This is a genomic window from Mycobacterium bourgelatii (genome assembly GCF_010723575.1).
GTDB lineage: Bacteria > Actinomycetota > Actinomycetes > Mycobacteriales > Mycobacteriaceae > Mycobacterium > Mycobacterium bourgelatii.
This window is the reverse complement of sequence record NZ_BLKZ01000002.1, coordinates 114565-171706: the sequence shown is the minus strand read 5'-3', so window position 1 is coordinate 171706 and position 57142 is coordinate 114565. Positions and strand designations below refer to the sequence as shown.

Genomic DNA, 57142 nt, shown 5'->3' with positions numbered 1-57142 from the left:
ATTTCGCGTCTTCGCGGCACGGGTGACGCTGCTGGCTGCCGACGAGTCAGGCATGTCGACAGTGGAATACGCAATCGGCACGGTGGCCGCGGCGGCCTTCGGGGCGATCCTGTACAACGTCGTCACCGGCGATTCGATCGTCTCGGCGCTGAACCACATCATCGGCCGTGCGCTCAGCACCAGGGCCTAGCGTCGAGTGCAGGCTCGAGCACCGTCGAGGCGGCCCTGGCGATTGCCACATTGGTGGTCGTGCTGGTGGTGTGCCTGGCCGGGATCACGGCGGTCTCCATGCAGGTGCGCTGCATTGACGCCGCCCGTGAAGCCGCTCGGCTGGCCGCGCGCGGTGACAACGGTGCCGCAGTCAGCGTGGCCCGCAGTATCGCCCCGGCTGCGGCACAGATCCAGGTGCGGCGCGACGGTGATTTCCTGGTGGCTACGGTCGTCGCCCACTCGACGCTGCTACCCGGGTTGGATATCGCGGCGCGAGCGGTCTCGGCTGCTGAGCCCCGGTGAGCGCGGCGCGTCCACCGTGCTGGCGGCGGCAATGGTTGCTGTGCTGCTGGGCAGCACCGGGGCCGTCGCCTACCTCGGCGCGGCCATGGTCGCCCGTCACCGCGCGCAGGCGGCAGCCGACTTGGCGGCCCTGGCCGGCGCCGCTCGGCTACCTGCCGGCGGGGTCGAGGCCTGCGCACGTGCGACGGACGTGGCTCGCTCGATGCGAATCACCCGCGCCGAATGCGCAGTGGAGAACCTCGACGTGGTGGTCACCGTGGAGGTATCCCTCACGATCGCCGGCGCAGCGCGGGCCGCCGCCCGGGCGGGCCCGTCGACAACGCCGTAGCGAAAGGCAACCAGCGACGCCGGTTACGTCGGCGCCTTGCCGTTGTTCCCGTTGTTGCCGAGCAACAACCCGCCGATGCCGCCGGTGCCCGGGGCTCCGTTGGCCGCGGCCTTTCCGCCGTTGCCGCCGTTACCGCCATCGCCGACCAGGACGGCGTTCCCGCCGTTGCCGCCCTTGCCGCCGGTTGTCCCCGCGTCGCCGCCGGCACCGCCATCGCCGCCGCTGCCGAACACCCCGGCCCCTCCGCCGGCTCCACCGGCTCCGCCGGTGCCGGCGGCGGCGCCGCCCGCCGCCCCGCCAGCGCCACCGGCACCTCCGGAGCCGATGAGGAATCCGGCCTTACCGCCGGCACCGCCCACGCCACCGGTCCCAGCGTTGCCGCCAGCGCCGCCCCAACCGCCGCCGCCACCGGCGCCGCCGGAGCCGAACAGCAGGCCGCCCGCGCCGCCCGCTCCACCGGCTCCGCCGAGGTTGCTGCTAACACCGCCATTACCGCCGGCACCCCCCGACGCACCGAGCGAGAACAAGCCGGCGCTACCGCCCGCCCCGCCGGCTCCGCCGTTGATGCCGAGGGCGCCACCGCCTGCGCCGCCGACGCCGCCGGCGCCGAACACCCCACCGTTGCCGCCGGCCCCACCAGTCGCGGTGCCATTGCCGGATCCTCCGGTGCCGCCTGCCCCGAAGACCAAGCCATTCCCGCCGGCCCCGCCGCCGGCGCCAAACCCGCCGCCGCCACCGGTGCCGCCGTTGCTGAAGAGACCTCCGGTGCCACCGGCACCTCCGACGCCATTCGGGTTACCCGGAGCGGCGCCATGGCCGCCGTTACCGGCCGCACCAAAGAAGAAGCCTGCGTTGCCGCCGCGCCCGCCGGCGCCACCTGCCCCGGCATTGGGGGCTTGCCCACCGCTGCCGCCAGTGCCGCCGGACCCGATCAACAACCCGGCCCCGCCTGCGCCGCCGATCCCGCCCTTCCCGCCGACGCCCGTGGCAATCCCACCGGTTCCGCCGGTCCCGCCGGTGCCGAACAGAATCCCGCCTGCTCCGCCTGCTCCGCCGTTTCCGCCGGCGCCTGCGGCGGCGGTATTGGTCGCGCCGTGCCCGCCGTTGCCGCCATTGCCGAACAACCAGCCACCGTCCCCGCCGGGAGCACCTGTCCCCGGTGTTCCATTGAGGCCGTTGCCGATCAGTGGGCGTCCGGTCAACGCCTGAACGGGCTGGTTGATCGCGGTCAGTGCCTGTTGCTGCAAGGTGTGCAGGGGGTTGCCGCTCGCGGGTGCGTTGGAACCGTCCGCGCCCAGCAGCAGTCCGCCGATGCCGCCGAGGCCGGTGGCGCCGGGCGCCGCGCCGGTGCCACCGCTTCCGCCGTTTCCGCCGTTGCCGATCAGTACGGCGTCGCCGCCGACTCCGCCTTTACCGCCGGTGGCGATTCCTGCTCCGCCGTTACCGCCGTTACCGCCGTTACCGAACACTCCGGATGTTCCACCGGCGCCGCCCGCTCCACCGGTCGTGACGCTGGCACCGCCGGTGCCGCCGGCCCCGCCGGACCCGCTGAGCAGCCCGGCCTTGCCGCCCGCTCCACCCTGGCCGCCGACGAGGTTGCCGGCCCCGCCGGCCCCGCCGGCGCCGCCGGAGCCGAACAGCATGCCGGCGGCGCCGCCAACTCCACCCGCTCCGCCAGCGCCGACGAAGGCTTCGCCACCGGTGCCACCAGTCCCGCCGGCCGCGCCGAAGGCGAACATGCCGGCGTTACCGCCAGCGCCGCCTACACCGCCTACGCTGGCCGCCCCACCATCGCCCCCGCTGCCTCCGGCGCCAAACGTTCCGCCAGCGCCGCCAGCCCCACCGGCGCCTCCGGTGCCCGTGACGGTGCTCGAGGTTCCGCCGGCCCCGCCGACGCCTCCGGTCCCGAACACCCCGCCGCCGCCGCCAGCTCCACCGGCTCCACCCTTGCCATTAACGAGGGCCGCACCGCCGGTACCGCCGACACCGCCATCGGACATCAATCCGCCGGCGCCGCCGGCGCCGCCGGCGCCGCCCGTGGCGCCGGTGCCGTTGGTCAAGCCGCCTGCCCCGCCGTTGCCGGCGGCGCCGAACAGGAATCCGGCATTGCCGCCCATCCCGCCAGCCCCGCCGTTTCCGCCGACGATGTCCGTTGACGCTCCGCCGGCGCCGCCCGCGCCGCCGGCCCCGATCAGCATGGCGTTGCCGCCGGCCCCGCCGGCACCGCCGGCCTTGCCCGCGGCCGATGTGGCACCGCCGGCCCCGCCGGCGCCGCCGCTACCGAACAGGCCGGCGGCACCGCCGGCACCGCCAGGCCCGCCATCGTTAGCCGCTGAGGCTGTGCCGGATCCGCCAGCCCCGCCATTGCCTATCAACCACCCGCCGGGTGCCCCGGCCTGCCCGGTCCCCGGAGCGCCGTTGGCGCCGTTACCGATCAGGGGTCTGCCGGTTTGCGCCACGAATTGCGCATTGATTACGTCGATCAAGCTTTGGATGGGTTGAGCGGCAGCGACTTCGGCCGTCGCGTACGTGGCCGAACTTCCGGTGAGCGCCTGCACGAATTGCTGATGAAACGCGGCCGCGCGGGCGTTGATGGCCTGATACGCCTGACCGTGTGCCCCGAACAACGCCGCCACGGCGGCCGAAACTTCGTCAGCGCCCGCCGCGAGTAGCGATGTCGTTGGTGCCGCCGCTGCGGCAGCGGCGTTGCTGACGGATGAACCGATACTTGCTAGATCTGAAGCAGCGACCGCCAGGACATCTGGCGCGACGACTAAGAATGACATTTGCATCTCCCCACGCGGATGGTTGATGCGTCAAACCGGGCCAGGGGAAATACTCCACGACCGGGGCTCAACCACCGGCGGGTAATTCGGCGCAGTTAGCATGCTATCGCGGCTGGCGCAAGTCTTTCTGGCACTTTGGCAAATTGGCTCTCTTTTCCTCGCACGGGTCGCAGCGGTGTACGAGGAGGGCACGCAACATGCCAGAAAAGACGTGTGACGTCCTCAGCTACGTTAGCTTGACTGTGTTGCAGCCCTTGGCATTTGGTGACCCACAGCCGTAATGACCACTAGTCATTACTCTTGTCGGGCGACTGCGGCAGTCCGGCGGCGACGAGTTCCTGGTCGGTGGGGAGACGCAGGGAGAGCAGTGCTGCGTACGTCTCCGGCTCAAGTTCCACCCGATTGACCGTCACATGCACCGGCACCCAGTCGGTGTCCTTTCCGGGTAGCCGCAATACCCGCGCTGCCGCCCCATCGGCGAATTCCTTTGTCATGGCGATCATTTCGTGCTCGTCCTCGGGATGCACGCGCGGTTTTCCTTCGCCGCCGCGCCAGTCGTAGAAGTTGCACGGTTCGTCGAGCCACTTCAGCAGGGTCCAGTTGTTTGGGTCGACCAGCGCCCGATGCACTCCGGCTTGCGCCAGCCCATTGAGGATTCGCTGCGCCAAGTCGTCGACCGTCACGACGGGACCCTTGTGCTCGGCCCGCCAGTTCATGGCACGCGCAATCAGGTGATCACGACCGTCCGGTGCGGATTCCAGCGCGCTGCGCGCGGCGAAGCCGATGCGGATGGGGTTCCCTTCCCAATCGGTGAGATCCCAAGTGCTGCATAGTGTTTGTCCTGGCAATGCCTTGACCGCCATGGCGAGGACCTTGGTCTCGTTGGGGTTGAGCTTGCGTGACGGCAGATCCTCGGCGAATGCTCTGCCGTAGGTGATCTCAACTTCGGGATTCTTGCCGCTGTTGAGCAACGACTCGCGGGTGTCGGTGGCCACCCCCACGGTCAGATCCCACTTCAGTGGACCGGGGGTGGGGCGCTCGGGCGGCTCCTCGTTGGGTGGCCCCATCCAGATATGGACACCGTGTATTCGACCGTCGGACATCGTCACAGGTTCGGTACGGATGATTCGATCGGCTTTGGGGGTAATGCTGGTGAGGCTCTGCCCAGTTGCCATCGACTCGGCGATCGCGGTGCGGACGGCCGCGAGGTAGGGACTGCGGCGCAAAAACGTTGTGATCGGGACGAGGTTCTTCAGTTGGCGCCCTTGTGCTACGACTGCTGGTTCGTCCCCCAACGTCTCCACGAGCAACCAGTCGTGGGTCATAGCCGAAGTGTACTGGCGTATAACTACCCTTGGACCCGAGGGGCGATTACCGGTTTTCCACTGTAATTCCGTTGCAGGACAGTGCATACGGCGTCGCAAAGCTTGACGGAAACGTCAAATTTGAAGATGTTGTCGTCTCGAACACGGCGTGGTGCGGCAAAGGAGCACTCTTGTGTTCAGGCATTGCACACCGAGTGTCAGCCAGGTAGGTTTCTGCTGCACCCGCGCTTGCCGGTGCTGCGAACGGGTTGCGCTGTCCAGTCGTTCGTTGCGCGATCTGCTTGACAAGTCCACCGCTTCTTCAGCAGTGAGGAAGATATTCAACGATCGCGTGTCGCGATTCGAATCCGTGGAAGTCGGCCGTCGAGGGGTCGGGCGGCATCCAGCGGACTTCCGTTTGCATCCAAATGGCGTTGTTTGCAACGTCTTTAGCCGTATCGACTGACGCTTGCGTAACCCATGCGCCATCGCATTGCATGCGTCAGCGCATTCGTTAGTGTTTGACTACCCCAGCCCGTTGACGCCGAAGAGGAGCCCGCCGGCGCCACCGGGTCCGTGACTGCCGGCCGTGGGGGATCCGGGGCCGCCATTGCCGCCATTCCCGCCGACGCCGATCAGGAAAGCGCTGCCGCCCGGACCGCCGGAACTGCCGGTGCCATTGCTGGCGCCGCCCGGGCCGCCCGCGCCGCCCATTCCGACGAGGAGGCCGGCCTTGCCTCCGGCGCCACCGGCGCCTCCGGTGTCGCTTAGGCCGAGGCCTCCGGTCCCGCCGACCCCGCCAAAGCCGAACCAGCCGCCGTCGCCACCGGCGCCGCCGGCGCCGCCGGTGATAAGACTTGCGCCGCCATATCCGCCGACTCCGCCGCTCCAGCTCAGCAGGCCCGCATCTCCTCCGGCCCCGCCGGTGCCGCCGACTCCGAACGCGTTGGCTCCTCCGTCGCCGCCGTCACCGCCCAGGCCGAACAGCAGGCCGGCCTTGCCGCCCGCCCCGCCGTCCGCTGCGATGTTGGAGATGCCGGTGAACCCGCCCGCTCCGCCTGCTCCTCCGGAACCGGCCAGCCCGCCGGCGCTACCCCCGGCCCCGCCGATGCCGGCGGTGTCGCCGATGCCGCCGGCTCCACCGCGGCCGCCGGCGCCGCTCAGCAGCCCACCGGTACCGCCGGCCCCGCCCTGACCGGCGATCCCGTTGTTCCCGGCGAATTGGTCGAATGCCGCGTGGCCGCCGGCGCCGCCGCCACCACCGGCGCCCCACCATCCCGCGTCGCCGCCGCGGCCGCCGGCCCCGGCCGTGCCGCCGGTGTCGGATGCGAATCCGCCCGTACCACCCGCGCCCCCGGCGCCGGACAGCATGCCGCCGGCACCGCCGGCTCCGCCCGCTCCCGCGGTACCGGTTGTGGTGCTGCCACCCGCTCCGCCGGCGCCCCCCGAACCGAACAACCCGGCGGCACCGCCGGTCCCGCCGTTCTGACCCGGTGCACCCGAACCGCCGGCTCCGCCGTCGCCGAGCAACCATCCGCCGGGTGCGCCATTCTGACCGGTTCCGACGGCCCCGTTTGCGCCATTGCCGATCAAGGGACGACCGGTCTGCGCCTGCACGGGTGCGTTGATCGCATCGAAGAGGCCTTGCAGCGGACCGCCGACGCCGCCGGTACCGCTGCTCCCTATGGTTGCGCCAAATCCGCCGTTACCGCCGTTGCCGCCGGTGCCGAACAGCATGGCTTTCCCGCCGCCCCCTCCGGCGCCGCCGGTCGTAATCGCTTGGCCGCCAGCTCCTCCGGCGCCGGCGTTGCCCCACACCAGACCGGCCTGCCCGCCGGTTCCGCCGGTTCCACCGGTGGTGAGTCCGCCTCCGCCGATCCCGCCGACACCACCGGAGCCGAACCAGAGCGCGTCGCCGCCGGCACCACCTGCGCCGCCCGTCACACCGGTCCCGCCGCTCCCGCCGGCCCCTCCGCTGGAAAAGAACAGCCCTGAGTTGCCGCCGCGCCCACCGTCACCAGCAGCATCGGTGAAGGCGCTACCACCGGCTCCGCCCCCGCCCCCGGGACCAAACATCAAGCCGGCGTTGCCGCCAGCACCTCCGGGGCCGCCCTTGCCGAAGGCCCCGGCTGCACCACCCTGCCCGCCATCGCCGCCCGGACCGGCGAACATGCCGGCATTGCCGCCGACTCCGCCGGCGCCCCCACCATTACCGCCACCGCCTCCGGCGCCGCCGTTACCGCCACCAGCGCCGACCAGGCCGCCGAGCAATCCGCCGGTGCCTCCGGCTCCGCCCGCTCCGCCCACGCCGCCGACGGCACCGACCGCTGCTAGTCCGCCAGTGCCACCGGCACCGCCGGCACCCAGCAGCCCGCCGGGACCCCCGGCCCCGCCGGCCCCACCGTTCCCGCCGAGCGGCGCGTCGCCGCCGACGCCTCCGCGCCCGCCGTTGCCCAAGAGCAGCCCGCCAGCCCCTCCGGCGCCGCCCGGTCCGCCGTCGCCCAGGGTGTTGGAGCCGCCGGCCCCACCTGCGCCACCGGTGCCCACCAGACCGGTCGCTCCGCCGTTGCCGCCTTTCATTCCCGCGCTGCCTGAGCCGCCGGCGCCGCCGTCGCCTAGCAGCCACCCGCCGGGCTTGCCGTCTTGTCCGGTGCCCGGTGCCCCGTCGGCGCCGTTGCCGACGAGCGGGCGCCCGGTGAGGGCTTCCACGGGTGCGTTGATCAGGCCGAGCAAATCCTGCGGCACGGCCTGTGCGGGACTCGCCAGCAGGCCGGCGCTGCTCGCTTCGGTAATGCCATAGGCCTGCGCGGCTGAATTCAGCGTCTGCACGAACTCGGCGTGAAAGGACGCCACCTGCGCACTGGACGCTTGGTATCCCTGGCCGTAGGCCGAAAACATCGCGGCGATGGCGGTAGAGACCTCGTCTTGGGCGGCAGCCAGCAGCTGTGTCGTCGGGCCAGCCGCCGCGGCGGCCGCGGAGCTGAGGCTTGAACCGATGTCGGCCAAGTTCGCAGCCGCTGCGCTCAGCGCTTCGGGAACCGCTGTTAGATACGACATGTCAGATCTCCCCTGCAGCCATGACTTCTGCTACCGGGTGGTCGGCACCGGTAGTCCCCGCCAAATCGCACGGTATGGGTGCCAGGGGTCTACCGATCCCAAGTTCTGCACGGGGTGCATAGCGCGGCAGACTCGACGATTTTTCCGGCGGTCGCCGGACGTCACTGCGTTCCGGAGCTCAGCTCGGCGAGCATCAGTCGCAGCACCCGCACCGCACCCGCCTTGTCGAGTGGGTCATTGCCATTGCCGCATTTCGGGGACTGCACGCACGATGGACACCCGCTCGGGCACTCGCACGCTTCGATGGCCGCGGCCGTCGCGCCCAGCCAGATGCGCGCCTGGCGGAATCCGCGCTCGGCGAAGCCCGCGCCGCCCGGATGACCGTCGTAGACAAAGACACTGGGTAGCCCGTCCGGGCCGATCGCGGTGGACAGTCCGCCAATGTCCCCGCGGTCGCAGCTGGCCACCAACGGCAGCAGGCCGATGGCCGCATGCTCGGCGGCATGCAGGGAGCCGGGTATCTGAGGCAGTTCAATATCGTTGGTCGCCAACGCTTCTGGCGTGACGGTGTACATGACCGCGATGGTGGGCAGCACCTGCTCGGGCATCGACAATTCGACGAAGTCGATCACCTCTCCGTTGAGCCGGCGGCGTAGATAGCCGATGACCTGGTGGGTGACGGTCACCGGCACCAGCCCCAGCGTCACCGCGCCGAACGTCAGTCGCTCTCCGGTTCCGGTGACCGCGATGTCGGTGATCTCGCGCGCGAAGGTCGCGTAGCCGGGATCCTCGGCGTGGACGAACGCGATTCCTTCCTCGGGGTCCAGCGAGTCGACGACGTAACTCTCGCCCTGGTGCAGGTAAACCGCGCCGGGATGCACCGACACCGGGGCCTGCCCGGCGCCGCAACTGCCCAGCAGTCGCCCGGTCTCGGCTTCGACGATGACGATCTGTCCGCCGATAGATCCCCGGATGTCCACCGCACCATGGGGTTCCACGCCGGGGGCCGGGAAGTACTTACCGGAACGTCGGCGCAGAAGCCCGTCGTCCACCAAACCCTCGGCCACGTCGACCGCGTCCAGCGACCGCACCTCGGCTTCATCGACCGGCAATTCCGTTGCGGCGCAGAGCAATTGCGGACCGAGAATATACGGGTTGGTCGGGTCGATCACCACCCGCTCCACCGGCTTGCCCAACAGCGCCTCAGGATGGTGCACCAAATAGGTGTCCAGCGGATCGTCGCGGGCCACCATCACCACCAGCGCACCCTGGCCGCGCCTGCCGGAGCGGCCGGCCTGTTGCCAGAACGAGGCCACGGTCCCGGGAAAACCCGCCAGCACCACGGCGTCCAGCCCGGCGATGTCCACGCCCAATTCCAACGCGTTGGTCGAGGCGAGACCGCGCAGTCGGCCGTCGGCCAGCGCGTGCTCCAACGCGGTGCGGTCCTCGGACAGGTAACCGGCCCGATACGAGGCCACCAGCGGTGACAGGTCCGGGGCGATGTCGTCCAGCCGGGCCCGGGCGGCCAATGCCGTCAGCTCCGCCGCACGGCGGGAGCGAACGAACGTCAGCGTCTGCGCGCCCTCGACGATCAGGTCGGCCATGATCCGCGCCGCCTCGGCACCAGCCGACCGGCGCACCGGGGCGCCATTTTCGCCCACCAGATCGTCGCGCAGGGCAGGCTCCCACAGCGCCACCGTGCGGGCGCCCTGCGGGGAGCCGTCCTCGGTGATCTCCACGACGGGCTGACCCAGCAGTTCGGCCGCCGTCTCGCCGGGGGAATCGGTCGTCGCGCTGGCGAAGATCACGGTGGGGGCGGCGCCGTAGCGCGCGCACAACCGCAGCAACCGGCGCAGCACCATCGCGACGTTCGATCCGAAAACGCCACGGTAGTAGTGGCATTCGTCGACGATCACGAACCGCAGATTGCGCAGCAGCACGGTCCACCGCGGGTGGTTGCGCAATATCGACAGGTGAATCATGTCGGGGTTGGAGAACACCCAGCGGGATCGCTCGCGCGCGAACCGGCGGACCTCGGTGGGGCTGTCGCCGTCGTAGGCCGTCGGCGCAACGTCAGCCAGCCGCGACACCGCCGCGGTCAGGGCGTGCGCGGTGCGCAGCTGGTCGTGTCCCAGTGCTTTCGTCGGCGACAGGTACAGCACGCGTGCGCGCGGATCCGTCGCCAACGCGTTGAGCACGGGGAGTTGATAGGCCAACGACTTGCCCGAGGCCGTGCCGGTGCTCAGCACGACATGGCGGCCGGAGTGCGCCAGCTCGGCGGCGGCCCGCTGATGTGACCACGGTGATTTGATGCCTCGGTCGGTGAACGCGCGGATGACGTCGGGCTCGGCCCAGTCCGGCCACTCGCTGGACCGGCCGAGGCGGGGCGGCAGCTCGGCGACGTGCCGCAACGGTAGTTCGCTTGGCGGTGTGCCGGCGAGCGCGGCGGCGAGCAGGTCGCTGCCGAAACTCGCCATGACACCCCATTCTCCGGACGGCCCAGTGTTTGGATCGTCGGGACCCTATCGCGGGGTTCGGACCATCGTGCCTGTCAACAAAGTGACGCCGGGGTAAATTGCCCGTCTCTCGCGGGTCAACAGGGTGTCGCCGACGCGGCGAACATGGTTGACTGTGTGCGGTCGTAGCTTCTGTGTTCGTGTCAAACTTTCGCAGGATCGGCGTTGCGGCCGCGGTTCCTGCGAGGTTTTCTGTCGGGTGAGTTCCGGCGACTCGGCCAGGTATGGCGGTCGCAACGGGCCCGGGGCATCGAAAGGCGGTGCCCCGCACCCAGAAGAAAAGGAAAGATCAGAAAGATGCCACAGGGAACTGTGAAGTGGTTCAACGCGGAGAAGGGGTTCGGCTTCATCGCCCCCGAAGATGGTTCCGCGGATGTTTTTGTCCACTACACGGAGATCCAGGGTTCGGGCTTCCGCACCCTCGAAGAGAACCAGAAGGTCGAGTTTGAAATCGGCCACAGCCCTAAGGGCCCCCAGGCCACCGGAGTCCGCTCGCTCTGATTGCAGCGGTATCTCCAAGGAATCCCCCCGGTTACCAATCGGGGGGATTTCTCTTTGGGGGCACGCGGGGGCACGGGGGGGCGCGCGGGAACAGCGGACTTTTCCTGCTCGCCAGGGAAGGTGCGGTCATGACTGGCTCGGCGCGCCGGAAACCTGAAGGCGGGGATTGACATGCTGGCCTACTGTCGTGGCGTGAGCCAGCTTTCCTTCTTCGCCGCGGAGTCGGTTCCGCCCGCCGTGGCGGACCTCTCCGGGGTGCTGGCGGCTTCCGGTCAGATCGTGACGGTTGGCTCGGGCGCCCGCATCTCGGTCGTGGTGGACGAGTTGTGGCGCGCGACCGCGCTGGCCGAGATGATTCGCGAGGCTGGCTTGGTGCCGGAGATCACCCGCACCGACGAGCAGACCCCTTTGGTGCGGACGGCCGTGGACCCCTCCTTGTCCCGCGTCGCCGCGGAGTGGACGCGCGGGGCCGTCAAGACGGTCCCGCTGCGGTGGCTGCCCGGGCCGCGCGAGCTGCGGGCGTGGACGCTGGCCGCCGGCAGCCCGGAGGCGGACCGGTATCTGCTTGGTCTCGATCCGCACGCACCTGACACTCATTCCCCCCTGGCGTCGGCTCTGATGCGGGTGGGGATCGCACCCACCCTGATCGGCACCCGCGGCGCCCGGCCCGCCCTGCGGATAAGCGGCCGCCGACGGCTATCGCGCCTGGTAGAGAACGTGGGGGAACCGCCGGACGATGCCGAAGCGTTGGCGGCATGGCCGCGGGTTTGACACCGTTTCGCCCCGTCGCCGACGGGCGCAGTTGGGAGGCCCGGTTTGCGCAGGCACACCCAAGGGTGCGAAATTGTCAGGTGCCCGCGCGGCGACGGTACGGCGGCGTACCTGAATTTAGCGGATTTTCAGCGGCCGACCTGTCATTGTTCGGGGGGCGGCCTCGCCAGGAGGCCGCATAGGAGATGGAGTTAGGCGCAGTTGGCTGACGAGGGCCCCAGCAGGGCTGATAGCGGCAGAAATGGCAGCGGCCGGCGACTTGTCATCGTCGAGTCGCCGACCAAGGCGCGAAAATTGGCCAGTTATCTGGGATCCGGATACATCGTCGAATCTTCGCGAGGCCACATCCGTGACCTGCCTCGAGCTGCGTCCGATGTGCCGGCGAAGTACAAGTCCGAGCCGTGGGCCCGGCTCGGAGTCAACGTCGACCATGACTTCGAACCGCTCTACATCATCAGCCCCGACAAGAAGAGCACCGTCAGCGAGCTGAAAGGCCTGCTCAAGGACGTCGACGAGCTCTACCTCGCCACGGATGGTGACCGCGAAGGCGAGGCCATCGCCTGGCACCTGCTGGAAACGCTGAAGCCGCGCATCCCGGTCAAACGGATGGTCTTCCACGAGATCACCGAGCCGGCCATCCGTGCGGCCGCCGAGCACCCCCGAGACCTGGACATCGATCTCGTCGACGCCCAAGAGACGCGCCGCATCCTGGACCGGCTCTATGGCTACGAAGTCAGCCCGGTGTTGTGGAAGAAGGTTGCCCCCAAGCTGTCGGCGGGCCGGGTTCAGTCGGTGGCCACCCGCATCATCGTGCAGCGCGAGCGCGACCGCATGGCATTCCGCAGCGCGTCGTACTGGGACGTCGTGGCCAAGCTGGACGCCAGCGTGTCCGACCCGAACGCCCAGCCACCGACCTTCATCGCCCGCCTGACCAACGTCGATGGTCTGCGGGTGGCGACCGGACGCGACTTCGACTCCCTGGGGGCGCTACGCAAGGCGGACGAGGTGGTGGTGCTGGACGAGGCCAGTGCCACCGCGCTGGCCAACAACCTCCAGGGCGCACAGCTGAGCGTGGCGTCGGCCGAGGAGAAGCCCTACACCCGCCGCCCCTATGCGCCCTTCATGACGTCGACGCTGCAGCAAGAGGCGGGCCGCAAGTTGCGGTTCTCCTCCGAGCGGACGATGAGCATCGCCCAGCGGCTGTACGAGAACGGCTACATCACCTACATGCGAACCGACTCGACCACGCTGTCGGAGTCGGCGATCAATGCCGCGCGCACCCAGGCGCGGCAGCTCTACGGTGCGGAGTACGTCTCCCCGTCGCCGCGTCAGTACACCCGCAAGGTGAAGAACGCGCAGGAGGCGCACGAGGCCATCCGTCCCGCGGGTGAGACGTTCGCTACCCCGGACGCGGTGCGCCGCGAACTCGACGGCGACGAATTCCGGCTTTACGAGCTGATCTGGCAGCGCACGGTCGCCTCGCAGATGGCCGATGCGCGCGGGACCACGCTGAGTCTGCGGATCGAAGGCAGGGCGGGCGACCAGCAGGTCGTCTTCTCGGCGTCCGGGCGGACGCTGACCTTCGCGGGCTTCCTCAAGGCCTATGTGGAGACGGTGGACGAATTGGCCGGCGGCGAGGCTGACGACGCCGAGCGGCGGCTGCCCCACCTGACGCCCGGCCAGCGTTTGGCCGCCATCGAGCTGACACCGGACGGGCATGCCACCAACCCGCCCGCCCGTTACACCGAGGCGTCTCTGGTCAAGGCGCTCGAGGAGCTGGGTATCGGCCGCCCATCGACCTACTCCTCGATCATCAAGACCATCCAGGACCGTGGCTACGTGTACAAGAAGGGCAGCGCCCTGGTGCCGTCCTGGGTCGCGTTCGCCGTAATCGGTTTGCTGGAACAACATTTCGGCCGCCTGGTCGACTACGACTTCACCGCGGCCATGGAGGACGAGCTCGACGAGATCGCCGCCGGCAACGAGCGACGTACCAACTGGCTCAACAACTTCTACTTCGGTGGCAACCACGGTGTGCCCGACTCGGTGGCCCGGTCCGGTGGCCTGAAGAAACTCGTCGGCGTCAACCTCGAAGGTATCGACGCCCGAGAAGTCAACTCCATCAAGGTTTTTGATGATGCACAGGGTCGGCCGATCTACGTTCGGGTGGGCAAGAACGGGCCTTACCTCGAACGAACGATCATCGGTGAGGACGGCGAGCCGACACCGCAACGGGCCAATCTCAACGACTCGCTCACCCCCGATGAGCTGACTCTGGAAGTGGCCGAAGAGCTTTTCGCCACCCCGCAGGAGGGGCGCGTGTTGGGGGTGGATCCGGAAACGGGTCACCAGATCGTCGCCAAAGACGGCCGGTACGGGCCCTACGTGACCGAGATCCTGCCGGAACCGCCCGAGGATCCGAGCGCCGAGCCGGCCAAAAAGGGTAAAAAGCCAACCGGTCCCAAGCCGCGCAGCAGTTCACTGTTGCGCACCATGGATTTGCAAACCGTCACGCTCGAGGACGCGTTGAGGTTGCTGTCGCTTCCCCGCGTAGTGGGGGTGGACCCCAATACCGGTGAGGAGATCACCGCCCAGAACGGCCGCTATGGGCCATATCTGAAGCGCGGCAGCGATTCTCGTTCGCTGAGCTCTGAAGAGCAGATGTTCACGGTGACGCTCGAGGAAGCGTTGAAGATCTATGCCGAACCCAAACGTGGTGCGCGGCAAAGGGCTTCGGCGCCACCCCTGCGCGAATTGGGTAACGACCCTGTCTCGGGCAAGCAGATGGTGATCAAGGACGGCCGATTCGGACCGTACGTCACCGACGGCGAGACGAACGCCAGCCTGCGCAAGGGCGACGACGTCATGTCGATCACCGATGAGCGCGCGTCGGAACTATTAGCCGATCGCCGGGCTCGCGGTCCGGTCAAGCGGGCCGCCAAGAAGACGGCCCGAAAGGCGCCGGCGAAGAAGACGGCGGCCAAGAAGACCGCCGCGAAGAAGGCGTGAAGCGCGGCTAACCGCTAGCCCGCGCCCAGGCGTTCAAGCGTTTCACGGGAAACCGTATCGACTGAAACGAACCGTTGATACCGTCGGGCCATGTCCGGCACCCACACCGACCACACCGAAGATTCCCGCCCCGCGCGCGCCACCGGTCGCCCGGGCGATACCTCGCCCTTCGCCCTCGGTCTGCTCCTGCGCCGCGCCCACTGGCACGCGGCCGCGGTGATGTCGGAGGCGCTGCGGCCGCTCGGCATTGAGTTGCGCCATTTCGCGGTGCTGATCGTCCTGGCCGACCGGGGCCCCACTCGCCAGCAGGACCTGGTGGAGGCGACGGGTTCGGACAAGGCCGGAATCATGCGGGTGGTAGACGACCTAGAACGCAAGGGGTTGGCAATACGTAACGCCGTTCCCGGTGATCGGCGGGCTCGGGCGGTCGAGATCACCCCGCAGGGTCTGGAGCTATTCGATGCCGCGCACGCCGCCGCGGAACCGCTGGCCGCGCGGCTGGTCGCAGGCTTGAAGCCGGGTGAAGCCGAGCAGCTCAAGGACCTGCTGACCCGCCTGGTCAACTAGTATTGAATGAAACAGTATTGAATGATACGATCATATACGTAGGAATCCAAACGGACAGCGAGGTGCGTGATGGACGTATATGAGGCAGTAACGACCAGGCGGGCGGTACGTGGATTCATCGATCGGCCAGTGCCCAAGGAAGTTCTGGAGCGCGTCCTCAAAGCCGCGGCCTGGGCGCCGTCGGGTTCGAACATCCAGCCCTGGAACTGCTACGTCGTGACGGGTGCGCCGCTGGCCGAAATCAAGAAACGCGCCAGCGAACGGGTCGCCATCGGCGACGACTGGGACGAGCCCGAGTATCAGATGTATCCGCCGGCCATGAAGGCTCCGTACCGCCAGCGCCGCGCGGCGTTCGGTGAGCAGCGCTACGGCGGGCTCGGCATCGCCCGCGACGACGTCGAGGGCCGGCAACGCGCCGCCGTGGCGAATTGGGACTGCTTCGGCGCACCCGCCGCCCTGTTCTGCTACATCGACCGTGACCTGGGTTCGGCGCAGTGGGCCGACGTCGGCATGTATCTGCAGACCGTCATGCTGCTCCTGCGCGCCGAAGGGCTGCACAGTTGTGCGCAGATGGCGTGGTCGGTCTATCGCAAGACCGTCGCCGACGTGCTGTCGCCGCCCGACAACCTGATCCTGTTCTGCGGCATGTCGATCGGCTACGAAAACCCCGAGCAGCGTGAGGATCGTTACCGTCGGGCGCCACTCGACGAGACGGTCACGTTTGTCGACGGCTAGTGGCTGGCCTCGCTGGGAATCTCTTCGGCTTCGTCTTCAGCTTCGTCTTCAGCTTCGTCTTGGTCGGAGACTTCCTCGGCATCCGGGGGAGCGGGGGCCAGGTTCAACGGCCGGGCCAGCTGGGTGGGTGCGGCGCGGCCGCGCAGCTCCACGACCTCGCCGACATCCCAGCACAGCGCCTCGGCGTCCAGCGCGCCGCTGACCGCGATCGCCGACGCCAGCACGTGGCCCTCTTCGAGTTTGGCCAACTCCGTGAGTCGAGCCGCCTCGTTCACCGGGTCGCCGATGACGGTGTATTCGAACCGGGCCTGGGCGCCGATGTGACCGGCGATGGCGCGGCCCGCCGACACACCGATGCCGAATTCCGCCGAACCCAGCACCGGCAAGAGCTCGTCGTGCAACTCGCGGGCGGCCGCCAGGGCGCCACCTGAAGCGTCGGGGTGTTCGATGGGCGCGCCAAAGATGGCCAGCGCCGCGTCGCCCTGGAACTTGTTGACGAAGCCGCCGTGGCGACCGATCGTGTCGACCACCACCCGGAAGAACTCGTTGAGCAGGCTGACGACCTCGGCGGGCGGCCGCGTCGCGGCCAGCTGGGTGGAGCCCACCAGGTCCACGAACAGCACCGCCACATCGCGCTCCTGCCCGCCCAACTCGGTGCCGCGCTCCAGGGCCCGCCGCGCCACGTCTTCGCCCACGTAGCGGCCGAACAGGTCACGGAGCCGCTGCCGCTCGGACAGATCGCGGACCATGTCGTTGAAGCCGGCCTGCAGCAGGCCCAGTTCGCTGGCGTCGTAAATCTGCATGTGTGCGTTGTAGTTGCCGCGTTGCACCTCCGACAGCGCCCAGCGGAGTTGGCGCAGGGGGTCGGCGATCGACATCGACACCAACAGCGTGCTCACCGCTCCGATGACCAGAGCCGCCAGCGCGAGCAGCAGGATCGGGTTGAACAGAGTGTCGGGGGTGGTGTGCAGCAGGGATATCTTGTCCGACACGACGGCCAGCACGATGGCCAGCAACGGCACCGCCGTGGACAGGATCCAGGTCAGCATCAACCGCAATATGACGCCGGGCGCCTTGACATTCTCCGGGACACCGCTGCGCAGCGCCGCCACGGCCACCGGCCGTAACACCCGCTCGGATTGCAGATAACCGATGATCGCCGTGGCGGTGGCGCCGAGCGCGGTGGCAACGATGACGACGGGCGCCGAGTGGCGGGACACCGACCAGCTGGCGACGAGGAACACCACGCTGCCGATGAACCACGCCGCCGCACTGGTCAGCGTGCGGTAGAAGGGCATCCGCAACGCACGGCTGCGGGCGAGTTCGGTTGCCGCGGGATCGGTCTCGGCGAGCAGGTTGTCGCGGCGTTGCCACCGGAAGACCGGGACCAACAGGCGCAGATTCCAGACGAACCCGGCGAAGAACAACAAAATCACCGACGCGATGAAAATCGCGACGTTGAGCGTCGGCAGGTCCTGCAACTCGATGCGTTCGCTCGGCGGCAGGCCGTACCGCAGGAACCCGAGCACGAACAGGCCACCGATGATGTCCGCCTGCAGCATGCTCAGGGAGAAAACTGGCCACGGGGTACGCACCACCCACCGGGCGAATGCGCTGATTCGCCTGGGCAGAGTTGCCGCGTTAGCCATGTGCCCACCGTATCGGGAGGCGGGGACTCGTCGGAAACTTCTTTGCGGCCCGGCAAGTCGCCGAAATGGGCCGAAAGGTGGTTCAAGATCACGGAATTGTCGCGAAACGATGGCCGATCGGTATCTGTCGGTGAGGGTCACTACTGTTGCCGATGATGTCCGGGGTGTTTACGCGGCTGGTAGGCCAACACGCGGTGGAAGCCGAACTGCTGGCCGCGGCTCGCGCCGCCCGCGGTGACACTGATCACAACGACGCCGGCGCCGGGACTATGACACATGCCTGGCTCATCACCGGCCCGCCCGGTTCGGGACGTTCGATAGCTGCATTGTGCTTCGCGGCCGCGCTGCAGTGCATCTCCGACGAAGACCCTGGGTGCGGGCTCTGCCGGGCGTGTACGACGACGATGGCAGGCACCCACGCCGACGTGCGGCGGGTCATTCCCGAGGGCCTGTCCATCGGTGTCGACGACATGCGCGCGATCGTGCAGATCGCCTCGCGCAAGCCCACCACCGGTCGACACCAGATCGTGGTCATCGAGGACGCCGACCGGTTGACCGAAGGCGCCGCCAACGCCCTGCTCAAGGTCGTCGAAGAGCCCCCGCCGTCAACGGTTTTCCTGCTGTGTGCGCCATCCGTCGACCCTGAAGACATTGCGATCACGCTGCGCTCCCGCTGTCGTCACGTCGCGTTGGTGACTCCGTCGACCTCGGCCATCGCGCAGGTGCTCATCGACGGCGACGGGCTCGATGCGAAGACAGCCAACTGGGCGGCTTCGGTCAGCGGCGGCCACGTGGGTCGGGCGCGACGACTGGCCACCGATTCCGACGCCCGTCAGCGGCGCGAGCAGGCGCTGGCGTTGGTGCGCGATGCCGTGACGCCGGCGCGGGCGTACGCGGCTGCTGAGGAGATGGTCGCGGCCGCCGAAGCCGAAGCTGTGGCGCTGACCGCCGAGCGGGCGGAAACCGAGACCGAGGAGCTTCGCACGGCTCTGGGGGCCGGCGGCACCGGCAAGGGCACCGCCGGGACGATGCGCGGCGCGGCGGGAGCGATCAAGGACCTGGAACGGCGGCAGAAGTCTCGTCAGACCCGCGCCTCGCGTGATGCGCTGGACCGCGCCCTGATCGATTTGGCCACGTATTTCCGCGACGCCCTCCTGGCCGCGTCCAACGCGGGAGGAGTGCAGGCCAACCACCCCGATATGGCCGACCGCGTCGCCTCCCTGGCCGGCCACGCCGCCCCCGACCGACTGCTGCGTTGCATCGAGGCGGTGCTGCAGTGCCGCGAGGCGTTGGCCACCAACGTCAAGCCCAAATTCGCTGTTGACGCCATGGTCGCAACCATCGGTCAAGAACTGCGCTAGACTCGGGCCGCCTGACGCCGCCTTAGCTCAGTCGGTAGAGCGATTCACTCGTAATGAATAGGTCAGGAGTTCGATTCTCCTAGGCGGCTCCATCTGCGTCATGACGACGACGCATTAATTACTGCCCCGAAAAATTAGGTAGTCAACTACTCACGCCCTCCCGTCATTGCCTCAATACCGTCTGGTCAGGGCGGTGTGCAGGCCGGCAATCCAGCCCGGCTAGCCAACCGATTGACAACGACGCGGTTGGGGAGGGCAGCAATGTCGTATGTACTTGCAATACCGGAGTCGGTAGGTGCGGCGGCCACGGACCTGGCGCGCATCGGATCGATGTTGCGGGCCGCGAATGCGGTGGCGGCAGCCTCGACGAGCACCGTGCTCAGCGCGGCCGGGGACGAGGTTTCGGCGGCGATAGCCGCGCTGTTTTCCGGCTACGGGCAGGAGTATCAGGCGCTCAGTGCCCAGGCGTGGGCATATCACGAGCGATTCGCGGCGGCTTTGACTGGGGCGGGGGCGGCTTATGCCGCGGCCGAGGCGGCTAACGCAAACCCGCTTGAAGCCCTCTCGCAAGGCGTGCTGAACGTGATCAATGCCCCGACAAATGCCTTGTTGGGTCGTCCGCTGATTGGTAACGGCGCCGACGGCGCCGCCGGGACCGGTCAGAACGGTGGGCCGGGCGGGTTGTTGTTCGGCAACGGCGGCAATGGCGGCTCGGGCGTTGCCGGTGGCGGCACGGGTGGGCGAGGAGGGGACGCCGGACTGTTCGGCGACGGCGGCCGCGGCGGGACCGGCGGAACCGGTGCGACCGGGACTCAGGGAGTCGATAACGTCACGCGCAACGGGGGTGTCGGCGGCGTCGGCGGTCGGGGCGGGGCGGGCGGCGCGGGCGGATTGTTGTGGGGCAACGGCGGTGCCGGCGGCACCGGTGGCACCGGTGGTTGGGGCGGCTACGGCGCCGGCGCTCCGAACGCCGCCGTTGCCGGCGGCACCGGCGGCACCGGCGGCGCCGGAGGTATGGGCGGCATCGGCGGCCCCAACTTGTCCCTATTCGGCCACGACGGGGCCGCAGGCCAGATGGGCGACGGCGGCCGCGGTGGCAACGGCGGCAGCGGTTCGATCATCGGAGGCACCGGCGGGTTAGGCGGCGATGGGGGCACGGGCGCCAACGGTGGGCGTGGCGGGGACGGAGGCAGCGTCTCCGTCCAGACCAGCGGCATGAACGACAGCAGCTCCTACGGGGGTAACGGCGGTAACGGGGGCACCGGTCTCGCGGGCGCCGGTGGTGCGGGTGGCAACGGCGGTAGCGCGTACATCTCGGCCGGCGGAGGAACAGGAGTCGCCGTCGGCGGTCAGGGGGGGCACGGCGGCGCTGGTACCACCGTCGGCGGCGCCGGCGGTGACGGGGGACCTGGCTCGATCATGGGTTATACCTATGGACCGGGAGGCGGCAGCGGTTATGCCATCGGTGGCGCTGGCGGTACCGGCGGAACTGGCCCGACCGGCGGTCACGGCGGCGACGGCGCCTATGCATTGAACTGGGGAAGCGGAAGCGCCACCGGCGGTCACGGCGGCACGGGCGGCACCGGGAGTCCCGGCAAGGGGGGTAGCGGCGGTGAGGGCGGCGACGCCCGGGCGACTACCCTGGCTCAGGCCAGTGCAGGCCTCGGCGGTGCTCCGGGCACCGGTGGCGGCGGCTCATTCGGTGTGTCAGGAACGGCCAGTCAGCTCTAGGTACGCCTGTGGTGCGCTAGTCGCTTCCACTTCACTCGGCTGTTGTCCAGTTGCTGAAACAGTCGCGCAAGACGCTTTGCCCAGTCCCGCTGCGATGAAATGATTGGTCTGCGGCAAATCGAAGGGGACGCAATGCTTGCACTCAAATTCACCCTGCAACGGGGGATCGGCGTCCTCATCGCCGGCCTGGGCGTGGCCGCTTTGCTGGCCGGCGGGTCGATCGCCGCAGCGCCGCCCGCGAACGCGGGCTGCGTATACGGCGGATTCGGAATTATCAGCAAGTGCGACGGCCCGGTCCAGCCCGACGGCACCTGGCAGCGTTGCGTGGGATTCATGAACCTGATTCAGCGCGGCGCCAGTTCCTACTTCGCCCCCGATAAGCAGTGCGACGTGCTCGGCCCGGGTTTTCAACCTGCTGGCGCCTTCGCCGACCCACCCGACCACATCGACGACTGAGCGTCCCGCGTCTGTTCGGCATGCTGGCCTACCACGGCCGCGCCGAACGTCACGCTGGCTCGACGTTCACGCCTGAGCGCCACCCCAGTGTGACGCTGGGTGATCGCTGGCTGTGAGCGACGTTAAGCCGGGCGCACCGCCAAGTCCGTTCCCGCCGCAGCCAGGAAGTCCGGGGCCGCCATCAGATAGGACATCGGCAGCTCAGACGGGCGCCAGAAAGCCGACCGGTCCCGCCGCAATGCAGACCGCCAGCGCGGCGGTGTTGGCTCGTACGGTGATGACGTCGCCAGCGCCGGGCAGTCGGACGTAAACCCGGTTGAGTCCCGGGTGGACCGGAACCTTCGTGTCAGGGCCCTCGCTCAACGCCACGGTCATGGAGCCGTCGATGTTGGCCAGGTAATTCAGTTCGACAGTCCAGTCGGCCGGCAGCAGCGGTCCGTCCAACAGCAATTGGGCCGGCCGGTCCGGCTGCGCGAAGTACCCGCACTGCGGCATCGGCCCCGGCACGATGTGGCGGACCCACGTCACTCTCGCATCCACCAGCACGCCAGCGCTGTTAAACATTCGCAATTGCGTTGTAGCGCTGGCGAATTCAGGCCTGTCGGCGAGCAGGCCGAACATGTTGCTGGCCAGGTTCTCCGGCCACGCCACCCGTTGCAGCACCAGCGGATCGACCTCCTGATCCAGCAGCGGCGCATTCGACTCCAACTGCGCGGCCGCCAAGCTCGCGCGGGCATTCTTCAGGTACGGCTCCGCAGGGTTGTCGCGCCAGGACGTCAGGAAGGTGGCCGTCGAGTACAGGCAGCTGGCCAGAAACAGCGCGGCCACAACGACTGTCACGGCGCCGCGGGCCGGCGACGCATCCAGCCAACGCGCGCCAGGCCGGTTCGGCGCCGTGAACGCGACGGCGGCCAACAGCGCCAGGACGACCACGAGATCCGGGAAATACCGCAACGTTTGGGCCAATTCGAGTGCGGTGAACCGCGATGACCGCATCAGGTAGATGGGCACCTGGCAGGCCAGGGCGTAACCGACCGCGGTCACCCAAACCGGTCCGATGCGCTGCTTGCGAACCAATGAAAAAACAAGCAGCGCAACCAAAACCAGCCAGCCGAGGGCCATGACCGCCGGCGGGGGAGTGGCCCACGGCGACGCCGGTGCCCACCGATTCCACTCCCACGGCCCGCCGGCCAGCCCCGGCACGATGCCGTGGGTGATCGAGCGGCGCAGCAGATCCCACGTCATGCCCAGGTCCGAGCTCCACCGCCGCTGATCCACCACGGCCAGATACAGTCCGGCCCAGGCGACCGTCAGGGTCAGCGACGCGACCCACAACCGGAATCCGGCCCGCCACACCGTGCGCAGCGACCGTCCGTCACCAGCCACGTGACACACCAGCGCGGCAACCACGAATGCGACGAACGGAATCACCGCCGCCTTCTCAAAGAACAACAACCCGCCGAAATAGACCAGCACGCCCGTCACCGCGTACCGCTGGTTGCCCGTTCGGACCAGCAGGATCGCATCCGCGCACACCCACGCGAGCGCCGCCAGCATCGGCAGCGAGTTCAGCGCCGCCGCCCACCACGCGAACCCCGGCACACCCAGCGGCGTGAACAGCGCGAACGTCAGCGGGATCAGCAGAACCGGACGCCAGCCGAGGATCACGTGCAGCGCGCGCAACAGCGACAGCGACGCCAACAACTGCAGCACCACCAGGCTGATCGCCGGCCCGGTCCAGACCAGCGGGGCCAGCCGGATGATGGCGCCGGCGACCAGGAACGCCGCCGGCATCACGTGCCCGTCGTGGTCGTCAAAGAGGTACCCCGGAGACAGCAGTCCCTGCGTGCTGGCCCTGCCGACCAGAATCAGATCGTCCCAGTAGAAATAGCCGCCGAACGCCAGCGCGGCGCGGACACCCAACTGCACAACGATCAGCGTTGCGGCCAACAGAACGACCCGCCGGTATGGTGGGCCGGTGCGCGCACTGGTCACCGGGGCAGCCGGTTTCATCGGGTCGACGCTAGTCGACCGCCTCCTCGCCGACGGCCACACGGTGGTTGGCCTGGACAATTTCGCAACCGGCCGGGCCACCAACATCGAGCATCTCGCCGACAACCCCGCCCACACCTTCGTCGAGGCGGACATCGTCACCGCGGACCTGGAAGCCATCTTCGAGGCGCACCGGCCCGAAGTGGTGTTTCACCTGGCCGCCCAGATCGACGTGCGGCATTCCGTGGCGGATCCGCAGTTCGACGCGTCGGTCAACGTGGTTGGCACCATTCGGCTGGCCGAGGCGGCGCGGCGCACCAACGTCCGCAAGGTCGTGCACACCTCGTCGGGCGGATCCATCTACGGCACCCCGCCGGTGTACCCGACGCCGGAGACCGTGCCGACCGACCCCGCCTCGCCGTACGCCGCGGGCAAGGTGTCCGGTGAGATCTACCTGAACACCTTCCGGCACCTGTACGGCCTGGAGTGCTCGCACATCGCGCCGGCCAACGTCTACGGTCCGCGGCAGGATCCGCACGGCGAAGCGGGAGTGGTGGCCATCTTCGCCCAGGCGCTGTTGTCCGGTAAGCCCACCAAGGTGTTCGGCGACGGCACCAACACCCGCGACTACGTGTTCGTCGATGACGTGGTGGACGCCTTCGTCAGAGCTTCCGGCGACCAGGGTGGCGGGCAGCGGTTCAACATCGGCACGGGCGTGGAGACCTCGGACCGGCAGCTTCACACCGCGGTGGCGACCGCCGTCGGCGGGCCGGACGACCCCGAGTTTCACCCGCCGCGGCTGGGTGACCTGCGGCGGTCCTGCCTGGACATCGGCCTGGCGGAACGGGTGTTGGGCTGGCGCCCCCAGGTGGAGCTGGACGACGGAATTCGGCGCACGGTCGAGTATTTCCGCCATAAGCACGGCGACTGACCGGCCGGCCGGCTAGGCGGTGGCTTCGAACGCCAGCACGGCGATGTCGTCGCGCGGTTCCAACTTCGGGACCAGCGTGGCGATGTCATCGATCAGGCCGCGCGCGCCCCTGGCGGCGTGCTCGGCGGCGAAGGCGGCCAGACTGCCCTCGTCGAACGGCATCGGGCCGCGACGTGCCTCGATGATCCCGTCGGTATAGCACAGCAGCGTCTGGCCGGCGCGCAGGTGGACTTCGCAGGCCGCGAAGGTGGCGTCGGGCAAGGCACCCACCAACATCCCGCCATCCGGGCGGACCTCTGCGACGGATCCATCGGCAGGATCGACCAGCAACGCCGGCGGATGGCCGCCGGTCGCCAGGCGCACCTCGAACCCGTCGCCGGAGCTGTCCGGCTCGAAGGTGCCGAACAACACGGTGCAGAACCGCCGCGGCGCGGCCTCGCCCATCATGACGGAGTTGAGTTCGGCCAGTCCCCGGGTCAGATCGGGGTAATGCAGCGCCGCCGCCCGCAAGGTGTAGCGGATCAGCGAGGTCACCACGGCGGCCTCCGGGCCGTGACCGAGCACGTCGCCGAGGAAGAACCCCCAGCGGTCGCCGCCCAGCGGGAACACGTCGTAGAAGTCGCCGCCGATCTGGCGCGAGGACGCCGCGCGGTAGTAAGAACCCAGGGCCAAGCCATCGATGGTCGGCAGCGACGGCGGCAGCAAGGTGCGCTGCAGCACCGCCGCATACTCTTCGGTCAGGTCCCGATCGTGCTCGGCGATACCCCGGTCGCGCACCGCATCGTCGCGGTCGACGCGGGCCTGGTCGCGAGCGCGCCGGGCTTCGTCACGGTCGAGTTCGGCGTTGTCGCGGATCAACTCGGCGCTGTCGCGGTCCCGTCTGGCCTCGTCGCGCGCGTCTTCCGCGGCCCCACGCCGGTCCTGCTCCGCACTGAGCACATCGAAATACGACAGCCGCAGCTCGAGTTGTTCCATGACTATCGCGGCGAGATTCTGCAGGATCTCCAGTTCCTTGGCCGACGCGGCGCGTGCGTCCCGATCCATCACGGCCACCGCGCCTAGCCTGTGCCCGTACCGGGTCACGATGGGGGCGCCGGCGTAAAACCGAATCCCGTGCTCGTGCACGAACTGATTGCTGGCAGTCCGGGGATCGGTGAGCGCGTCATTCACCACAACCGGAGTGTCGGCGAGCACGACCGACGCACATAGCCCGACGTCACGCGCAAGCTGGCGCACTTCGCTTTCCATGCCGTGCGCCGCGATCCGCAAAATCCGGTCACGATCGACGATCGCCACGGTGGCCATCGGCACGTCGAAGATCTGGGTCGCCAAGATCGCAATGCGTTTCAGGGCCGTCTCGGACGGCAGATCGGCCCGCAGGTAACGATCGACGGCGCGCAGCCGCGCCGCTTCGATAGCGATGTGCGATTCGATGTTCCCAGTCATCGTCGTGTAGTCCTCGGCCTGCCGGTTGACCCAAAAAAAGGACGCCCGTGACTCTTGTTCCCCGCGCGGCTCAAGCGCAATCTGTCGGGCGGATCACGACGATCGGACGGGCCGCTGCAGACTACCGGGCTGCGGTGTCCGTGGCGAGCCCCTGCGGTGGAGCGGGCACCTGGGCGGCCTCGATGGCCACCGCGCGAGCGAGCCGGGCGTAGCGCAGTTCCAGGTCCTTGAACCGCATGTAGGTGCTCAGCGTGGTGAAGCTGAACGCCATGATCAGCCCGTACAGCATCAGGTCGGTGCCGCGGCGCACCCCGAACCAGTGCGCGACCACGGTCGTATCGTCCGGTCGCAGCACGGCGTAGATGCCGGCCAGGACGAACAAGACGTAACCCACCTTGACCCAGGCCCGAGCCCGCGCGCTGCGGCGCGAACGCAACAGGAACACCAGCAGCGCGATGATCGACCCGATCAGCAGCACCTGAATCCAGTTCATCGTCTGATCCTCCCTCGCAGGAACCCGTCGAAAAGGATGTTGACGCCGTTCAGCAACGGCTGCCCCTTCGACTTCGAGTACTCGGTGTAGAGCACCTCAACGGGGTGTTCGGTTACGCGCCAACCATTTTCGGAGATCAAGACGATGAATTCGCTGGCGTGGCTCATGCCGCTCATGGTGAGGTTCAACCCGTCGGCCACGGTCTTGTTGAACACCCGCAGCCCGTTGTTGGTGTCGGTCAGGCCCAGCCGCCGGCCGCGCCGGCTGATCCGGGCGGCGGTGCGCAGCACGATTCTCTTCAACAGCGGCGGCCGACTGGCTGCGGCCTGTTCGAAGTCCTGGGCGAACCGCGTGCCGATGATGATGTCCACGTCGCCCTCACGCAGGCGGTCGACCATCGCCGCCACATCCTTGACGCGGTGCTGCCCGTCGGCGTCAAAGGTGGCGAACACCTGTGCTCCGGGCTGCTTGCGGGCGTACTCGATGCCGGTCTGGATGGCCGCCCCCTGGCCCAGGTTGATCGGGTGACGCACCAGGTGCGCCCCGGCGCGCAGGGCGATCTCACCGGAGTCGTCGCTGCTGCCGTCGTCCACGCAGACGACGTTGTCGAAAACCGATCGCAGATCGGCGATCACCTCGCCGATGACCGCGGCTTCGTTGAAATCGGGGACGACGACCCAGACGTCCGGATAGTGCGTTTCGGGGTTCTTGTTCAAGACCATCAGTGCCCCACAAGTTACACGCTGTCGGGGGGTGAACCGGTGGATGAGCGTCCGGCGCGTGCCAACGCGGTCAGGTGTACGCCGATTCCGACCAACGGACCGCACAGCAGGCCGACCACCGTCCGCGTCTCCAAAGCCAGCGGCAACATCAGCAACAACCCCGAGGCCACCGTCGCGCCGACCCAACCCGACGCGTAGGCGCGGTGCATGGCCGCGGCCACCGTGGCGGCGCCGGTGAGCGTCAACAGCGCGATGGCCAATGCCGCGGCGGTGAGCCACGCGAGCAGCGCGCTGCTGGCCTGATACTCGGGTCCGAAGACGACACGCAGCAACCAGGGACCCACCAGCCCGGCCGCCAGCACGCCCACGGCGCCGATGCCGCCGATCAGGGCTGCCGGTGAGATCAGCGCGCGGAGGCGATGGCTGCGCTCGTCGACGAAATGAGCGATGAGATTGCCCTGCATGGCGGTCAGCGGAACCAGCAGCGGCGCCCGCGTCAGCGTGACCGCCAGGATGACGACGCCGCCCGCTGGACCCAGGTCGTGGGATGACGTCAACTTGAGCAGCACCGGGAACCCCATCACCAGAATCGCGCTGGCCCCCGCCGCGGTGATGGAATGCGCGGCGCCGCGCAGGAACGTCGCGGTGCTGCCCGGCGTGAGCAGGTGCGCCGCCGCGCGCGACACCGGTGACGCCAGCAGCATGATCAACCAGGCGGCCGAACCCGCGACGGTTGCCCACAGGAACCCGACCAGCCCCCAGCCGAGCACGAACGTCACGGCGGAAACCGCCACCCTGATGACGGCGTCGGTGACCATCAGGGCGCCGTACTGGCTCCAGCGATTGGTGCCGGCCAGCATGCCCAACAGGGTGGCGTGCAGACAGAACCCGGCCAACCCGATGCTCAGCAGCGCCACCGACAGCCAGCGCGATTCGGCGAAGACCCGTCCGCTCCACAGCGGTGAACTCGCCGCGATCACGACGGCGGAGGCGATGCCGACCAGCCCGGCAACCCGCAGCGGATGGGTGCGGGCGGCGCCGTCGGGCAGAGCGTCGAGGTATTGCATGGCGCGGACTTCGCGGGTGGATTCCTGCAACAGGCCGTTGGCCGCCCCGGTGACCAACCCAAACGCACCCCAGAACACTCCGAATATGGAGAAGCCGCTGGGTGCGAGGTCGCGGGCGGCCAGGTAGATCACCGCGTAGCCGCAGAGCGCGGTGATCGCCGTCGCGGTTCCGACGCGCGCGACGGACCCGCGCGTGACCGCTCCCGCTGGAGCGGCCGCGGGGCCCCCGACTTCCGTCACGTGGAAATCGTAGGCGGACGCGGCACCCGTGCTGGTCAGGCCGGGCTGCCGCCGCGGCGTTGATGCTGCGGATTTGGCGGGAATGTGCGAGAAGTCGCCGCCAAGAGCGCAGAGTCATCCCTGAAGGGGTGGGGTCTTCGGCGGGATTCGCAGTGCGCACTTGAATAATTACCGGCAGATCGGGCCGCCGGAGCCACCCAGAAAGGGTCCATGACCACATTCCGCATATTCGCCGCCTCACTGGTGGTCACCGTGGCGGCGTTGGTTGTCGGCTTCCTGTACGGCGGGCCAAAAGCGCTGTTCTTGCTGGTTGTGTTGGGTCTGCTCGAGATATCGCTGTCGTTCGACAACGCGATCATCAACGCGACGGTGCTCAAGCAGATGAGTCCGTTCTGGCAGCGGATGTTTTTGACGGTTGGGATCGTCATCGCGGTATTCGGAATGCGGCTGTTGTTCCCGCTCGTCATCGTCTGGGTCAGTGCCGACCTCGACCCGGTCCGGGCCTTGCGGTTGGCGCTTGGTCCGCCGCCAGGCGGGGCACTGGAATTCCCGGACGGCTCACCCAGCTACGAAAAGCTCGTTCAAGCCGCCCATCCGCAGATCGCCGCCTTCGGCGGAATGTTCCTGCTGATGCTGTTCTTGGACTTCATATTTCACGACCGTGAGATCAAATGGCTGACGTGGATCGAGGCCCCGTTCGCGCGTGCCGGCCGGCTGGGTCAGTTGCCGGCGATCGTGGGCGGGACGACGTTGATCCTGGTCGGCATGCAATTGACGCACGGCAACGAGGAGCGCGCCACCGTGATGACCGCCGGTGTGTTGGGCATGGTGGTCTACCTCTTGGTCAACGGACTGAGCCGGGCATTTCGGCCGCCAGGAATAGACGACGCAGACGACGAGGACAAGGACTCCCAAGCGTCAACCCAGCAGCGCAGGGCGCTTGGAAAGGCCGGATTCACCTTGTTTTTCTATCTCGAGGTGCTCGACGCAGCCTTCTCGTTCGACGGCGTCACCGGCGCGTTTGCCATCACCACCGATCCGATCATCATTGCGTTGGGCCTCGGCCTGGTCGGGGCGATATTCGTGCGGTCGATCACCATTTATCTCGTCCGCCAGGACACGTTGGACACCTACGAGTACCTGGAACACGGCGCGCACTGGGCGATCGGCGCGCTGGCCTTGATCATGTTGGCGTCGGTGGACCACCGACTGCATGCCCCCGAGTGGGTTACGGCGTCGGTGGGCATCACCCTGATCGCCGTGGCGTTCCTCTCGAGCTTGAGGAGCAATCGCCGAAAAGCGAACGCGTAGCGGGCTTAGTGCCCGCTGGTCTTGAAACGCTCGATGGAGCGCTGCACCTCGGCTTCGGCCGCCTCGCGACCGACCCAGTCGGCGGCCTTGACGTACTTGCCGGGTTCCAGGTCCTTGTAGTGCACGAAAAAGTGCTTGATCGCGTCGAGCTCGAAGGTCGGAACATCGCCGATGTCCTGGATGTGGTCCCAGCGGTTGTCACCGGCCGGCACGCACAGCACCTTGTCGTCGCCACCCGCCTCGTCGACCATCTGGAACATGCCCACCGGACGGGCCTCGACCAGCACGCCGGGGAACAGCGGTTCGGGCAGCAGCACCAGCGCGTCCAGCGGGTCGCCGTCCTCACCGAGGGTGTCCTCGATGAAGCCGTAGTCGGTCGGGTATGCCATCGGCGTGTAGAGGTAGCGATCCAGCTTCACCCGACCCGTTGCATGGTCGACCTCGTACTTGTTGCGCTGACCTCTCGGAATTTCGATGACTACGTCGAACTGCACGGGTCGGCTCCTTACACGAGAAAGGCAAATGCGTCGGGGGACACCCTAGTGCAGCGGGTGCCGCGCGGCTGTCGCCCGGCCGGTTCGGCAGAATGATTCCAGAACAGCTCGGCCCACAGGGCTAGCAGGGGCTTACCGGATCGGAGGAGCATGGGTCCCAGGCGTTGGCGCAAGACCACCCACGCGCTCGTGGCGTTGGCTGTGCTGGCGTTTGTCGGTGCCATCGTGGCCGGGGCGGTGTACTTCACCACGGGTGGCCACGGGACCAGCAGCGCGCGGACGACCGTTCCGCCGCCGCGGCCGCCCACCGTCAAGCCCGGGGTGACACCGGTCGCCGACACCGCGGCGATTCCCGAGCCCGGCGGCGTCAACGCGGCATTGGAACAGGTGGCGGCCGATCCCAATCTGGGCAAGCTGGGTGCCCGCATCAGTGACGCCTTGACCGGCAAGGTGCTTTGGCAGCTGGCCGACGACCTGCCCTTGATTCCGGCGTCGACCAACAAGACCCTGACCGCGGCGGCTGCGCTGCTGACGTTGGACCGTCAGGCCCGGATCAGCACGCGCGTGGTGGCCGGCGGCCCGGCCGGCTCACCCGGGGGCAACGGGGTCATAGTGCTGGTGGGCGCGGGCGACCCGACGTTGTCGGCCGCCCCGCCAGGCGTGGAGACCTGGTACCACGGCGCGGCACGCATCAGCGACCTGGTCGACCAGATTCGCCGCAGCGGCGTCACGCCCACGGCCGTGCAGGTCGACATCTCGGCGTACAGCGGTCCGACGATGGCACCCGGATGGGACCCGGCCGACGTCGACAACGGTGACATCGCACCGATCGAGGCGGCGATGATCGACGCCGGTCGTATCCAGCCGACCACGGTGAACTCGCGCCGCTCCAAGACACCGGCGCTGGACGCCGGGCGAGAGCTGGCCAAGGCGCTCGACCTGGACCCGGAGACGGTCAAGATCGGTTCGGCACCTCCCGGCGCGCGCCAACTGGCCGTGGTCCAGTCGGCGCCGCTGATCCAGCGCCTGTCCCAGATGATGAACGCCTCCGACAACGTGATGGCCGAATGCATCGGCCGGGAGGTCGCGGCCGCCATCAACCGGCCGCAGAGCTTCACCGGCGCCGTCGACGCGGTGACCAATCGATTGGGCACCGCGCACATCGACACCGCGGGAGCCCAACTGGCGGACTCCAGCGGCCTGTCGGTGGACAACCGGCTGACGGCGCGCACCCTCGACGCCACGGTGCGGGCAGCGGCCGGGCCGGACCAGCCGGCCCTGCGCCCCCTGTTGGATCTGCTGCCGATCGCCGGCGGCAGCGGCACACTGGCCGAACGTTTTCTGGACCGGGCCACCAACCTGGGTCCGGCCGGCTGGCTGCGCGCCAAGACCGGCTCGCTCACCGCCGTCAACGCGCTCGTCGGAGTGGTGACTGACGCCAGCGGACGGGTGCTGACGTTCGCCTTCGTCTCCAACGACGCCGGGCCGAACGGCCGCAACGCCATGGATGCGCTCGCGACCAAGCTCTGGTTCTGCGGATGCGACGTATGAGCGCGCCGTCGGAGGTGACGCTCGGGAATGCGGTCGATTGGCGCTTCGCCGCCACTGTCGGTCAGCGGCTGGCCCGGCCCGGACCGCCGTCCAGCGACTACACCCGCCGTCAGGCTATCGACGAGCTCATGGTCGCCTCGGAGAAGGCCGAACCGCCGGTGCGCGACGTAACCGGCCTGATCACCGACGGCCCGGTGCCGCCCGCGCGGGTCATCGACCGGGGCGAGTGGATCAAGGCCGCCGCGGAGTCGATGCGGGCCATGACCAACGGGACTGAGAAGCCGCGGGGGCTGGTGACCGGGCGGATCACCGGCGCGCAGACGGGTGCCGTACTGGCCTTCGTGGCCACCGGCATCCTGGGCCAGTACGACCCGTTCACCCCGCCAGAAGGTTCCGGAAAAGGTCCTTCAGCAGGCGGGCAAGCTGGCGGCGGCACCCTGCTTCTGGTGTATCCCAACGTCATTGCCGTAGAGCGCCAGCTGAAGGTGGAGCCGTCCGACTTTCGGTTGTGGGTGTGCCTGCACGAGGTCACCCACCGAGTGCAGTTCACGGCCAACCCCTGGATCACCGAGTACATGGCGCAGTCGCTGGCCCTGCTGACCAAGGAACCCGCCGACGACATCGGCGAGGTCGCGCGCCGGTTGGCCGATTTCGTCCGCAACCGCGGTGACGTGTCCGATGAGGGCAGCCCCGGAGGAATCCTGGGGCTGATGCGCGCCGTGCAGTCCGAGCCGCAGCGGAAGGCACTGGACCAGCTGATGGTGCTGGGCACGCTGCTGGAAGGTCACGCCGAGCACGTGATGGATGCCGTCGGCCCGGTGGTGGTGCCGTCGGTGGCCACCATTCGCCGCCGCTTCGACGAACGTCGGCAGCGCAAGCAACCACCGCTGCAGCGGCTGGTGCGCGCGTTGTTGGGCCTCGATGCCAAGCTCAGCCAGTACACCCGCGGCAAGGTATTCGTCGACCAGGTGGTGAGTCGCGTCGGGATGAAGCGATTCAACGCGATCTGGTCCGGGCCCGAAACGCTGCCCCTTCCTGCCGAAATCGAACACCCGCAACGATGGATCGACAGGGTGCTATAGCGCGGCTGCGCGCGGCTGTCGAGCGGTTCTTGAAGGAGCAGCTCGGCGGGACTGCTGGGGACGGCGCACGTTGGTGCGTCGGCTTGTCCGGTGGCCCGGACTCGTTGGCCCTGACGGCTGTCGCGGCGCAGTTGCTACCCACCACCGCCCTGATCGTCGATCACGGCCTGCAGCCCGGATCGGCCGACGTCGCCGAAACCGCTCGGACGCAGGCGCTTTCGTTGGGATGCGTTGCGGCGCAGGTACTTCGGGTCGAGGTCGGCCCCTCCTCGGGCACCGGCGGCGGCCCGGAGGCGGCGGCGCGTAGCGCTCGCTACGCCGCCCTGGAGTCTGGCCGAGACGGTCCCGTGCTGTTGGCCCACACCCTCGACGATCAGGCCGAGACGGTGCTGCTCGGACTCGGCCGCGGATCCGGGGCCCGCTCGATGGCCGGCATGCGCCCTTACGACCCGCCTTGGTGTCGGCCGCTGCTGGGGGTGCGACGCAGCGTGACCCACGACGCCTGCCGTGAGCTTGGGTTGACCGCCTGGCAGGACCCGCACAACAGCGACCCCCGCTTCACCAGGACCCGGCTGCGCGCCGAAGTGCTGCCGCTGCTGGAGGAGGTGCTGGGCGGGGGCGTGGCGGAGGCCCTCGCCCGTACCGCGACGGCGCTGCGAGAAGACAACGACTTCATCGACGCGATCGCAGCGCAGGCGCTGCCGGATGCCATACGCGGAACGGGGCCCGACGCACAGCTGGATGTCCGTTCGCTGGCCGCACTGCCCGACCCGGTGCGCCGTCGCGTGATTCGCGGGTGGCTGTTGTCCGGCGGTGCGATTGGATTGACCGACAAGCAGATCCGCGCAGTGGACCTGCTGGTCACCGATTGGCGCGGTCAGGGTGGGGTGGCCGTCGGCTCGAACCTGCCGGGTCAGCGCTTGTTCGCCGGCCGCCGAGACGGCGTGCTTGCCCTACGGCCCGAACCGATCTGACGCCCCGCGTGAGTTGGCTGCCACAGCGCGTGAGAATCTGAGGACGTGACGGCGGAGCTGTACCAGGGGGACATCAAGTCCGTACTGCTCACCACCGAGCAGATCCAGGGGCGCATCGCCGAGCTTGGTGAGCAAATCGGCAACGACTACCGCGCCTTATCCGGCAGCGGCGAGCCAGACCTGCTGTTGATCACCGTCCTCAAGGGTGCGGTGTTGTTCGTCACCGACCTGGCGCGAGCGATCCCCCTGCCCACCCAATTCGAGTTCATGGCGGTGAGCTCGTACGGCTCGTCGACCTCGTCGTCCGGTGTGGTTCGGATCCTGAAGGATCTTGACCGCGATATCCACGACCGCGATGTGCTGATCGTTGAGGACGTCGTCGACTCTGGGCTCACGCTGTCCTGGTTGTTGCGCAATCTGAAGAGCCGGCATCCGCGGTCCCTACGGGTGTGCACGCTGTTACGCAAGCCCGAGGCGGTGGGCGCCAACGTCGACATCACGTACGTCGGCTTCGACATCCCCAATGAGTTCGTCGTCGGCTATGGGCTCGACTACGACGAGCGCTACCGCGACCTGTCCTACATCGGAACGCTGGACCCCCGGGTCTACCAGTAGCCCGTTAATCCAGCTCCCAGACCGCTGTCACCGAAAAGTTCACCGTCTGCTGGCCCGGTTCCAGGGGCAGGGTGGACGCGCGCGGGGCGGGTGCCTGGGGCGCTTCGACCGGCGCCGGACCGGTGGATTCCGAAATCGAAATCACTTTGCCCAAGGTGAGTCCGGACAGCTCGGCGTACTGCTGGGCGCGGTTCTTGGCGTCGTCGTAGGCGCGCGCTCGTGCGTCCTTCACCAACTGCGAGTCGTCCGCGATCTTGTAGCGCACGGCGGTAATCCGAGTGGCGTCGCCGCCGGTATCGATGATGAGCGCGAGCAGTCGTGAGGCGGTATCGGCCGGGTGGATCTTGACCTGGATCGCGTTGTCCGCGCGGTAACCGGTGATGGTGGGACTTCCGCCGGGCTCGGCGATGCTGTACTGGGCCTGCAGGATGACGTCGGTGGTGCGGATGTCCTTGTTGTCCATCCCAGCGCGGGTCAGCGCTTCGATGACCGCTCGCTGCCGGCCGTTGGTTTGATTCATGGCGCTGGTGACGTCGCTCGCCGTGAACGAGATGGTGATATCGGCGGTCAGCGTGTCGGGAACACCTTGAACTTGTCCGGATCCGACCACGGTCACTTGGCGCGGACTGGGGTTGGATGCCGACGAACTCGGAATGTGCGAGTCGCAGGCAGCCATGGTGGCGGCGGCCAGCACGATGCCCGCCGACGCGATTGCCGTGCGGACAAATTGCGCGGAACTCCGGAAGATCGGCATGCCTGGCACCCTAGCCGCTCAATCTGTCAAATTGGCGTCGCCTGCCGTAAGTGTTGACGACACTTTTTGTTTACCTTGCGTTCAACAATGCGTGCCTAAAGCGATATTTGCGTGTCCATGAGCTACGATGCCATTGCACTGCTCGATATGTGACGTGAGTAACGCCCAGCAAACCGTTGTGGCGTTGGTCAACTTTTGTGTCTTTGAGTTTCCTGACAGTCGACTTCATCAGGTAAACGCATTCCGCAGCGAATTCATGTGCGAATCGCGAGTGCGAACGAGTCATCGCCCCTGACGCCGCTGAGCGCATGGCTTCTGCTGAGTCAGCCGGCGGGACGTCGCCGGCCGTTCCGGGCGTGTGCGCCCAGTCCGTTCCGCGCCTCGGCCCATCCTATGGGATGTACTCGCGTTCAAAAACACTGGGTCCGCGGGCGCCAGACCGCGCCCTTGTATGCGGTCGAAACCGTGCCGCGCAGCTTTTTGACCTGCGCTGTTGAGCAGTCAAACTACACCGCGAAGCCCTGCGTTCAAGGGCCTGTGCCGCGACGCGTTCATCGTGGCGAGGCCGACATCATAGCTGCCTCGCGCGGACCGGCTTGACTCCCAAGGGAACTCACTCATATGATCCTCATAGACCTCTCAAATATGAATTCAAGTGGCGCAGCCAATTCCCGCCAGCAAAATGAACAATTCCTAACTCGCAGTGAACAAGTGCGCGCCCGGGGCGATTTTGCTGTGTGTCTGCCTTAATGTTGCCTGTGATGAGATCAGCGACGAGTGGCCGCGCGTCATTGGATCGTTGGTTGTTATCGATGCAGAGTGCATTAAGGAAGGACTCGTAAATGTCGACCGTTTTCGCAGAACCAGAGGTATTAACGGGTGCTGCCGGCGAGTTGATGTCCATCAATGCAGTGATGCGCGCCGGCACCGCAGCCGCTGCCGGTCCGACGACCTCCGTGGTTCCCGCCGCCTCCGATTTGGTCTCGCTGATGGCGGCCACACAGTTCACCCGCCACGCGACGCTCTTCCAAGAGATCGCGGCCCACGCGGTGTCGGTGCAGGAGCAGTTGGCGCTCACCCTTGGTGTCAGTGGCGCCTCATACGGCATTACGGAGGCGGCCAACGCCGCCTCGGTTGGGTAGAAAGCGGCTTCACGTGGATTTCGCAGCGTTACCGCCGGAGGTCAACTCCGCCTTGATGTACGCCGGCCCCGGCTCGGGACCGATGCTGGCCGCCGCCGCAGCCTGGGAAGGGCTGGCCGCCGAGTTGCAGTCGGTTGCCTCTTCCTACCTGGCGGTGGTCAATGGCCTTACCGATGGACCATGGCACGGGCCCTCCGCCGCGGCGATGGCGGCCGCTGCCCTGCCCCAGATTTCCTGGCTCAACATTGCGGCCGGGCAGGCCAGCGAGGTCGCCGCCCAGGCCATTGCGGCCTCGAGCGCCTACGAGGCCGCGTTTCTGGCGACGGTGCCGCCACCGGAGATCGCGGCGAACCGGGCCTTGCTGGCCACGCTGATGGCGACAAACTTCCTCGGCCAGAACACCGCGGCCATCGCGGCCACCGAGGCGCAGTACCTGGAGATGTGGGCGCAGGACGCCGCCGCGATGTACAGCTATTCCGCTGCTACGGCGGCCGCCACACAACTGCCGCAGTTGACCCCGCAGTCCACGGGAATCAGCATGGCCGGTTTGGGTTCCCAGGTTAACGCGCAGGTCAGCGCGCTCAACGCGGCGGCTGCCGCGCAGGGCATGGGCAACATCCCGACGACCCTGAGCCAGATGGCCGGGCTGACGAATCTGCCGCCCTGGCTCGCCGACCCCGCGGCGGCGCTCGGCCTGACCGGACACACGTGGACCCCCGACGGCTCCGGACTCGTCTTGAACGGAATGCTGGGCGACGTCGTCGAGGGCATCACCGGGTCGGCAACCGTCGACGGCAGCACCATTTTCGACGCCTACATCCGATTGGCTTCGCCCGCTCGTCTGTCCACGACGATGATGAAGGATCTTGACGGCCTGGCGCACTCGTTCATCCCCAACCTTGGCAAGGCGGCCGAGGGCGCGGCCAAGGCGGCAGGGGACGCCGCGGCCGCGGCGGTTCCGGCGCTGGGAAATGGCGCGGGCAACATCCTGGGGACCGGGCTGGGCGGGATTACCGGCACCGCGTCCAAAGTCGGGGCGCTTTCGGTTCCGGCATCGTGGGCCAACGCGCTTCCCGGTGCCGCCAATCCGGTCAATGTGGCGCTCAACGGGCTCACGTCCGGGGCGGCCGCCGAATCCGCGGTCGGGGGCTTCGGTGGCGTGCCGCTCATGCCCGGCGCCGGAACCGGCCGCAGCGTGGCCAACTTCGCCGCTCCCCGGTACGGGTTCAAGCCAAGTGTCGTTGCCCAACCGTTCGCGGGCGGATAACGGTCCTTACGGCAGATATTGCGGGCAATAGGCGGTGATTGCCGCGTTGATCCCGGCGTTCGCCTGGGCGGGAGTGACTCCTGAATTGCCGTTCACGGTCGCGGCCGCGGCGTCACCGGGAGTTGCACCGTTTTGCAGGCTCGAGCACACGGCGCGGCCGGTGGCTGCGGCGGTGCCGGGATCGGTGACGGTGATACCCGGAATCTGTGACAACGAATTGATGAAGGTCTGGTCCGGGTTTGCCTGGGCTGGCGGGGCCGGTTGCGCCGGCGCCGGTGCGGCTTCGACGGGCGCAGGGGCCCGCGAGGCCGGTGGATTCGCCTGCGGGCTGGGCATCGATCGAGGCGCGGCCGGCGGCTGGTACGCGGGCGCCTGAGCGGGGGCCGGTGCCGCTGGTGGCATAGATTGCGGGGCCTGAGCAGCCGGTTGCGCCGGGACCGGAGCGGGTGCTGCAACCGGCGGACGTTGCGCGGGTGCCGGGGCTGCCACCGCCGAAGCCTGCTCAGTGGCGGGGCGGTAGTTGTCGGCCGTGAAGTCACTGGCGCCGATGGCCGTCAGCGCTACTACCGATGATGCGGCCGCAAGGATCCGCCACCGATTGCCTCGCCGCCGGTTGTCGGTGTCGGAGGAGGCCGATGCACCGCTCTTCAGCGGCCGCAACGCCATGGGCCTGGGCATGGTCAGCGCGAATGCCTCGGGATGCCTGCCGGATTGGGCGGCACGGACGAACGCGTCGGCGAAATCGGAGCAGCGCGCGAACCGGTCGGCCGGATCCTTCGCCAGAGCCTTGGACAGCACCGGGTCGAACACCCTGAGCATGGGGCGGGTTTCGGCCAACGCCGGTGGGCGCGCGGTCAGGTGGCGGCCGATCACGACGGCTGGATTGGTGTGCGCGAACAGCATTGATCCGGTCAGCAGCTGGTAGACGGTGGCAGCCAGAGCGTACTGGTCGGCGCGTCCGTCGATCGGCTCGTCGGTGAGCTGCTCGGGCGCGGAATAGGGGACGGTGCCGATGGCCATGTTCGTGGCCGTCAGGCAACTGGTTTCATCGATGCTTCGGGCAATTCCGAAGTCGCCCAGCAGGATTCGCAGGTCACCGTCTTCCGGTTCGGCAAGCAGGATATTCGCCGGTTTGACGTCGCGGTGTAGCACGTTGTGGTGTTCATGCGCATAGTCGAGAGCGCTGGCAATGGCAGTGACTATCGCGGCAACCTGATCCGCCGGCATGCCGACCGGATAGTGCTCCTGTAGCAGCGTGGCCGCGTCGGTGCCGTCGACGAAGTCCATTGCGATCCACAGCTGTCCGTTGAATTCGCCGCGGTCGTTGACCCGCACGATGTTGGGATGCCACAGCGTGGCCGCGAGGTCGGCCTCTCGGATGAAGCGCTGGCGAAACGCGTCGTCGGCCGATATGTCACTGCTCAGTACCTTGAGCGCTTCGCGCCGCGGTAACCGCGGGTGGTCGGCGAGGTAGACCTCGCCCATGCCGCCTGCACCCAGGGGTCGGACGATCGTGTATCCGGCAAACACGTCGCCCTCATGGAGACTCATGCTGAGTTCTTCGTGAGCCAACGCAACCACCGCACCGTCTATACCTGCGCACGGCGCATCCTCGGCGCCGAGCGTGCGATCTGAGTATGACAGCGATTCACTGTCCGTACACCTTCTGTTAACCAACACATAGCTAACGCTTAAACTTCTTCGAAGATGCCACGCCAGCCTCATTCGTCACATTAGCCACACCGATCACAGCCCGTGGACTTCGAAAGTCGCAGGAGCCAGCAGGAATGTCGCCAGGTGGCTTACGGCGTGACCAGAATCTTGCAGTGCCGATCGGGATCGGCCAGGTCGTCAAACGCCGCGCCCACGCCCTCGAGCCCTACCTCCCCGGTGATCATCGGGGCGACGTCGATGTGTCCCTCGGCCAGTGCGTGCAACGATGCGGCGAACTCCTCCGGGGTATAGGCGTTGCTGAACTGCACCGTGATCTCTTTGGCGATAGCAAAGAACGGGTGAACGGTGTCGGCCTGCATGCACACGCCGGCGACCACCAGCCGGCTGCCGCGCCGGGCGCGACGCATCACGTCGTTGATGATGCCCGGCACCCCGACCGCCTCGAACACGACGGCGGGTCTGACCGAGTCGAACGGCGAGCCCTGCGTCGGGTCGATCGTCTGGTGCGCGCCCATCTGCCTGGCGAGGTCGCGCCGCTTCGGCGAAAAGTCTGATGCCACGATGTTTTCCACGCCTCTGACGCGCAACGCCGCGATGATGGCGATGCCGATCGGGCCGCAGCCGATCACCAACGCCGTCTCGCCCGACTCGATCCCGGATTTGTTCACGGCGTGCAAGCCCACCGCCATGGGCTCGGCCAGGGCCGCGTGTTTAGGGTCCAGACCGTTGGGGATGGGCAACAACAACGGCGCCGAAAGCAACATCCGTTCCGCGTACCCGCCCACCGTGGTGTTGCTGAAGACGATCGGCTCGACGCCTTTCGCGGACAACACGACCGGGATCGACGTCACCAGGGTGCCCGGGGGATGTGTTTCGGTGTCGGGGCCGGCCTCGAGTACCTCGGCGCTGAACTCGTGCCCCAGGAACACGTCCCGGTTCAGGTCGAGATCCATGCCGCGGCCGTGGGCCACCTCATTGCTCAGCGCCACCACCTCGGCGCCGTGGGCCGCGAAATGCAGGTCGGAACCGCAGATCCCGCACGCGCGCACGCCGACGAGCACCTGGCCCGGCCCGGGAACCGGATCGGGCACGTCGTCGCGGTAGACCATCCGTCCGTCGCGCAGGACCGAGGCGCGCATCAGCTGTCCGCGCCCTCGTGCTCGGCGACATGCTGGGAAATCGCTTGCACGACGGCCTGGCCGGCCCGGCCGATCAATTCGTCCCGCTTATCCTTTGCCCACTCGTGCGATGCGCGCGGCGCTGCCAGTTGGCCCTTGAAGTACGGAATCACCTTGCGGGCGAACAGATCGTAGGAGTGGTACGTCGCCTGGGGTGAGGCCCAGTCGTGACCGAGCAGCAGCAGGGTGCCAAAACCTCCTGACCTCTCCAACAGGTCTTCGATGTGGGCGATCGCGTCTTCCGGTGTGCCGATGCAGCAATTGCCTTTGGCCGCATACTCCGCGACGAACTCCCGGGGGGACTGGCCGCCTTCGACCGTGTTCGCCAACGGGACAAAACCGGCGGCACCGAAATAGGCGGAGAAGTCGAGCAGGCCGTAAGTGCAATCCTCGATCGCCTGCTCCCGGGTGTCCGCCAGATGCATGATGCTCAGCACCCGCCAATCGCGGCGGTTGGGCTCGTCGCGGCCCACCTTGGCGGCCTGCTCGCGCACCACCTCCCAGGTGTTTTCCAGCGCCGCGTAGCCACCGGGAACCGACATCGACAAGGACAGCAGCGAGGTGCCCAGCGCACCGGCCAGTCGTGGCCCAGACGGCGAAATCATGGCGGCCGTAGAGATTTCGGGATAGGGCCAGGTGTACGGGCGGATATGCAACTGGGCGTCGCGCAGCGTGAACCAGTCCGAGTGGCGGTCCACGCGTTCTTCGGGAGCGGCGCGGAACAGCGCCAGGATCGCCTCGAGCGACTCGTGCATCATCCGCCGCTGATCGATCGGATCGATGCCCATCATGTACGCGTCCGACGGCAATGCGCCGGGGCCGGCGCCGAACATCACCCTGCCGCGGGTCAGATGGTCCAGCAGCACCCAGCGGTCGGCGACCATCAGCGGATGGTGGTAGGGCAACGACACCACGCCGGTGCCCAGCCGGATGTGCTTGGTCCGCTCCGCGGCGGCCGCGATGAACACCTCCGGGCAGGCGATCAGTTCATATCCGCCGGAATGGTGTTCGCCGAACCAGGCCTCGTCATATCCCAGCCGGTCCAGGGCGACGACGCGCTCCATATCGTATTCCAGTGCGACGGTAGGGGATTGGCCCGTCGGATGAAACGGGGTGATGAAGACTCCGAATCGCAGCGGTGCGCTCACCAGTCCACTCCTTTGAGATATTCCAGCAGTGCCGCGTTGATCTCGTCCGGCCGCTCCTGCTGCAGCCAGTGCCCGGCACCTTCGATCATCACTTCGCGGTAGGGTCCCGTGATCGCTCGTGCGGCGCGGTCGCGCGGGGTGAAGCCCAGCACCGGGTCGCCCGTACCTCCGATGAACAAGCACGGCACCGAAATGGTGGAGTCTGCGAGTTCGGAAGTGGTCTCCCAATTGCGGTCGAAGTTGCGATACCAATTCAGGCCGCCGGTGAAGCCGGTGCGGCTGAATTCGCTGACGTAGTAATCGAGTTCGTCTTGGCTGATCCACGAGGGCAGGCCGTCGGGTTCGGGGAGGCGTTCGATGAACCCTTCGGGCCCCGGCGCAACCATCCGCAGGCCGGCGCGTTGGCCGTCGGGGTCGTCGGTGAGCTTCAAACTGCCCATCATGCGCCGCATCGTGCGGGCCGGGTCGGCGTCGAGTTCGGCGTCGGCGACGCCGGGCTCCTGGAAATACAAGATGTAGAAGAAGTTGTCGCCGAAAATGTCGCGGAACGCCTGAGTTGGCGGCTTCCTCGATCGCGTCACCACCGGCACGCTCAGCGACGCGACGCCGGCGACTCGGTCGGGGTGCAGCAGCGGTGCGTTCCACACCACCACCGAGCCCCAGTCGTGGCCGATCCAGACCGCCTTGTCCGCGCCGACGTCATCGAGCAGTCCGACGATGTCGCCGGTCAAGTGGTGGATGTCGTACGCCTCGATAGGCTCTGGACGCGACGAGCCGCCGTACCCGCGCTGGTCGGGAGCCAGCACGTGGTAACCCGCCTCGGCTAGGACCGGAATCTGGTGGCGCCAGGAAAAGGCCAGTTCGGGAAAGCCATGGCACAACACCACCACCGGTGCGCCGCGGTCCCCGGCCTCGACCACCCGCAGCTGCACGCCGTTGGCATCGACTAACCGTTCGGTTGATGCGCCCATCGTCTCACCAAATCACAACGGCACGACGCAGTGAAGGGGGCACAGACGGGCCAGAGAACTGCCACCGGGTTGGATATCGGGACCCCCAAGCGCATCATCTACAAGCATGCGGCTGGACCACGTGGTGCTCTGGACGAGCGACCCGCGAGCTTCGATGGACTTCTACACCCGGGTCGTGGGCCTAGCACCCGTGCGGTTTGAAGAATTCGAGGCCGGAGAGGCGCCGTTTCCGAGCGTGCGGGTCAGCGACGATTCCATCATCGACCTGATGCCTCGACAGGGCGCCGCCCCAACCGAGTCGATGACCAAGGTCGCGGGCAGCGCCGGTCACCCGGTCAATCACGTCTGCATCGCGATGTCGAAGGCTGAGTACGACGAACTGGATCGGCGGTTGCAGGCAGAGCACATCGACACCAGCGCCCGACTGAACCACTCCTTCGGGGCCCAGGGCTGGGCCCCGCAGGGCTATTACTTCCCGGATCCGGACGGCAACGTGATCGAGGCTCGTTATTACCAATAGCGGGTAATCACCACGGTGGGTGTGCCGCCCGTCTGGACTGTCACACTTGCCTGACGGTCGACATGGTCGCGCATTGGGAACTGCCGGTCGTTGTCTGGTCGGGACCCGTCGCAACCGGGATGGGCGGTAACCTGGACATTTCGAGCTGCATGCACGTATATACGGAAGGACCTGGCCGGCACGGCCGATGATTGATGAATCGGAAAAACGTTCTCCGCACCGTAACGATCGTGGCTGTCGTGGTGCTGCTCGGCTGGTCGTTCTTCTACTTCAGCGACGACACCCGAGGCTATAAGCCGGTCGACACCTCGGTGGCGATGGCGCAGATCAACAGCGACAACGTGAAAAGCGCGCAGATAGACGACCGGGAACAACAGCTGCGGTTGACCCTCAAGAAGGGCAACGACGAAACGGAGAACTCCGACAAGATCATCACCAAGTTCCCCGCCGGCTACGGCGTCGACCTGTTCAACGCGTTGAACGCCAAGAACGCCAAGGTCAACACCGTTGTCAACGAGGGCAGCATCCTGGGTGAGCTACTGGTCTATGTGCTGCCGCTGTTGTTGCTGGTCGGTCTGTTCGTGATGTTCTCCCGCATGCAGGGCGGTGCCCGCATGGGCTTCGGCTTCGGCAAATCGCGCGCCAAACAGATGTCCAAGGACATGCCGAAGACCACGTTCGCCGACGTCGCCGGCGTCGATGAAGCGGTCGAGGAGCTCTACGAGATCAAGGACTTCCTGCAGAACCCCAGCAGGTATCAGGCGCTGGGCGCCAAGATCCCCAAGGGTGTGCTGTTGTACGGTCCGCCGGGCACCGGCAAGACGCTGCTGGCCCGCGCCGTGGCGGGTGAGGCCGGCGTGCCGTTCTTCACCATCTCCGGCTCCGATTTCGTCGAGATGTTCGTCGGCGTCGGTGCATCCCGCGTCCGGGACCTTTTCGAACAGGCGAAACAGAACAGTCCGTGCATCATCTTCGTCGACGAGATCGACGCGGTTGGTCGACAGCGCGGTGCCGGTCTCGGCGGTGGCCACGACGAACGCGAGCAGACGCTGAATCAGCTGCTGGTCGAGATGGACGGCTTCGGCGATCGCGCCGGCGTGATCCTGATCGCGGCCACCAACCGGCCGGACATCCTGGACCCGGCGCTGTTGCGGCCGGGCCGCTTCGACCGCCAGATCCCGGTCTCTAACCCCGACCTGGCGGGGCGTCGGGCGGTCTTGCGGGTGCACTCCAAGGGCAAGCCGATCGCCGAGGACGCAGACCTGGACGGCCTGGCCAAGCGCACCGTCGGCATGACCGGCGCCGACCTGGCCAACGTCATCAACGAGGCGGCCCTGCTGACCGCCCGTGAGAACGGCACCGTCATCACCAGCGCGGCCCTGGAAGAGGCCGTCGACCGCGTGATCGGTGGCCCGCGTCGCAAGGGCCGGATCATCAGCGAGCACGAAAAGAAGATCACCGCCTACCACGAGGGCGGTCACACCCTGGCGGCTTGGGCGATGCCGGACATCGACCCCGTGTACAAGGTCACGATCCTGGCCCGGGGACGTACCGGTGGACACGCGGTGGCCGTTCCCGAGGAAGACAAGGGCCTGCGGACTCGCTCGGAGATGATCGCCCAACTGGTGTTCGCGATGGGCGGACGAGCCGCCGAGGAACTGGTGTTCCGTGAGCCGACCACCGGCGCGGTATCCGACATCGAGCAGGCCACCAAGGTCGCGCGGGCGATGGTCACCGAATACGGCATGAGCGCGCGGTTGGGCGCAGTCAAGTACGGCACCGAACACGGCGATCCGTTCCTGGGCCGCACCATGGGTAACCAGCCGGACTACTCGCATGAAGTCGCCGGTGCCATCGACGAGGAGGTCCGCAAGCTCATCGAGGCGGCGCACACCGAGGCATGGGAGATCCTCACCGAGTACCGCGACGTCCTGGACACGCTGGCCGGTGAGCTGCTGGAGAAGGAGACCCTGCATCGGCCCGAGTTGGAGGGCATCTTTGCGGGCGTCGAGAAGCGACCCCGGCTGACGATGTTCGACGACTTCGGCGGGCGCATTCCGTCGGACAAGCCGCCGATCAAGACCCCCGGTGAGCTCGCCATGGAGCGGGGCGAACCATGGCCGCCCGAGTCGGTCCCCGAGCCGCCGTTCAAGGTGGCCATCGCGCGGGCGGCAGAGGCCGCCAAGGCCGCCGAGGCCGAGGCGGGCGGCAACGGGGCCAACGGGTCCCCGGCCGCCGGTCCTAAGCCCACTCAGCCCGACTACGGTGCCCCCGCCGGTTGGCACGCGCCCGGATGGCCCCCGGCGCCGGGTCGGCAAACCCCTTACCAGACCTATCCGCCGTCCGATCAATCCAAGCCGGATTCCGACGAGTCATCCGAGCAGTCGGAGAAGGACGTAAGTCGTTCCAATCCGCCGGCCCACGGCTGACCAAACGGAGGAATGCGATGACGCAGCTGGACTCTCGGTACACCAGCGAGGGGGCACCAGTGTTCGACCAAGTACGCGCCGAGGCCGCCGTCCGCGACCTGTTGGCCGCCATCGGGGAGGACCCGGACCGGGAAGGTCTGCGCGAAACCCCGGCGCGCGTCGCGCGCGCGTACCGGGAGATGTTCGCCGGCCTGTACACCGACCCTTCCTCGGTGCTGACCACCATGTTCGACGAGCAACACGACGAACTGGTGATCGTCAAGGAAATACCGATGTACTCCACGTGTGAACACCACCTGGTGTCGTTCCATGGCGTAGCTCATGTCGGGTACATCCCCGGCGACGACGGCAGGGTGACCGGACTGTCGAAGATCGCCCGACTGGTCGACCTCTATGCCAAGAGGCCGCAGGTGCAGGAGCGGCTTACCAGTCAGATCGCCGACGCCCTGATGGCGCGACTCAACCCCCGCGGCGTGATCGTGGTGGTCGAGGCGGAGCACCTGTGCATGGCGATGCGCGGGGTGCGCAAGCCCGGTGCCACTACGACTACGTCGGCGGTACGCGGTCAATTCAAGAGGGATGCCGCGTCCCGAGCCGAAGCGCTTGATCTCATCCTGCGTAAGTGAGACCCGGTGAACCCGCTGCAACCATGGCCCATGAAGGTTATGGGGGTTCTCAACGTCACTGAGGATTCGTTCTCCGACGGAGGACTTTTTCTCGATATGGACGGCGCCGTAGCCCATGGTCTGGCTATGGCCGCCGAAGGAGCGGACATCGTCGACGTCGGGGGCGAGTCCACGCGACCCGGCGCCACCCGGGTGCAGCCCAAACTCGAGGCGTCGCGCGTCGTCCCCGTAGTGAAAGAGCTTGCGGCGCAGGGGATTACCGTCAGCATCGACACCATGCACGCGGACGTGGCGCGGGCCGCGCTGGAGAACGGTGCGCAGATCGTCAACGACGTGTCCGGTGGCCGGGCCGATCCGGCCATGGCGCCGCTGGTTGCCGAGGCGGGCGTCCCGTGGATTTTGATGCACTGGCGCCCGATCTCCGCACAACGGCCGCATCAGGTTCCGGAGTACCGCGACGTCGTGGCCGACGTGCGCGCCGACCTGCTCGCCAGCGTGGCCGACGCTGAGGCGGCCGGCGTCGACCCGGCAAAGCTCGTGATCGATCCCGGACTCGGTTTCGCCAAGACGGGCCAACACAATTGGGCGCTGCTGCACGCGCTGCCGGAGTTGGTCGGCACGGGCGTCCCGGTCCTGCTGGGCGCTTCCCGCAAGCGATTCCTCGGCGCGTTGCTCGCCGACGCCGACGGTGCGGTCAGACCACCCAACGGACGGGAGACCGCCACGGCGGTCATCACCGCGCTCGCTGCCCTGCACGGTGCCTGGGGGGTGCGGGTGCACGACGTGCGGGCTTCGGTCGACGCCCTGAAGGTCGTCGGCGCATGGCAGAAAGGGCGCGATGGCTGACCGGATCGAATTGCGTGGCTTGAGTGTTCGGGGACGGCACGGAGTTTTCGAGCACGAGCGGGTCGAGGGGCAGGAATTCGTCATCGACATCACCCTGTGGATGGACCTCGCCGAAGCCGCGGCCAGCGACGAACTGTCCGACACCTACGACTACGGCGCCCTCGCTCAACTGGCCAGCGACATCGTCGCCGGCCCGCCCCGCAAGCTGATCGAAACGGTCGGCGGTGAGATTGCCGACCGGGTGATGACGGATCAGCGCGTACACGCCGTCGAGGTAGTGGTGCACAAGCCCCAGGCACCGATCCCGCAGCAGTTCGCCGACGTGGCGGTGGTGGTGCGGCGGTCGCGGCGCGGCGGTCGCGGTTCGGTGGTACCCGCCGGCGGTCCAGAAGGTCGACAGGTATGACCCGGGTGGTGCTGTCGATCGGATCGAACCTGGGTGACCGACTCGCCCGGTTGCAGTCGGTCGTCGACGCACTCGGCGAGGCGGTGATTGCCGTCTCGCCGGTCTATGAGACGGAGCCGTGGGGCGGCGTGCAGCAGGGGCCGTTCCTCAACGCGGTGCTGATCGCCGACAACCCCGGCTGCGACGAACGCGGCTGGTTGCAGCGGGCGCAAGAGCTGGAACGGGCGGCCGATCGGGTACGCGAACAGCGCTGGGGGCCACGCACCCTCGATGTCGACCTGATTGCCTGCCACCAGGGTGGCTCCGGCGGAGGAGCCGAGGTCACCGTGGACGACGAAGCCTTGACCCTGCCGCACCCGCGCGCCCATCAGCGGGCGTTTGTGCTGATCCCGTGGCTGGACGTCGAGCCCGAGGCGCGGCTCACCGTCCCGGGTCAAGCCGGGCCCATCCAACAGCCCATCGAAAAACTGTTGGCCGAACTGGATCCGGTCGAGCGCGACGGCGTGCGGCCGACCGGCCTGACCCTCAAACCCGGGCCGGCGCCCTGATGGGTCCGACGCGTAAACGTGAGCTGGCGGTCGCGGTCGTCGGCGCCGCCGTCGTGGGTTATCTCCTGATCGGGGCGCTCTATCGGTGGTTTCCGCCGATCACAGTGTGGAGCGGGGTGTCCCTGCTGGTGGTTGCCGTCGCCGAGGCGCTGTGGGGGCGATTCGTGCGCGCCAAGATCAACGATGGGGAGATCGGCGACGCGCCCGGTTGGTTGCACCCGTTGGCCGTTGCGCGCAGCGTGATGGTCGCCAAGGCGTCGGCCTGGGTGGGCGCGGTGGTGCTGGGATGGTGGATCGGGGTGCTGGTGTATTTCCTGCCGCGGCATTCCTGGCAGCGGGCCGTCGCCGAAGACACCGGAGGCGCGGTGGTGGCGGCGCTGAGCGCGCTGGCCTTGGTGGTCGCCGCGCTGTGGCTGCAGCATTGCTGTAAGTCACCGCAAGATCCCGGCGAGAACGGCGAGGGTGTGGAAACTTAGCTTCCAGCGGCACCGCTCCGGCACCCGCGCAGGCCCTCTGATGGCCCCTAATGAACTCGTCGTCGGAATCGCCGGACTGGCGCGACACGCTCGGTGACCTCGCCCGGTACAGTCAGGGGCCATGACCGTTCTGTCCCGCGGCGCCCGGGTCCGGCGCGGCGGCCGCAGGCCGGGTTGGGTGCTTTTGACGACATTGCTGGTTCTGGCGATCGGGGCCAGTTCCGCGCTGGTTTTCACCAATCGGGTGGAACTTCTCAAGCTCGCTGTCATCCTGGCCCTGTGGGCCGCCGTCGCCGGCGCCTTCGTGTCTGTGATGTACCGCCGCCAGGCGGACGCCGACCAAGCGCGGGCGCGTGACATGAAGCTGGTCTACGACCTGCAACTGGAACGGGAAATCTCCGCCCGCCGCGAGTACGAGCTGACCGTCGAGTCCCAGCTGCGCCGCGAGCTGGCTTCCGAACTGCGCGGAGCAGCCGCGGACGAGGTGGCGGCGCTGCGAGCGGAGCTGGCCGCGCTGCGCACCAGCCTGGAGATCTTGTTCGACGCCGATCTGCAGCAACACCCGGCTTTGGAAAACGCGACCCAGAACGGCGCCCAACGCGGTGAGGCACTGGCCGCCGACTGGGTGTCCAGCGATCGGATCCGCGCCGTGCGCCCGTTGGACAACGGCGGCGCCGCACTCAACCGCGCCGACGAGACCGCGATCATCGATGTGCCGGAGGTGCGGGTACCGCCCCCGACCGCGCCGCCCCCGCCGCCACCTCGACAGCCCATACCGACCGTGGAGCGACCCGAGCCGGCCCCGCAACCCGAGCCGATGTCCGCGCCGCGCCACCGGCAGCCGGCCACACCGCCACCCATGCAGCAGCCGGCGCCACCCCAGCAACAGCCGCCACAGCCGTCGGAGTGGCAGCGGCCGCAGCCTTTCCCACAGGCACAGCCACAGCCACAGCCGCAGCCGCCACAGCCCTCCCAGCCGCCGCAGCCGCAGCCGTCCGAGTGGCAACCGGTCACCGCGGAAGGGCGGTGGTTGCCGCCCGGCGCACCCGGCAGCAATTGGGCGTACCCCGAGCCGGTCACTCCGCCTCTGCCGCCGCCTTCCCTTGAGCCCGAACCGCTTGAGCCGAAGGAGCCCGAGGCTGCCGCACCACCGCCCGCACCGTCGCCGGAACCACCCCCCGCTCCGCCGACCGGTCGGCGCCGCCGCCGCGCACGGGATGACGACGAAGATGAGGGCGATATCACAATCGGGCACCCAGACGTTCAGCAAGACGCCGCGCCGCAGTACGGCGGTCGCCGTTCGAGGTCGCGCCACTCGGCCGAATACCGCGACTTCGGGGTGGCGGGCCTAGGGGCCAATCGCAGTTCGAGCCAAGACGAACCCCCGGCGCCACCCGCCCCACCTGCGGCGGAGCCACCACCCCCGCCCGCCGCCGCGGCTCCGGCGGAGTCCGGCAGACGGCATCGCAGTGTGGAAGAGGAGTCGGCCGGCTCCCACAACTTGGACCCGCAGACCGGCGGGCAATCCGTTGCCGACCTGTTGGCACGGTTCCAGATAGACCCGAGCGCCGGCGGTCGGCGGCGGCGACGCAGCGGCTGAGGTGGGTGCCGCCGGATCTATCGACTAAAGTCTGAGTCGACCGTCCGGTACCCGAAGCATGGGACTGGAACGCACGAAAGAAACCTGTGAGGTCGTCTGCGATGGGGCAGTTCGACGGTTTGCGCCCGGCCAGGCTCAAGGTGGGAATCATTTCCGCCGGCCGGGTGGGCACCGCCTTGGGTGTCGCGCTGGAGCGCGCAGACCACGTTGTGGTTGCGTGCAGCGCCATCTCCCATGCGTCGCTGCAACGGGCGCAACGCCGGTTGCCGGATACCCCCGTGCTGCCGCCCCAGGATGTCGCCGCGGGCGCCGAGCTGCTGCTGCTGGCCGTGACCGACAGCGAACTCGCCGGCCTGGTTTCGGGCTTGGCGGCCACCTCGGCGGTGCGTCCCGGGACGATCGTCGCGCACACGTCCGGCGCGAACGGAATCGGAATTCTCGCGCCGTTGACCGACCAGGGCTGTATTCCGCTGGCCATCCACCCCGCGATGACCTTCACCGGGTCGGACGAGGACATCGCCCGCTTGCCGGACACCTGCTTCGGGATCACCGCCGCCGACGAGGTCGGCCGAGCCATCGCGCAGTCGCTGGTGCTCGAAATGGGCGGCGAGCCGTTCTGGGTACGCGAGGACGCCCGCGTCCTGTATCACGCCGCACTCGCCCACGCCAGCAACCACCTCGTGACGGTGCTGGCCGATGCCGTCGACGCGTTGCGGACCGCGCTGCGAGGCGACGAACTGCTCGGTCAGCAATTGGTCGACGACCAGCCCGGCGGAATTGCCGAGCGGATCGTCGGACCGCTCGCCCGGGCCGCGCTGCAGAACACCCTGCAACGCGGTCAAGCCGCGCTTACCGGGCCGGTGGCGCGTGGCGATGCGGCCGCGGTCGCCGGTCATCTGGCCGCGCTCGCCGACGTGGATTCGGAACTCGCCCAGGCGTATCGGGTGAACGCGCTGCGGACCGCCCAGCGCGCCCACGCCCCGGACGACGTCGTCGAGGTGCTGGCGCGATGAAGGACCGCAAGTTCAATCCCGGCGAACTCAACGTGTACGCGGTGCCGACTGAGGTGCGGCAGGTCAGCCGCGCGCTGCGGCACACCGGTCGGCGAGTCATGCTGGTGCCCACCATGGGAGCCCTGCACGAGGGTCACCTCACCCTGGTGCGTGTCGCCAAGCGGGTGCAGGGTGCGGTGGTCGTGGTGTCGATCTTCGTCAACCCGCTGCAGTTCGGTGCTGGAGAGGATCTGGACGCCTATCCCCGCACCCTCGACACCGACTTGGAACTGCTGCGCGCCGAGGGTGTTGAGATCGTCTTCACGCCGTCCGCCGGGGCGATGTACCCCGACGGAATGCGGACCACGGTGCAGCCCGGGCCTCTCGCCGGTGAACTCGAAGGCGCCTCGCGCCCAACGCATTTCGCTGGGATGCTGACCGTGGTGCTGAAGCTGCTGCAGATCGTGCAACCCGATCGGATCTTCTTCGGCGAGAAGGACTATCAGCAGCTCGTCCTGGTGCGGCAGATGGTCGCCGACCTGAACGTCGACGTTCAGGTGGTCGGGGTACCCACGGTGCGGGAGGCCGACGGACTGGCCATGTCTTCACGCAACCGGTATCTGGATTCGGCGCAGCGCGAGGTGGCGGTTGCGCTTTCGGCGGCGCTGACGGCGGGTGCGCACGCCGCTTTCGAGGGCGCCCAGGCGGCATTGGACGCGGCGCGCGCGGTACTCGACGAAACACCCGGGTTGGTGGTCGATTACCTGCAGCTGCGCGGCACGGAGTTGCAGCCGGAGCCGACCAACGGATGCGGTCGGCTGCTGGTCGCCGCTCGGCTCGGTACCACCAGACTTCTGGACAACGTGGCAATTCAAATCGGCAATCTCGCCGGCACCAGCAGTGGGCCGGACGAACTCGCCCAACCCCATTGGAGGAATTGATGTTACGGACGATGCTCAAGTCGAAGATCCACCGCGCGACGGTCACGCAGGCGGACCTGCATTACGTCGGCTCGGTGACCATCGACGCCGATTTGATGGACGCCGCCGACCTGCTCGAAGGCGAACAGGTGACCATCGTCGACATCGACAACGGCAACCGGCTGGTGACCTACGCGATCACCGGCGAGCGCGGCAGCGGTGTGATCGGAATCAACGGCGCCGCAGCACATCTCGTACACCCGGGTGACCTGATCATCCTGATCGCGTACGGGACGATGGAGGACGCGGAGGCCCGCACCTACCAGCCCCGGATCGTGTTCGTCGACGCCGACAACAAGCAGATCGACTTGGGCAGCGACCCCGCGTTCGTGCCGGACAATGCGGCAGAACTGATGAATCCCCGGTTAGGCGCCCGGTAGCCGTGCTCCTGGCGATCGACGTCCGCAACACCCACACCGTCGTAGGACTACTGTCGGGCGCCAAGGAGCACGCGAAAGTAGTGCAGCAGTGGCGGATTCGCACCGAGTCCGAGATCACCGCCGACGAACTGGCGCTGACCATCGACGGCTTGATCGGTGACGACTCCGAGCGACTCAGCGGCGCCGCGGCCTTGTCCACGGTGCCGTCGGTCCTGCACGAGGTGCGGATCATGCTCGACCAGTACTGGCCGACGGTGCCGCACGTGCTGATCGAGCCGGGGGTCCGTACCGGAATCCCGCTGCTGGTCGACAATCCGAAAGAGGTTGGCGCCGACCGGATCGTCAACTGTCTGGCGGCTTTTCACAAGTTCGGCAAGGCCGCCATCGTGGTGGACTTCGGATCGTCGATCTGCGTGGACGTCGTGTCGGCGAAGGGTGAATTCCTCGGCGGTGCCATCGCGCCCGGTGTGCAGGTGTCGTCGGATGCCGCCGCCGCCCGTTCGGCCGCGCTGCGCCGCGTGGAATTGGCCCGGCCCCGCTCGGTCGTCGGCAAGAACACCGTCGAATGTATGCAGGCCGGCGCGGTGTTCGGCTTCGCCGGACTGGTTGACGGCCTGGTTGGGCGCATCCGTGAGGACGTCAAGGGTTTCTCGGCCGGCGACGATGTCGCCGTGGTGGCGACCGGGCATACCGCGCCCCTGCTGCTACCCGAACTGCATACCGTCGATCACCATGACAAGCACCTGACGCTGCACGGTCTGCGACTGGTGTTCGAACGCAATCAGGAGATTCAGCGCGGCCGGTTGCGGACGGCGCCGTAGCCAGAGCCCTGGCCAGGCCCGGTGCCGTGAGCGCAGGCCCGCCGACAGTCATTAAGCTGGCACGTCGTGAGCTCAGCCGATTCATCCCGTGTTGAGGGCCCGACAGACCCGTCAGGTGACCTCCCCGAGCAGTTCCGGATCCGTCGGGACAAGCGCGCTCGCATTCTGAGTGAGGGGCAGGATCCCTACCCCGTCGCCCTGGAACGCACGCACACCCTGGCCGCGATACGCGCCGCGTATCCCGACCTGCCAGTCGACTTCCAGACCGAGGACGTCGTCGGCGTGGCCGGCCGGGTGGTGTTCGCGCGCAACACCGGGAAACTGTGTTTCGCCACGCTGCAAGACGGCGACGGCACCCAGCTGCAGGCCATGATCAGCCTCGACAAGGTCGGCCAGGCCGCGCTGGACGCCTGGAAGCACGACGTCGACCTCGGCGACATCGTTTATGTGCACGGCAACGTCATCAGTTCCCGCCGCGGCGAGTTGTCGGTGCTCGCCGATTCCTGGCAGATGGCCGCCAAATCATTGCGGCCGCTGCCGGTTGCACATAAAGAAATGAGCGAGGAATCGCGAGTCCGGCAGCGTTATGTGGACCTGATCGTTCGTCCGCAGGCTCGCTCGGTGGCCCGGCAGCGCATCGCGGTTATCCGCGCCATCCGCAATGCGCTTGATCGGCGCGGCTTCCTGGAAGTCGAGACGCCTATGTTGCAGACGCTGGCCGGTGGTGCCGCTGCACGACCCTTCGTCACCCATTCCAATGCCCTGGACATCGATCTTTACCTGCGGATTGCGCCGGAACTGTTCCTCAAGCGCTGCATCGTGGGTGGTTTCGACAAGGTCTTCGAACTAAATCGGGTGTTCCGAAACGAGGGTGCTGATTCGACGCATTCTCCGGAATTCTCTATGCTCGAGACCTACCAGACCTACGGCACGTATGACGATTCGGCACGGGTCACCAGGGAGCTTATTCAAGAGGTGGCCGATGAGGCGATCGGCACCAGACAACTACCGATGCCGGACGGCAGTGTGTACGACATCGACGGGGAATGGGCGACAATCCAGATGTATTCCTCCTTGTCGGAAGCGCTGGGCGAAGAGATCACACCCGACACGACGGTGGAACGCTTGCTTGAGATCGCGGCGCGACTCGATGTAGAGATTCCGGACAACCGCGGGTTCGGGCACGGCAAACTCGTAGAGGAACTCTGGGAGCACGCTGTGGGCAACACGTTGACTTCGCCCACATTTGTGAAGGATTTTCCGGTAGAGACAACTCCATTGACTCGCCAGCACCGCAGTATCCCGGGCGTCACCGAGAAGTGGGACCTCTACCTGCGCGGAGTCGAGCTCGCCACGGGTTACTCAGAATTAAATGATCCGGTGATACAACGGGAGAGATTCGCCGACCAGGCCCGTGCCGCAGCCGCTGGTGATGACGAAGCGATGGCACTCGACGAAGACTTTTTGGCAGCTCTGGAGTATGGGATGCCGCCGTGCACTGGCACCGGAATGGGTATCGATAGGTTGTTGATGTCTTTGACTGGCTTGTCAATTCGGGAGACAGTTTTGTTCCCGATTGTTCGTCCGCACTCCAACTGAACTGTTCCTACTGAACTGTACGGTCCGTGTCCGGATTGTGTATTTTGTAGCCATATGGCAGATTAGTAAGCGGGGAGTCTATCCGTACTTCATACAAACTGCACAGGAAGAAACGCGAGGGTAAGCCAATGGCGAAGAAAGTAACCGTCACGTTGGTCGACGATTTCGACGGTTCAGGCGCCGCGGATGAAACGGTCGAATTCGGGCTTGACGGGGTGACCTATGAGATCGACCTTTCGAGCAAGAATGCGGCGAAACTCCGTAACGACCTGAAGCAATGGGTGGCAGCCGGACGTCGTGTCGGTGGGCGCCGTCGCGGGCGTTCGGGTTCCGGCCGTGGCCGCGGCGCGATCGACCGTGAGCAAAGTGCCGCGATCCGGGAATGGGCGCGCCGCAATGGCCACAATGTGTCGACTCGTGGCCGCATCCCGGCCGACGTCATCGACGCATTCCACGCCGCGACCTGACATTTGGGTTTACCGGCGCCCAGGCTCAGGTCTGGGCGCCGGTCTTTGTTTTTGGGCGCTGTTCGCTGGCGGCGTAACAGACGCCGATCAGCGCGGAAACGCTCTGGCGGCTTTCTACGTTTAACTGCTGCAGCGGGTCGCGCCACTGAGGTCGCGAATGCGGTCGCGAATGAGGTCGCGAATGAGGTTAGGAACCGTGCCTGACCGACCACTACAGTGGACTGCAGGTGCGCGATGTCGGCCCCTGTGCAGACAATGACGTGAGTACCGATGTTGAGGGAGAGCAGGTAACCGCCGATGTTCGAAAGATTTACCGACCGGGCCCGCCGGGTCGTCGTTCTGGCTCAAGAAGAGGCCAGGATGCTCAACCACAACTACATCGGTACCGAGCACATCCTGCTGGGTCTGATCCACGAGGGCGAAGGCGTCGCCGCCAAGTCGCTCGAGTCGTTGGGTATCTCGCTGGAAGGTGTCCGCAGCCAGGTCGAGGAGATCATCGGCCAGGGCCAGCAGGCACCGTCCGGGCACATTCCGTTCACCCCGCGTGCCAAGAAGGTGCTCGAGCTGAGCCTGCGGGAAGCACTGCAGCTCGGCCACAACTACATCGGCACGGAGCACATTTTGCTGGGCCTGATTCGAGAAGGCGAGGGCGTGGCCGCCCAGGTGCTGGTCAAGCTTGGCGCCGAACTCACCCGGGTGCGTCAGCAGGTGATCCAGTTGCTGAGCGGCTACCAGGGCAAGGAAGCCGCCGAAGCGGGCACCGGCGGTCGGGGTGGTGAGTCCGGCTCGCCGTCCACCTCACTCGTGCTCGACCAGTTCGGCCGCAACCTCACCGCGGCCGCCATGGAAGGCAAGCTCGACCCGGTCATCGGCCGCGAGAAGGAAATCGAGCGGGTCATGCAGGTGCTGTCCCGTCGGACCAAGAACAACCCGGTGCTCATCGGGGAGCCCGGTGTCGGCAAGACGGCGGTGGTCGAAGGTCTCGCGCAGGCGATCGTGCACGGCGAGGTTCCCGAGACGCTGAAGGACAAGCAGCTCTACACCCTGGACCTGGGCTCGCTGGTTGCCGGCTCCCGTTACCGCGGTGACTTCGAGGAGCGCTTGAAGAAGGTGCTCAAGGAGATCAACACCCGGGGCGACATCATCCTGTTCATCGACGAGCTGCACACGCTGGTCGGTGCCGGGGCCGCCGAGGGCGCGATCGACGCGGCCAGCATCCTGAAGCCCAAGCTGGCCCGCGGTGAGCTGCAGACCATCGGCGCCACCACGCTCGACGAGTACCGCAAGTACATCGAGAAGGACGCCGCTCTGGAGCGCCGCTTCCAGCCGGTGCAGGTCGGCGAGCCGACGGTGGAACACACCATCGAGATCCTCAAGGGTCTGCGCGACCGCTACGAGGCCCACCACCGGGTTTCGATCAGCGACAGCGCAATCGTCGCGGCCGCCACATTGGCCGACCGTTACATCAACGACCGGTTCCTGCCGGACAAGGCGATCGACCTGATCGACGAGGCCGGCGCCCGGATGCGGATCCGCCGGATGACGGCGCCGCCAGACCTGCGTGAGTTCGACGAGAAGATCGCCGAGGCCCGCCGCGAGAAGGAATCGGCCATCGACGCTCAGGACTTCGAGAAGGCGGCCAGCCTCCGCGACCGCGAGAAGCAACTGGTGGCTCAGCGCGCCGAACGCGAGAAGCAGTGGCGTTCCGGTGACCTCGACGTCGTCGCCGAGGTCGACGACAACGAGATCGCCGAGGTGCTCGGCAACTGGACCGGCATCCCGGTGTTCAAGCTCACCGAGGCGGAGACCACTCGACTGCTGCGCATGGAGGAGGAGCTCCACAAGCGCATCATCGGGCAGGAGGACGCGGTCAAGGCCGTGTCCAAGGCCATTCGCCGCACGCGCGCCGGGTTGAAGGACCCCAAGCGCCCGTCGGGTTCGTTCATCTTCGCCGGGCCGTCCGGCGTGGGTAAGACCGAACTGTCCAAGGCGCTGGCCAACTTCCTGTTCGGCGACGACGACGCGCTCATCCAGATCGACATGGGCGAGTTCCACGACCGGTTCACCGCGTCGCGGTTGTTCGGTGCGCCTCCGGGATACGTCGGCTACGAGGAGG

50 protein-coding genes and 1 tRNA gene (2 of these 51 running past the window's edge) are annotated in these 57142 nt (G+C 67.6%); 35 read left to right on the top strand and 16 right to left on the bottom strand.

Annotated features, from left to right (window positions below; genetic code table 11):
- The 3 genes in view from G6N68_RS25810 to G6N68_RS25800 are tightly spaced (at most 35 nt apart) and all read left to right on the top strand, a layout consistent with a single transcriptional unit that may run on beyond the window.
- Positions 1-190: the 3' portion of a DUF4244 domain-containing protein gene (locus G6N68_RS25810; RefSeq protein ID WP_276068339.1), read on the top strand. Its footprint begins 11 nt before the window's first position; the window shows 190 of its 201 coding nt (coding positions 12-201); its start codon lies off the left edge, out of view; the stop codon is at positions 188-190.
- 35 nt (positions 191-225) lie between these two features.
- Entirely contained in the window at positions 226-513 is a 288-nt protein-coding gene (locus G6N68_RS25805; RefSeq protein WP_163719909.1) for a TadE family type IV pilus minor pilin, read from the top strand.
- Positions 514-544: 31 nt separating this feature from the next.
- Positions 545-841 carry an Rv3654c family TadE-like protein gene (locus G6N68_RS25800; RefSeq protein WP_276068362.1) on the top strand — a complete coding sequence of 99 codons (297 nt, stop codon included), beginning with the start codon at positions 545-547 and terminating at the stop codon, positions 839-841.
- Between the two features lie 23 nt (positions 842-864).
- Here G6N68_RS25800 and G6N68_RS25795 read toward each other — a convergent pair whose 3' ends face one another.
- From G6N68_RS25795 to G6N68_RS25780, 4 genes are all read right to left on the bottom strand, one after another.
- A complete protein-coding gene (locus G6N68_RS25795; protein WP_163719064.1) occupies positions 865-3627 on the bottom strand; it encodes a PE family protein in 2763 nt (920 codons plus the stop codon).
- 287 nt (positions 3628-3914) lie between these two features.
- Positions 3915-4952, bottom strand: coding sequence for a PAS domain-containing protein (locus G6N68_RS25790; RefSeq protein ID WP_163719063.1), 1038 nt, complete (start codon positions 4950-4952; stop codon positions 3915-3917).
- Between the two features lie 504 nt (positions 4953-5456).
- Positions 5457-7988 (bottom strand): PE family protein, encoded by a 2532-nt coding sequence (locus G6N68_RS25785; protein WP_163719062.1) that lies wholly within the window; start codon positions 7986-7988, stop codon positions 5457-5459.
- A gap of 161 nt (positions 7989-8149) precedes the next feature.
- Positions 8150-10465 (bottom strand): DEAD/DEAH box helicase, encoded by a 2316-nt coding sequence (locus G6N68_RS25780; RefSeq protein WP_163719061.1) that lies wholly within the window; start codon positions 10463-10465, stop codon positions 8150-8152.
- A 336-nt stretch (positions 10466-10801) separates the two neighbouring features.
- On the opposite strand from G6N68_RS25780, the gene cspA reads away from it, so the two are divergent.
- The 5 genes from cspA to G6N68_RS25755 all read left to right on the top strand — a co-directional run bounded on the left by cspA (position 10802) and on the right by G6N68_RS25755 (position 16087).
- Entirely contained in the window at positions 10802-11005 is a 204-nt protein-coding gene (gene cspA / locus G6N68_RS25775) for a cold shock protein CspA (protein ID WP_007772268.1), read from the top strand.
- A 192-nt stretch (positions 11006-11197) separates the two neighbouring features.
- Entirely contained in the window at positions 11198-11776 is a 579-nt protein-coding gene (locus G6N68_RS25770; RefSeq protein ID WP_163719060.1) for a hypothetical protein, read from the top strand.
- Between the two features lie 201 nt (positions 11777-11977).
- Positions 11978-14785, top strand: a complete 2808-nt coding sequence (gene topA / locus G6N68_RS25765; protein ID WP_163719059.1) for a type I DNA topoisomerase — start codon at positions 11978-11980, stop codon at positions 14783-14785.
- 90 nt (positions 14786-14875) lie between these two features.
- Positions 14876-15352 (top strand): MarR family winged helix-turn-helix transcriptional regulator, encoded by a 477-nt coding sequence (locus tag G6N68_RS25760; protein ID WP_163719058.1) that lies wholly within the window; start codon positions 14876-14878, stop codon positions 15350-15352.
- Between the two features lie 69 nt (positions 15353-15421).
- Complete coding sequence (locus G6N68_RS25755) at positions 15422-16087, top strand: nitroreductase (protein ID WP_163719057.1); 666 nt, start codon at positions 15422-15424, stop codon at positions 16085-16087.
- Here G6N68_RS25755 and G6N68_RS25750 read toward each other — a convergent pair.
- On the bottom strand, positions 16084-17736 hold the full coding sequence (locus G6N68_RS25750) for an adenylate/guanylate cyclase domain-containing protein (protein ID WP_163719056.1): 1653 nt from the start codon (positions 17734-17736) through the stop codon (positions 16084-16086). The genes G6N68_RS25755 and G6N68_RS25750 overlap by 4 nt on opposite strands.
- A gap of 155 nt (positions 17737-17891) precedes the next feature.
- On the opposite strand from G6N68_RS25750, the gene G6N68_RS25745 reads away from it, so the two are divergent.
- From G6N68_RS25745 to G6N68_RS25730, 4 genes are all read left to right on the top strand, one after another.
- Positions 17892-19097 (top strand): DNA polymerase III subunit delta', encoded by a 1206-nt coding sequence (locus G6N68_RS25745; protein WP_163719055.1) that lies wholly within the window; start codon positions 17892-17894, stop codon positions 19095-19097.
- 16 nt (positions 19098-19113) lie between these two features.
- A tRNA-Thr gene (locus G6N68_RS25740) sits at positions 19114-19189 on the top strand.
- Between the two features lie 169 nt (positions 19190-19358).
- Positions 19359-20828: a PE family protein gene (locus G6N68_RS31670; RefSeq protein WP_163719054.1), complete on the top strand. Its 1470-nt coding sequence runs from the start codon at positions 19359-19361 to the stop codon at positions 20826-20828.
- Between the two features lie 153 nt (positions 20829-20981).
- On the top strand, positions 20982-21284 hold the full coding sequence (locus tag G6N68_RS25730) for a CDGP domain-containing protein (RefSeq protein ID WP_163719905.1): 303 nt from the start codon (positions 20982-20984) through the stop codon (positions 21282-21284).
- A 201-nt stretch (positions 21285-21485) separates the two neighbouring features.
- On the opposite strand, the gene G6N68_RS25725 is transcribed toward G6N68_RS25730, so the two are convergent.
- Positions 21486-23297: a hypothetical protein gene (locus tag G6N68_RS25725; RefSeq protein WP_163719053.1), complete on the bottom strand. Its 1812-nt coding sequence runs from the start codon at positions 23295-23297 to the stop codon at positions 21486-21488.
- Here G6N68_RS25725 and G6N68_RS25720 point away from each other — a divergent pair.
- Positions 23263-24207: an NAD-dependent epimerase/dehydratase family protein gene (locus tag G6N68_RS25720; RefSeq protein WP_163719052.1), complete on the top strand. Its 945-nt coding sequence runs from the start codon at positions 23263-23265 to the stop codon at positions 24205-24207. The genes G6N68_RS25725 and G6N68_RS25720 overlap by 35 nt on opposite strands.
- A gap of 12 nt (positions 24208-24219) precedes the next feature.
- Here G6N68_RS25720 and G6N68_RS25715 read toward each other — a convergent pair whose 3' ends face one another.
- The 4 genes from G6N68_RS25715 to G6N68_RS25700 all read right to left on the bottom strand — a co-directional run bounded on the left by G6N68_RS25715 (position 24220) and on the right by G6N68_RS25700 (position 28175).
- Positions 24220-25653, bottom strand: coding sequence for a PP2C family protein-serine/threonine phosphatase (locus G6N68_RS25715; RefSeq protein WP_163719051.1), 1434 nt, complete (start codon positions 25651-25653; stop codon positions 24220-24222).
- A gap of 121 nt (positions 25654-25774) precedes the next feature.
- Positions 25775-26146 carry a DUF2304 domain-containing protein gene (locus tag G6N68_RS25710; protein WP_163719050.1) on the bottom strand — a complete coding sequence of 124 codons (372 nt, stop codon included), beginning with the start codon at positions 26144-26146 and terminating at the stop codon, positions 25775-25777.
- A complete protein-coding gene (gene ppgS / locus G6N68_RS25705; RefSeq protein ID WP_163719049.1) occupies positions 26143-26868 on the bottom strand; it encodes a polyprenyl-phospho-N-acetylgalactosaminyl synthase PpgS in 726 nt (241 codons plus the stop codon). Before ppgS ends, G6N68_RS25710 begins: the two co-directional genes overlap by 4 nt.
- A gap of 14 nt (positions 26869-26882) precedes the next feature.
- Positions 26883-28175 (bottom strand): polysaccharide biosynthesis protein, encoded by a 1293-nt coding sequence (locus G6N68_RS25700; protein ID WP_163719048.1) that lies wholly within the window; start codon positions 28173-28175, stop codon positions 26883-26885.
- Between the two features lie 210 nt (positions 28176-28385).
- On the opposite strand from G6N68_RS25700, the gene G6N68_RS25695 reads away from it, so the two are divergent.
- Positions 28386-29486: a DUF475 domain-containing protein gene (locus G6N68_RS25695; protein ID WP_163719047.1), complete on the top strand. Its 1101-nt coding sequence runs from the start codon at positions 28386-28388 to the stop codon at positions 29484-29486.
- A gap of 5 nt (positions 29487-29491) precedes the next feature.
- Here G6N68_RS25695 and G6N68_RS25690 read toward each other — a convergent pair whose 3' ends face one another.
- A complete protein-coding gene (locus G6N68_RS25690; RefSeq protein ID WP_163719046.1) occupies positions 29492-29980 on the bottom strand; it encodes an inorganic diphosphatase in 489 nt (162 codons plus the stop codon).
- Between the two features lie 150 nt (positions 29981-30130).
- Between G6N68_RS25690 and dacB the strand changes: the two genes are divergently transcribed.
- From dacB to hpt, 4 genes are read left to right on the top strand one after another with little or no spacing between them, the layout of a single operon-like run.
- Positions 30131-31531, top strand: coding sequence for a D-alanyl-D-alanine carboxypeptidase/D-alanyl-D-alanine endopeptidase (dacB, locus tag G6N68_RS25685; protein ID WP_163719045.1), 1401 nt, complete (start codon positions 30131-30133; stop codon positions 31529-31531).
- Entirely contained in the window at positions 31528-32613 is a 1086-nt protein-coding gene (locus G6N68_RS25680; protein WP_163719044.1) for an Rv3626c family coenzyme F420 biosynthesis-associated protein, read from the top strand. Before dacB ends, G6N68_RS25680 begins: the two co-directional genes overlap by 4 nt.
- Complete coding sequence (tilS, locus tag G6N68_RS25675) at positions 32592-33587, top strand: tRNA lysidine(34) synthetase TilS (RefSeq protein ID WP_163719043.1); 996 nt, start codon at positions 32592-32594, stop codon at positions 33585-33587. Before G6N68_RS25680 ends, tilS begins: the two co-directional genes overlap by 22 nt.
- 45 nt (positions 33588-33632) lie before the next feature.
- Positions 33633-34202 (top strand): hypoxanthine phosphoribosyltransferase, encoded by a 570-nt coding sequence (hpt, locus tag G6N68_RS25670; protein ID WP_163719042.1) that lies wholly within the window; start codon positions 33633-33635, stop codon positions 34200-34202.
- A gap of 4 nt (positions 34203-34206) precedes the next feature.
- Here hpt and G6N68_RS25665 read toward each other — a convergent pair whose 3' ends face one another.
- A complete protein-coding gene (locus tag G6N68_RS25665; RefSeq protein WP_163719041.1) occupies positions 34207-34956 on the bottom strand; it encodes an SIMPL domain-containing protein in 750 nt (249 codons plus the stop codon).
- An 842-nt stretch (positions 34957-35798) separates the two neighbouring features.
- Between G6N68_RS25665 and G6N68_RS25660 the strand changes: the two genes are divergently transcribed.
- Together G6N68_RS25660 and G6N68_RS25655 are read left to right on the top strand one after the other, a co-directional pair.
- Positions 35799-36098 (top strand): PE family protein, encoded by a 300-nt coding sequence (locus tag G6N68_RS25660; protein ID WP_163719040.1) that lies wholly within the window; start codon positions 35799-35801, stop codon positions 36096-36098.
- A 55-nt stretch (positions 36099-36153) separates the two neighbouring features.
- Entirely contained in the window at positions 36154-37365 is a 1212-nt protein-coding gene (locus G6N68_RS25655) for a PPE family protein (RefSeq protein ID WP_163719903.1), read from the top strand.
- A gap of 6 nt (positions 37366-37371) precedes the next feature.
- Here the strand turns inward: G6N68_RS25655 and G6N68_RS25650 are convergent, their stop codons facing one another.
- The 4 genes from G6N68_RS25650 to G6N68_RS25635 all read right to left on the bottom strand — a co-directional run bounded on the left by G6N68_RS25650 (position 37372) and on the right by G6N68_RS25635 (position 42336).
- A complete protein-coding gene (locus tag G6N68_RS25650; RefSeq protein WP_205351517.1) occupies positions 37372-38916 on the bottom strand; it encodes a serine/threonine-protein kinase in 1545 nt (514 codons plus the stop codon).
- A 251-nt stretch (positions 38917-39167) separates the two neighbouring features.
- The gene (locus tag G6N68_RS25645; RefSeq protein ID WP_163719039.1) at positions 39168-40178 is read right to left on the bottom strand and encodes a zinc-binding dehydrogenase; all 1011 of its coding nucleotides are present in this window, start codon (positions 40176-40178) and stop codon (positions 39168-39170) included.
- On the bottom strand, positions 40178-41365 hold the full coding sequence (locus G6N68_RS25640; protein WP_163719038.1) for an LLM class flavin-dependent oxidoreductase: 1188 nt from the start codon (positions 41363-41365) through the stop codon (positions 40178-40180). Before G6N68_RS25640 ends, G6N68_RS25645 begins: the two co-directional genes overlap by 1 nt.
- On the bottom strand, positions 41362-42336 hold the full coding sequence (locus tag G6N68_RS25635) for an alpha/beta fold hydrolase (RefSeq protein ID WP_163719037.1): 975 nt from the start codon (positions 42334-42336) through the stop codon (positions 41362-41364). The genes G6N68_RS25640 and G6N68_RS25635 overlap by 4 nt, the downstream gene beginning before the upstream one ends.
- A 106-nt stretch (positions 42337-42442) precedes the next feature.
- On the opposite strand from G6N68_RS25635, the gene G6N68_RS25630 reads away from it, so the two are divergent.
- From G6N68_RS25630 to clpC1, 15 genes are all read left to right on the top strand, one after another.
- Complete coding sequence (locus tag G6N68_RS25630; RefSeq protein WP_163719036.1) at positions 42443-42856, top strand: VOC family protein; 414 nt, start codon at positions 42443-42445, stop codon at positions 42854-42856.
- A 194-nt stretch (positions 42857-43050) separates the two neighbouring features.
- Positions 43051-45285, top strand: a complete 2235-nt coding sequence (gene ftsH, locus G6N68_RS25625; RefSeq protein WP_163719035.1) for an ATP-dependent zinc metalloprotease FtsH — start codon at positions 43051-43053, stop codon at positions 45283-45285.
- Between the two features lie 17 nt (positions 45286-45302).
- The gene (gene folE / locus G6N68_RS25620; protein ID WP_163719034.1) at positions 45303-45911 is read left to right on the top strand and encodes a GTP cyclohydrolase I FolE; all 609 of its coding nucleotides are present in this window, start codon (positions 45303-45305) and stop codon (positions 45909-45911) included.
- Between the two features lie 30 nt (positions 45912-45941).
- On the top strand, positions 45942-46757 hold the full coding sequence (gene folP / locus G6N68_RS25615) for a dihydropteroate synthase (RefSeq protein WP_371871728.1): 816 nt from the start codon (positions 45942-45944) through the stop codon (positions 46755-46757).
- Entirely contained in the window at positions 46750-47163 is a 414-nt protein-coding gene (gene folB, locus G6N68_RS25610; RefSeq protein ID WP_163719033.1) for a dihydroneopterin aldolase, read from the top strand. The genes folP and folB overlap by 8 nt, the downstream gene beginning before the upstream one ends.
- Complete coding sequence (folK, locus tag G6N68_RS25605; RefSeq protein ID WP_163719032.1) at positions 47160-47711, top strand: 2-amino-4-hydroxy-6-hydroxymethyldihydropteridine diphosphokinase; 552 nt, start codon at positions 47160-47162, stop codon at positions 47709-47711. Before folB ends, folK begins: the two co-directional genes overlap by 4 nt.
- Positions 47711-48187: a DUF3180 domain-containing protein gene (locus G6N68_RS25600; RefSeq protein WP_163719031.1), complete on the top strand. Its 477-nt coding sequence runs from the start codon at positions 47711-47713 to the stop codon at positions 48185-48187. The genes folK and G6N68_RS25600 overlap by 1 nt, the downstream gene beginning before the upstream one ends.
- Before the next feature lie 121 nt (positions 48188-48308).
- The gene (locus G6N68_RS25595) at positions 48309-49787 is read left to right on the top strand and encodes a DUF6779 domain-containing protein (protein ID WP_163719030.1); all 1479 of its coding nucleotides are present in this window, start codon (positions 48309-48311) and stop codon (positions 49785-49787) included.
- Positions 49788-49888: 101 nt separating this feature from the next.
- Positions 49889-50800 carry a Rossmann-like and DUF2520 domain-containing protein gene (locus tag G6N68_RS25590; RefSeq protein WP_163719029.1) on the top strand — a complete coding sequence of 304 codons (912 nt, stop codon included), beginning with the start codon at positions 49889-49891 and terminating at the stop codon, positions 50798-50800.
- Positions 50797-51720, top strand: a complete 924-nt coding sequence (panC, locus tag G6N68_RS25585; RefSeq protein WP_163719028.1) for a pantoate--beta-alanine ligase — start codon at positions 50797-50799, stop codon at positions 51718-51720. The genes G6N68_RS25590 and panC overlap by 4 nt, the downstream gene beginning before the upstream one ends.
- Positions 51720-52139 carry an aspartate 1-decarboxylase gene (gene panD / locus G6N68_RS25580; protein WP_163719027.1) on the top strand — a complete coding sequence of 140 codons (420 nt, stop codon included), beginning with the start codon at positions 51720-51722 and terminating at the stop codon, positions 52137-52139. Before panC ends, panD begins: the two co-directional genes overlap by 1 nt.
- Before the next feature lie 2 nt (positions 52140-52141).
- On the top strand, positions 52142-52960 hold the full coding sequence (locus G6N68_RS25575; RefSeq protein ID WP_163719026.1) for a type III pantothenate kinase: 819 nt from the start codon (positions 52142-52144) through the stop codon (positions 52958-52960).
- A 66-nt stretch (positions 52961-53026) separates the two neighbouring features.
- Positions 53027-54559: a lysine--tRNA ligase gene (lysS, locus tag G6N68_RS25570; RefSeq protein ID WP_163719025.1), complete on the top strand. Its 1533-nt coding sequence runs from the start codon at positions 53027-53029 to the stop codon at positions 54557-54559.
- A 128-nt stretch (positions 54560-54687) separates the two neighbouring features.
- Positions 54688-55026 (top strand): histone-like nucleoid-structuring protein Lsr2, encoded by a 339-nt coding sequence (lsr2, locus tag G6N68_RS25565; protein WP_085079458.1) that lies wholly within the window; start codon positions 54688-54690, stop codon positions 55024-55026.
- Between the two features lie 297 nt (positions 55027-55323).
- Positions 55324-57142, top strand: the 5' portion of a protein-coding gene (gene clpC1 / locus G6N68_RS25560; RefSeq protein WP_163719024.1) for an ATP-dependent protease ATP-binding subunit ClpC. It continues 719 nt past the right edge of the window; only the first 1819 of its 2538 coding nucleotides appear in the window; it begins with the start codon at positions 55324-55326; the stop codon falls past the right edge of the window.

What these genes read in the sequence shown, in the direction of transcription:
- G6N68_RS25710 (WP_163719050.1), bottom strand. Translation starts at nt 26,146, where the DNA reads ATGAACTGGATTCAGGTGCTGCTGATCGGGTCGATCATCGCGCTGCTG.
- G6N68_RS25600 (WP_163719031.1), top strand. Translation starts at nt 47,711, where the DNA reads ATGGGTCCGACGCGTAAACGTGAGCTGGCGGTCGCGGTCGTCGGCGCC.
- G6N68_RS25660 (WP_163719040.1), top strand. Translation starts at nt 35,799, where the DNA reads ATGTCGACCGTTTTCGCAGAACCAGAGGTATTAACGGGTGCTGCCGGC.
- G6N68_RS25755 (WP_163719057.1), top strand. Translation starts at nt 15,422, where the DNA reads ATGGACGTATATGAGGCAGTAACGACCAGGCGGGCGGTACGTGGATTC.
- G6N68_RS25750 (WP_163719056.1), bottom strand. Translation starts at nt 17,736, where the DNA reads ATGGCTAACGCGGCAACTCTGCCCAGGCGAATCAGCGCATTCGCCCGG.
- G6N68_RS25760 (WP_163719058.1), top strand. Translation starts at nt 14,876, where the DNA reads ATGTCCGGCACCCACACCGACCACACCGAAGATTCCCGCCCCGCGCGC.
- G6N68_RS25725 (WP_163719053.1), bottom strand. Translation starts at nt 23,297, where the DNA reads ATGAAACCGGCTGCCCCGGTGACCAGTGCGCGCACCGGCCCACCATAC.
- lsr2 (WP_085079458.1), top strand. Translation starts at nt 54,688, where the DNA reads ATGGCGAAGAAAGTAACCGTCACGTTGGTCGACGATTTCGACGGTTCA.
- ftsH (WP_163719035.1), top strand. Translation starts at nt 43,051, where the DNA reads ATGAATCGGAAAAACGTTCTCCGCACCGTAACGATCGTGGCTGTCGTG.
- G6N68_RS25650 (WP_205351517.1), bottom strand. Translation starts at nt 38,916, where the DNA reads ATGAGTCTCCATGAGGGCGACGTGTTTGCCGGATACACGATCGTCCGA.
- folE (WP_163719034.1), top strand. Translation starts at nt 45,303, where the DNA reads ATGACGCAGCTGGACTCTCGGTACACCAGCGAGGGGGCACCAGTGTTC.
- G6N68_RS25800 (WP_276068362.1), top strand. Translation starts at nt 545, where the DNA reads ATGGTTGCTGTGCTGCTGGGCAGCACCGGGGCCGTCGCCTACCTCGGC.
- G6N68_RS25665 (WP_163719041.1), bottom strand. Translation starts at nt 34,956, where the DNA reads ATGCCGATCTTCCGGAGTTCCGCGCAATTTGTCCGCACGGCAATCGCG.
- G6N68_RS25780 (WP_163719061.1), bottom strand. Translation starts at nt 10,465, where the DNA reads ATGGCGAGTTTCGGCAGCGACCTGCTCGCCGCCGCGCTCGCCGGCACA.
- G6N68_RS25795 (WP_163719064.1), bottom strand. Translation starts at nt 3,627, where the DNA reads ATGTCATTCTTAGTCGTCGCGCCAGATGTCCTGGCGGTCGCTGCTTCA.
- G6N68_RS25680 (WP_163719044.1), top strand. Translation starts at nt 31,528, where the DNA reads ATGAGCGCGCCGTCGGAGGTGACGCTCGGGAATGCGGTCGATTGGCGC.
- G6N68_RS25745 (WP_163719055.1), top strand. Translation starts at nt 17,892, where the DNA reads ATGTCCGGGGTGTTTACGCGGCTGGTAGGCCAACACGCGGTGGAAGCC.
- panC (WP_163719028.1), top strand. Translation starts at nt 50,797, where the DNA reads ATGAAGGACCGCAAGTTCAATCCCGGCGAACTCAACGTGTACGCGGTG.
- G6N68_RS25595 (WP_163719030.1), top strand. Translation starts at nt 48,309, where the DNA reads ATGACCGTTCTGTCCCGCGGCGCCCGGGTCCGGCGCGGCGGCCGCAGG.
- tilS (WP_163719043.1), top strand. Translation starts at nt 32,592, where the DNA reads ATGGATCGACAGGGTGCTATAGCGCGGCTGCGCGCGGCTGTCGAGCGG.
- G6N68_RS25715 (WP_163719051.1), bottom strand. Translation starts at nt 25,653, where the DNA reads ATGACTGGGAACATCGAATCGCACATCGCTATCGAAGCGGCGCGGCTG.
- folB (WP_163719033.1), top strand. Translation starts at nt 46,750, where the DNA reads ATGGCTGACCGGATCGAATTGCGTGGCTTGAGTGTTCGGGGACGGCAC.
- dacB (WP_163719045.1), top strand. Translation starts at nt 30,131, where the DNA reads ATGGGTCCCAGGCGTTGGCGCAAGACCACCCACGCGCTCGTGGCGTTG.
- ppgS (WP_163719049.1), bottom strand. Translation starts at nt 26,868, where the DNA reads ATGGTCTTGAACAAGAACCCCGAAACGCACTATCCGGACGTCTGGGTC.
- G6N68_RS25630 (WP_163719036.1), top strand. Translation starts at nt 42,443, where the DNA reads ATGCGGCTGGACCACGTGGTGCTCTGGACGAGCGACCCGCGAGCTTCG.
- G6N68_RS25635 (WP_163719037.1), bottom strand. Translation starts at nt 42,336, where the DNA reads ATGGGCGCATCAACCGAACGGTTAGTCGATGCCAACGGCGTGCAGCTG.
- G6N68_RS25695 (WP_163719047.1), top strand. Translation starts at nt 28,386, where the DNA reads ATGACCACATTCCGCATATTCGCCGCCTCACTGGTGGTCACCGTGGCG.
- G6N68_RS25790 (WP_163719063.1), bottom strand. Translation starts at nt 4,952, where the DNA reads ATGACCCACGACTGGTTGCTCGTGGAGACGTTGGGGGACGAACCAGCA.
- G6N68_RS25590 (WP_163719029.1), top strand. Translation starts at nt 49,889, where the DNA reads ATGGGGCAGTTCGACGGTTTGCGCCCGGCCAGGCTCAAGGTGGGAATC.
- G6N68_RS31670 (WP_163719054.1), top strand. Translation starts at nt 19,359, where the DNA reads ATGTCGTATGTACTTGCAATACCGGAGTCGGTAGGTGCGGCGGCCACG.
- panD (WP_163719027.1), top strand. Translation starts at nt 51,720, where the DNA reads ATGTTACGGACGATGCTCAAGTCGAAGATCCACCGCGCGACGGTCACG.
- cspA (WP_007772268.1), top strand. Translation starts at nt 10,802, where the DNA reads ATGCCACAGGGAACTGTGAAGTGGTTCAACGCGGAGAAGGGGTTCGGC.
- G6N68_RS25785 (WP_163719062.1), bottom strand. Translation starts at nt 7,988, where the DNA reads ATGTCGTATCTAACAGCGGTTCCCGAAGCGCTGAGCGCAGCGGCTGCG.
- folK (WP_163719032.1), top strand. Translation starts at nt 47,160, where the DNA reads ATGACCCGGGTGGTGCTGTCGATCGGATCGAACCTGGGTGACCGACTC.
- G6N68_RS25655 (WP_163719903.1), top strand. Translation starts at nt 36,154, where the DNA reads ATGTACGCCGGCCCCGGCTCGGGACCGATGCTGGCCGCCGCCGCAGCC.
- folP (WP_371871728.1), top strand. Translation starts at nt 45,942, where the DNA reads ATGAAGGTTATGGGGGTTCTCAACGTCACTGAGGATTCGTTCTCCGAC.
- G6N68_RS25645 (WP_163719039.1), bottom strand. Translation starts at nt 40,178, where the DNA reads ATGCGCGCCTCGGTCCTGCGCGACGGACGGATGGTCTACCGCGACGAC.